Source organism: Hyphomicrobium sp. (assembly GCF_003987855.1).
In the GTDB taxonomy this organism is placed as follows: domain Bacteria; phylum Pseudomonadota; class Alphaproteobacteria; order Rhizobiales; family Hyphomicrobiaceae; genus Hyphomicrobium_B.
On record NZ_RXIZ01000007.1, the window covers coordinates 340,424 to 398,094 of the forward strand.

The 57,671-nt window shown below is 60.2% G+C and carries 49 protein-coding genes (1 of these 49 cut by a window edge); 13 read left to right on the forward strand and 36 right to left on the reverse strand.

The window, feature by feature from the left end; all coding sequences use genetic code 11:
- Window positions 1-458 (reverse strand): alpha/beta hydrolase (locus EKK30_RS07010; RefSeq protein ID WP_290982317.1); only part of this gene is annotated, 458 nt, incomplete at its 3' end.
- A 207-nt stretch (window positions 459-665) separates the two neighbouring features.
- On the opposite strand from EKK30_RS07010, the gene EKK30_RS07015 reads away from it, so the two are divergent.
- The 3 genes from EKK30_RS07015 (at window position 666) to EKK30_RS07025 (ending at window position 7,853) form a co-directional block, all read left to right on the forward strand.
- A complete protein-coding gene (locus EKK30_RS07015) occupies window positions 666-1,121 on the forward strand; it encodes an Hsp20 family protein (protein WP_290982320.1) in 456 nt (151 codons plus the stop codon).
- 521 nt (window positions 1,122-1,642) lie between these two features.
- Window positions 1,643-6,370 (forward strand): glutamate synthase large subunit, encoded by a 4,728-nt coding sequence (gene gltB, locus EKK30_RS07020; protein ID WP_290982322.1) that lies wholly within the window; start codon window positions 1,643-1,645, stop codon window positions 6,368-6,370.
- Between the two features lie 43 nt (window positions 6,371-6,413).
- Window positions 6,414-7,853: a glutamate synthase subunit beta gene (locus tag EKK30_RS07025; protein ID WP_290982325.1), complete on the forward strand. Its 1,440-nt coding sequence runs from the start codon at window positions 6,414-6,416 to the stop codon at window positions 7,851-7,853.
- A gap of 11 nt (window positions 7,854-7,864) precedes the next feature.
- Here EKK30_RS07025 and EKK30_RS07030 read toward each other — a convergent pair whose 3' ends face one another.
- The 3 genes from EKK30_RS07030 to galE form a co-directional block, all read right to left on the reverse strand.
- Window positions 7,865-9,211, reverse strand: coding sequence for a DUF459 domain-containing protein (locus tag EKK30_RS07030; protein WP_290982329.1), 1,347 nt, complete (start codon window positions 9,209-9,211; stop codon window positions 7,865-7,867).
- 103 nt (window positions 9,212-9,314) lie between these two features.
- Window positions 9,315-10,568, reverse strand: coding sequence for a lytic murein transglycosylase (locus EKK30_RS07035; RefSeq protein ID WP_290982332.1), 1,254 nt, complete (start codon window positions 10,566-10,568; stop codon window positions 9,315-9,317).
- An 86-nt stretch (window positions 10,569-10,654) separates the two neighbouring features.
- A complete protein-coding gene (gene galE / locus EKK30_RS07040; protein ID WP_290982337.1) occupies window positions 10,655-11,656 on the reverse strand; it encodes a UDP-glucose 4-epimerase GalE in 1,002 nt (333 codons plus the stop codon).
- Window positions 11,657-11,856: 200 nt separating this feature from the next.
- On the opposite strand from galE, the gene galU reads away from it, so the two are divergent.
- Window positions 11,857-12,753, forward strand: coding sequence for a UTP--glucose-1-phosphate uridylyltransferase GalU (galU, locus tag EKK30_RS07045; protein WP_290982340.1), 897 nt, complete (start codon window positions 11,857-11,859; stop codon window positions 12,751-12,753).
- A gap of 277 nt (window positions 12,754-13,030) precedes the next feature.
- Window positions 13,031-14,062 (forward strand): KpsF/GutQ family sugar-phosphate isomerase, encoded by a 1,032-nt coding sequence (locus EKK30_RS07050; protein WP_290982343.1) that lies wholly within the window; start codon window positions 13,031-13,033, stop codon window positions 14,060-14,062.
- 9 nt (window positions 14,063-14,071) lie between these two features.
- Here the strand turns inward: EKK30_RS07050 and EKK30_RS07055 are convergent, their stop codons facing one another.
- The 7 genes from EKK30_RS07055 to thiS all read right to left on the reverse strand — a co-directional run bounded on the left by EKK30_RS07055 (window position 14,072) and on the right by thiS (window position 19,645).
- Window positions 14,072-14,524 carry an NfeD family protein gene (locus EKK30_RS07055; RefSeq protein ID WP_290982346.1) on the reverse strand — a complete coding sequence of 151 codons (453 nt, stop codon included), beginning with the start codon at window positions 14,522-14,524 and terminating at the stop codon, window positions 14,072-14,074.
- 37 nt (window positions 14,525-14,561) lie between these two features.
- On the reverse strand, window positions 14,562-15,542 hold the full coding sequence (locus tag EKK30_RS07060; protein WP_290982348.1) for an SPFH domain-containing protein: 981 nt from the start codon (window positions 15,540-15,542) through the stop codon (window positions 14,562-14,564).
- Between the two features lie 166 nt (window positions 15,543-15,708).
- Window positions 15,709-16,770, reverse strand: a complete 1,062-nt coding sequence (hemH, locus tag EKK30_RS07065; RefSeq protein ID WP_290982351.1) for a ferrochelatase — start codon at window positions 16,768-16,770, stop codon at window positions 15,709-15,711.
- 37 nt (window positions 16,771-16,807) lie between these two features.
- Window positions 16,808-17,857 (reverse strand): CHAD domain-containing protein, encoded by a 1,050-nt coding sequence (locus tag EKK30_RS07070; protein WP_290982354.1) that lies wholly within the window; start codon window positions 17,855-17,857, stop codon window positions 16,808-16,810.
- Between the two features lie 120 nt (window positions 17,858-17,977).
- Window positions 17,978-18,580 carry a thiamine phosphate synthase gene (locus tag EKK30_RS07075; RefSeq protein ID WP_290982357.1) on the reverse strand — a complete coding sequence of 201 codons (603 nt, stop codon included), beginning with the start codon at window positions 18,578-18,580 and terminating at the stop codon, window positions 17,978-17,980.
- 11 nt (window positions 18,581-18,591) lie between these two features.
- Window positions 18,592-19,407 carry a thiazole synthase gene (locus EKK30_RS07080; protein WP_290982359.1) on the reverse strand — a complete coding sequence of 272 codons (816 nt, stop codon included), beginning with the start codon at window positions 19,405-19,407 and terminating at the stop codon, window positions 18,592-18,594.
- A gap of 19 nt (window positions 19,408-19,426) precedes the next feature.
- A complete protein-coding gene (gene thiS, locus EKK30_RS07085) occupies window positions 19,427-19,645 on the reverse strand; it encodes a sulfur carrier protein ThiS (protein ID WP_290982362.1) in 219 nt (72 codons plus the stop codon).
- 169 nt (window positions 19,646-19,814) lie between these two features.
- Between thiS and EKK30_RS07090 the strand changes: the two genes are divergently transcribed.
- On the forward strand, window positions 19,815-23,258 hold the full coding sequence (locus EKK30_RS07090; protein ID WP_290982364.1) for an acyl-[ACP]--phospholipid O-acyltransferase: 3,444 nt from the start codon (window positions 19,815-19,817) through the stop codon (window positions 23,256-23,258).
- Here EKK30_RS07090 and EKK30_RS07095 read toward each other — a convergent pair.
- The 3 genes from EKK30_RS07095 to EKK30_RS07105 are packed head-to-tail and all read right to left on the reverse strand — an operon-like array spanning window position 23,217 to window position 26,476.
- Complete coding sequence (locus EKK30_RS07095; RefSeq protein ID WP_290982367.1) at window positions 23,217-24,218, reverse strand: FAD-dependent oxidoreductase; 1,002 nt, start codon at window positions 24,216-24,218, stop codon at window positions 23,217-23,219. The two genes, EKK30_RS07090 and EKK30_RS07095, sit on opposite strands and share 42 nt — an antisense overlap.
- 37 nt (window positions 24,219-24,255) lie before the next feature.
- Window positions 24,256-26,001 carry a gamma-glutamyltransferase gene (gene ggt / locus EKK30_RS07100; RefSeq protein ID WP_290982370.1) on the reverse strand — a complete coding sequence of 582 codons (1,746 nt, stop codon included), beginning with the start codon at window positions 25,999-26,001 and terminating at the stop codon, window positions 24,256-24,258.
- Between the two features lie 40 nt (window positions 26,002-26,041).
- Window positions 26,042-26,476, reverse strand: coding sequence for a cupin domain-containing protein (locus tag EKK30_RS07105; protein WP_290982373.1), 435 nt, complete (start codon window positions 26,474-26,476; stop codon window positions 26,042-26,044).
- A gap of 151 nt (window positions 26,477-26,627) precedes the next feature.
- Here EKK30_RS07105 and EKK30_RS07110 point away from each other — a divergent pair, with 151 nt between their 5' ends.
- Window positions 26,628-26,885: a hypothetical protein gene (locus tag EKK30_RS07110; protein WP_290982376.1), complete on the forward strand. Its 258-nt coding sequence runs from the start codon at window positions 26,628-26,630 to the stop codon at window positions 26,883-26,885.
- Window positions 26,886-26,948: 63 nt separating this feature from the next.
- Here EKK30_RS07110 and EKK30_RS07115 read toward each other — a convergent pair whose 3' ends face one another.
- Genes EKK30_RS07115 through EKK30_RS07125 form a run of 3 tightly spaced genes read right to left on the reverse strand, consistent with a single transcriptional unit; the run spans window position 26,949 to window position 32,896 of the window.
- On the reverse strand, window positions 26,949-30,452 hold the full coding sequence (locus tag EKK30_RS07115; RefSeq protein WP_290982379.1) for an error-prone DNA polymerase: 3,504 nt from the start codon (window positions 30,450-30,452) through the stop codon (window positions 26,949-26,951).
- Window positions 30,453-30,462: 10 nt separating this feature from the next.
- The gene (locus EKK30_RS07120) at window positions 30,463-32,061 is read right to left on the reverse strand and encodes a DNA polymerase Y family protein (protein WP_290982382.1); all 1,599 of its coding nucleotides are present in this window, start codon (window positions 32,059-32,061) and stop codon (window positions 30,463-30,465) included.
- Window positions 31,958-32,896: a hypothetical protein gene (locus EKK30_RS07125; RefSeq protein WP_290982384.1), complete on the reverse strand. Its 939-nt coding sequence runs from the start codon at window positions 32,894-32,896 to the stop codon at window positions 31,958-31,960. Before EKK30_RS07125 ends, EKK30_RS07120 begins: the two co-directional genes overlap by 104 nt.
- Before the next feature lie 339 nt (window positions 32,897-33,235).
- Here EKK30_RS07125 and EKK30_RS07130 point away from each other — a divergent pair, with 339 nt between their 5' ends.
- From EKK30_RS07130 to otnI, 3 genes are all read left to right on the forward strand, one after another.
- Complete coding sequence (locus tag EKK30_RS07130; RefSeq protein WP_290982386.1) at window positions 33,236-34,483, forward strand: L,D-transpeptidase family protein; 1,248 nt, start codon at window positions 33,236-33,238, stop codon at window positions 34,481-34,483.
- Between the two features lie 161 nt (window positions 34,484-34,644).
- Entirely contained in the window at window positions 34,645-35,601 is a 957-nt protein-coding gene (gene lipA / locus EKK30_RS07135; protein ID WP_290982388.1) for a lipoyl synthase, read from the forward strand.
- Between the two features lie 20 nt (window positions 35,602-35,621).
- Window positions 35,622-36,410 (forward strand): 2-oxo-tetronate isomerase, encoded by a 789-nt coding sequence (gene otnI / locus EKK30_RS07140; protein WP_290982391.1) that lies wholly within the window; start codon window positions 35,622-35,624, stop codon window positions 36,408-36,410.
- A 13-nt stretch (window positions 36,411-36,423) separates the two neighbouring features.
- Here the strand turns inward: otnI and EKK30_RS07145 are convergent, their stop codons facing one another.
- From EKK30_RS07145 to EKK30_RS07200, 12 genes are all read right to left on the reverse strand, one after another.
- On the reverse strand, window positions 36,424-37,362 hold the full coding sequence (locus tag EKK30_RS07145) for a CysB family HTH-type transcriptional regulator (protein WP_290982394.1): 939 nt from the start codon (window positions 37,360-37,362) through the stop codon (window positions 36,424-36,426).
- Window positions 37,359-38,453: a sulfate ABC transporter ATP-binding protein gene (locus tag EKK30_RS07150; protein WP_290982397.1), complete on the reverse strand. Its 1,095-nt coding sequence runs from the start codon at window positions 38,451-38,453 to the stop codon at window positions 37,359-37,361. The genes EKK30_RS07145 and EKK30_RS07150 overlap by 4 nt, the downstream gene beginning before the upstream one ends.
- A complete protein-coding gene (cysW, locus tag EKK30_RS07155) occupies window positions 38,453-39,346 on the reverse strand; it encodes a sulfate ABC transporter permease subunit CysW (protein WP_290982399.1) in 894 nt (297 codons plus the stop codon). The genes EKK30_RS07150 and cysW overlap by 1 nt, the downstream gene beginning before the upstream one ends.
- On the reverse strand, window positions 39,346-40,182 hold the full coding sequence (gene cysT / locus EKK30_RS07160) for a sulfate ABC transporter permease subunit CysT (protein WP_290982402.1): 837 nt from the start codon (window positions 40,180-40,182) through the stop codon (window positions 39,346-39,348). The genes cysW and cysT overlap by 1 nt, the downstream gene beginning before the upstream one ends.
- A gap of 233 nt (window positions 40,183-40,415) precedes the next feature.
- Complete coding sequence (locus tag EKK30_RS07165) at window positions 40,416-41,051, reverse strand: XRE family transcriptional regulator (protein ID WP_290982405.1); 636 nt, start codon at window positions 41,049-41,051, stop codon at window positions 40,416-40,418.
- Between the two features lie 244 nt (window positions 41,052-41,295).
- On the reverse strand, window positions 41,296-42,645 hold the full coding sequence (locus EKK30_RS07170; protein WP_290982408.1) for a porin: 1,350 nt from the start codon (window positions 42,643-42,645) through the stop codon (window positions 41,296-41,298).
- Between the two features lie 122 nt (window positions 42,646-42,767).
- Window positions 42,768-43,505 carry an alpha/beta hydrolase gene (locus tag EKK30_RS07175; RefSeq protein ID WP_290982411.1) on the reverse strand — a complete coding sequence of 246 codons (738 nt, stop codon included), beginning with the start codon at window positions 43,503-43,505 and terminating at the stop codon, window positions 42,768-42,770.
- Window positions 43,506-43,762: 257 nt separating this feature from the next.
- Window positions 43,763-44,797: a sulfate ABC transporter substrate-binding protein gene (locus EKK30_RS07180; RefSeq protein WP_290982414.1), complete on the reverse strand. Its 1,035-nt coding sequence runs from the start codon at window positions 44,795-44,797 to the stop codon at window positions 43,763-43,765.
- A gap of 201 nt (window positions 44,798-44,998) precedes the next feature.
- Window positions 44,999-45,571 carry a DUF3299 domain-containing protein gene (locus EKK30_RS07185; protein WP_290982417.1) on the reverse strand — a complete coding sequence of 191 codons (573 nt, stop codon included), beginning with the start codon at window positions 45,569-45,571 and terminating at the stop codon, window positions 44,999-45,001.
- A 23-nt stretch (window positions 45,572-45,594) separates the two neighbouring features.
- A complete protein-coding gene (locus EKK30_RS07190; RefSeq protein WP_290982419.1) occupies window positions 45,595-46,854 on the reverse strand; it encodes an ABC transporter permease in 1,260 nt (419 codons plus the stop codon).
- On the reverse strand, window positions 46,851-47,609 hold the full coding sequence (locus EKK30_RS07195; protein WP_290982422.1) for an ABC transporter ATP-binding protein: 759 nt from the start codon (window positions 47,607-47,609) through the stop codon (window positions 46,851-46,853). The genes EKK30_RS07190 and EKK30_RS07195 overlap by 4 nt, the downstream gene beginning before the upstream one ends.
- A gap of 2 nt (window positions 47,610-47,611) precedes the next feature.
- On the reverse strand, window positions 47,612-48,181 hold the full coding sequence (locus EKK30_RS07200) for a DUF2796 domain-containing protein (protein WP_290982425.1): 570 nt from the start codon (window positions 48,179-48,181) through the stop codon (window positions 47,612-47,614).
- Between the two features lie 697 nt (window positions 48,182-48,878).
- Between EKK30_RS07200 and EKK30_RS07205 the strand changes: the two genes are divergently transcribed.
- Together EKK30_RS07205 and EKK30_RS07210 are read left to right on the forward strand one after the other, a co-directional pair.
- The gene (locus EKK30_RS07205; RefSeq protein WP_290982428.1) at window positions 48,879-50,855 is read left to right on the forward strand and encodes an HWE histidine kinase domain-containing protein; all 1,977 of its coding nucleotides are present in this window, start codon (window positions 48,879-48,881) and stop codon (window positions 50,853-50,855) included.
- Window positions 50,856-51,245: 390 nt separating this feature from the next.
- Window positions 51,246-51,419, forward strand: a complete 174-nt coding sequence (locus EKK30_RS07210) for a DUF1328 domain-containing protein (RefSeq protein WP_290982430.1) — start codon at window positions 51,246-51,248, stop codon at window positions 51,417-51,419.
- A gap of 127 nt (window positions 51,420-51,546) precedes the next feature.
- Here the strand turns inward: EKK30_RS07210 and EKK30_RS07215 are convergent, their stop codons facing one another.
- From EKK30_RS07215 to cbiE, 7 genes are all read right to left on the reverse strand, one after another.
- Complete coding sequence (locus EKK30_RS07215) at window positions 51,547-52,353, reverse strand: response regulator (protein WP_290982433.1); 807 nt, start codon at window positions 52,351-52,353, stop codon at window positions 51,547-51,549.
- 118 nt (window positions 52,354-52,471) lie between these two features.
- Window positions 52,472-53,026: a sigma-70 family RNA polymerase sigma factor gene (locus EKK30_RS07220; protein ID WP_290982436.1), complete on the reverse strand. Its 555-nt coding sequence runs from the start codon at window positions 53,024-53,026 to the stop codon at window positions 52,472-52,474.
- Window positions 53,023-53,223, reverse strand: a complete 201-nt coding sequence (locus EKK30_RS07225; RefSeq protein WP_290982439.1) for a NepR family anti-sigma factor — start codon at window positions 53,221-53,223, stop codon at window positions 53,023-53,025. Before EKK30_RS07225 ends, EKK30_RS07220 begins: the two co-directional genes overlap by 4 nt.
- 174 nt (window positions 53,224-53,397) lie before the next feature.
- Window positions 53,398-54,720 (reverse strand): cobyrinate a,c-diamide synthase, encoded by a 1,323-nt coding sequence (locus tag EKK30_RS07230; RefSeq protein ID WP_290982443.1) that lies wholly within the window; start codon window positions 54,718-54,720, stop codon window positions 53,398-53,400.
- Entirely contained in the window at window positions 54,720-55,478 is a 759-nt protein-coding gene (gene cobM / locus EKK30_RS07235; RefSeq protein WP_290982446.1) for a precorrin-4 C(11)-methyltransferase, read from the reverse strand. The genes EKK30_RS07230 and cobM overlap by 1 nt, the downstream gene beginning before the upstream one ends.
- Complete coding sequence (locus tag EKK30_RS07240; protein WP_290982448.1) at window positions 55,475-55,861, reverse strand: cobalamin biosynthesis protein; 387 nt, start codon at window positions 55,859-55,861, stop codon at window positions 55,475-55,477. The genes cobM and EKK30_RS07240 overlap by 4 nt, the downstream gene beginning before the upstream one ends.
- Complete coding sequence (gene cbiE / locus EKK30_RS07245; protein WP_290982451.1) at window positions 55,858-57,081, reverse strand: precorrin-6y C5,15-methyltransferase (decarboxylating) subunit CbiE; 1,224 nt, start codon at window positions 57,079-57,081, stop codon at window positions 55,858-55,860. Before cbiE ends, EKK30_RS07240 begins: the two co-directional genes overlap by 4 nt.
- 14 nt (window positions 57,082-57,095) lie before the next feature.
- Here cbiE and EKK30_RS07250 point away from each other — a divergent pair, with 14 nt between their 5' ends.
- Window positions 57,096-57,671 carry the 5' portion of a cobalt-precorrin-6A reductase gene (locus EKK30_RS07250; RefSeq protein ID WP_290982454.1) on the forward strand. It continues 213 nt past the right edge of the window, so only the first 576 of its 789 coding nucleotides appear in the window; it begins with the start codon at window positions 57,096-57,098; its stop codon lies off the right edge, out of view.

Sequence of the window (57,671 nt, forward strand, 5' to 3'; positions counted from 1 at the left end):
ATCATCGGCGCCATCAGGATCATGCGCGAAAAAGGACTGGTCTCGTCTTGCGCACCCCGCAATAGGATGTTTCCGCCAAGGGAATGGCCGAGCCCGATGATGGGACTTGGCAACGTTGACCGCACGATCTCGTCGATGAAAATTGCAAGATCGCGATCATACTCGGTGAACCCGACAACGTGGCCCTTGCGCCTGTTCGACAACACCCGTTCTGACCCACCCTGGCCGCGCAGATCGAACGTAGCGACGGCGAAGCCCCGGCGCCTGAGGTCGGCGATGACCTCGAAATACTTTTCGATGAACTCCCCACGCCCTTGGACAATGCAGACCGTGCCGCGCGAAGGCCCGCGCGTCGCCTCCCACAGGGCCGCCCGCAACTTCAGGCCATCGTAGCCATCGAAGGCGATGACTTTGGCGCCGCTGGGGACGGGATTGATCGCGAGGGAAACGAGTTTCATCTGCCGCTCTTGAGGTCGCGTGGCGAAGCAAAAATGAACGTTACGGTACGCGAACGAAGCTAACACACGAAATTGGCGGGACCCCTCTTGAAGCGGTTTTTTCCGCTTCCTAACTCTCAGTCGTGGCTGCCGCAAAGCGGGGTCACGACCTGAAAAGTCCCGGCATGACGCCGGTTCTTACATGTCGCTTCTCATGGAGGATATGTCATGCGACACGCTGAATTCGCCCCGTTTTATCGTTCCGCTATCGGCTTCGATCGCCTTTTCCAGGCGCTCGACCGCTCTGTCAGCTTCGATAGCGAATCCACCTACCCGCCTTATAACATCGAACGGACCGGCGAGAACGCTTACCGGATCACGTTGGCAGTGGCTGGCTTCGCTCAGGACGAGTTGAAGATCGAAGTCAAGGAGCAGACGCTCTCCGTTGCGGGCGAGCAGACCGCCGAGCCCGAAGGCAAAACCTACCTGCACCGTGGAATCGCCGCTCGCGCGTTCGAGCGCCGTTTCCAGCTTGCTGACCACGTCGATGTGACGGGCGCAAAGTTTGAGAACGGCCTGCTGCACGTTGACCTCGTACGCAACGTTCCCGAGAGCAAGAAGCCGCGAACGATCGCCATTAATGCTTCTGCCCCGGTACAGCAGCTCGAGGCGAAGGCGGCCTAAAAAGCACGTGTCGGACATTTAACGAGGAACGGCAGTCGTGCTTCCGGCGCGGCTGCCGTTTTGTATTTATCGCGACTTACATGCGAAGAAATATTCTTGCCTGGACCGGCAGGGACTAGGCGAAAAGCTTGAGGCCCAAGTTGCGTGTTACCGCTTGTGCCGCAGTGTCAAATCTGTAGAATTTGATAGATAGGTCAACATTGCTGTCCTTTGTGCGCCGCTCGGCCGCATCCGGACAGTTGGGTGGTGGCGACCGGCCGTAGCGCCGCTTTACGGCTACCGAGTGGCGGCGTGGGAGATAATGAAGGTGCGCGATTACAGGACATGCAGTTTGCAGAGCCGTAACAGCGGCAGCGGGCTTCATTCCAAAAACGATCGATTGAAAGCGCGAGCGGACCGAAAACGGCGGTCCGCAGCCTAATCGTCTGCGCCCTCTAGGGACGCGAACAGCGCCCGGCGCGGGCGCCTCTCCTGATACGAAGTTCTGAATTTTTCGGCCGATTGGCAATACGAGGCGAGAAATGAGCGAAGGTTACCTGTCTCCGCTGGAAGATGAGATTGGTTCTGGTCCCCGGCCAGCGGCAGAAGGCCTTTTCGATCCAGCGCTCGAACGAGATGCCTGCGGCGTCGGCTTCATCGCCAATATGAAGGGGCGCAGGTCGCACGGCATCGTCGAAGGCGCTTTGAAGATTCTCGAAAACCTCGAGCATCGCGGCGCGGTTGGTGCTGACCCGCTGTCCGGCGACGGCGCCGGCATCCTCATACAGATCCCGCACGATTTTCTGGCGGCTGAGACGACAGCCCTCGGGTTCGAGTTGCCGGCTCCTGGCCAATACGCGGTTGGGCATATCTTCATGCCGCGCGACGAACGGCTGCGTGCGCACTGCGAACGCGTTTGGGCCCGTTGCCTGAAGGAAGAGGGCCTGGATCTGCTCGGCTGGCGGACTGTTCCCGTGGAGAATGGGTGCCTGTCTGACATGGTCCGCGACGTCGAGCCTGTCCATCGCCAGATCTTCGTTCGCCGGCCCGAAAGAATGTCCGATCAGGAGGAATTCGAGCGACACCTCTATCTGGTGCGCAAGGTCGTCTCCAACGCAATTCACGATGCCTACAAGGGCCGTGACATCGGTCATTATACCGTGTCGTTGTCGACGCGGACCGTCGTCTACAAGGGCATGTTCCTCTCGTTCCAGGTGAAGGCGTATTACAAGGATCTTTCAGATCCGCGCCTCGTGTCTGCGCTCGCACTCGTCCACCAGCGCTTCTCGACGAATACCTTCCCATCGTGGAAGCTCGCGCATCCCTACCGTATGGTGGCCCATAACGGCGAGATCAACACGCTGCGCGGCAACGTGAACTGGATGGCAGCGCGCCAGGCTTCGGTGTCCTCGCCCCTGTTCGGCGATCGCATCTCGAAGCTCTGGCCGATCTCCTATGAGGGCCAATCCGACACTGCGTGCTTCGACAACGCGCTCGAATTCCTTGTGATGGGCGGCTACAGCCTTTCACACGCGGCGATGATGCTGATCCCGGAAGCGTGGGCCGGCAATCCCACGATGGATACGAACCGCCGCGCCTTCTACGAATATCATGCGTCCTTGATGGAGCCGTGGGACGGCCCTGCTGCAATGGCTTTCACCGACGGTCGCCAGATCGGCGCGACGCTGGATCGGAATGGCCTGCGCCCCGCGCGCTATCTCGTGACCAAGGACGACACCGTCATCATGTCCTCCGAGTCTGGCGTGCTGCCCGTCGATGAGGAGAACATCGTCAAGAAGTGGCGACTGCAGCCCGGCAAGATGCTGCTGATCGACCTCGAAAAGGGCTGCATCATCTCGGACGAAGAACTTAAGGCCCAGATTGCTGCCAGCCACCCGTACGAGAACTGGCTGAAGCGTACACAGATCAAGGTCTCCGACCTGCCGTTGCCCGCCAAGACCGCGGGTTCAGCGAAGTCGAATGTCGCGCTACTCGATCTCCAGCAGTCGTTCGGCTACACGCAGGAAAGCATCAAGTTCCTTCTCACGCCGATGGCCGAAAAGGGAGAAGAAGCAACGGGCTCGATGGGAACCGATACGCCGATCTCGGCGCTGTCGTCGAAGTCGAAGCTGCTGCACACCTACTTCAAGCAGAACTTCGCACAGGTCACGAACCCGCCGATCGACTCGATCCGCGAAGAACTGGTGATGAGCCTCGTCTCGTTCATCGGTCCGCGCCCAAACATTCTCGATTTGCAGGGCACCTCCAAGCAGAAGCGGCTTGAGGTCGATCAGCCGATTCTGACGAACGAGGACCTCGAACGCATCCGCGGCATCGGCGCGGTCAAGGACAACGAGTTCAACTCGATCACCATCGACATTACCTATCCGGCCGAAAAGGGCGAAGGCGGCATGGGTCCGGCGCTCGATGGCATTTGCGCCGAGGCGGAAGAGTACGTTCGCGCCAAGGAGTTCAACATCATTATCCTGTCCGATCGCCGCGCCGGACCGGATCGCATCGCCATACCCTCGCTACTCGCGACCTCCGCCGTGCATCACCACTTGATCAAGCAGGGCTTGCGCACCTCCGTCGGCCTTGTCGTCGAAACGGGCGAAGCGCACGAAATCAACCAATTCTGCACGCTCGCCGGCTATGGCGCGGAAGCGATCAATCCCTATCTCGCATTCGAGACGCTCTACACGATGATCCCCGAGCTGCCGGAAGGCACAACGCCGGAGATGGTCAAGAAGCGCTTCATCAAGGCTATCGGCAAAGCGATGCTGAAGGTCATGGCGAAGATGGGCATCTCGACGTACCAGTCCTACTGCGGTGCGCAGATCTTCGATGCCGTCGGCCTGCGTTCGAGCTTCGTTGAGCGCTACTTTACCGGCACGCACACTCAGGTGGAAGGCGTCGGACTACGCGAGATCGCGCGTGAAACCGTCGAACGGCACAAGGCTGCCTTCGGCGACATCCCGGTTCTCGCCAACGCTCTGGAAGTCGGAGGCGAGTACGCATTCCGTGTTCGCGGCGAAGCCCATATGTGGCGGCCCGGAACGGTGGCGGACCTCCAGCACGCCGTTCGCTCGACCGATAACAAGGACGCGATGAGCGGCCGGATACCGCAAAAGTTCCGCGACTTCTCGAAAGCGATCAACGATCAGTCCGAACAGCTGATGACGTTGCGCGGCATGTTCCGTCTGCGTTCGCCGGAAAGCTTCGGCCGCAAGGCCATTCCTCTCGAGGAAGTCGAGCCAGCCGCCAACATCGTGAAGCGCTTCTCTACCGGCGCGATGAGCTACGGCTCGATCAGCCGTGAAGCGCACACGACGCTCGCCATCGCGATGAACCGCATCGGCGGTCGCTCCAATACCGGTGAAGGCGGCGAAGAATCCGATCGCTTCAAGCCGATGGCGAATGGGGATTCCATGCGCTCGGCTATCAAGCAGGTCGCCTCGGGCCGCTTCGGTGTGACGACGGAATATCTCGTCAACTCGGACATGATGCAGATCAAGATGGCGCAGGGCGCCAAGCCCGGTGAAGGCGGTCAGCTGCCCGGCCACAAGGTCGATGCGACGATCGCCAAGGTTCGTCATTCGACGCCCGGCGTCACGCTCGTCTCACCGCCACCGCACCACGACATCTATTCGATCGAGGACTTGGCGCAGCTCATCTACGACCTGAAGAACGTCAATCCCAAGGCTGACGTGTCGGTAAAGCTTGTCTCGGAAGTCGGCGTCGGCACCGTCGCCGCCGGCGTGGCCAAGGCGCGCGCAGATCACGTGACGATATCCGGCTTGGAAGGCGGCACCGGCGCATCTCCGCTGACCTCGATCAAGCACGCCGGTTCGCCATGGGAGATTGGCCTCGCCGAGACGCACCAGACCCTTGTCGGCAACCTGCTTCGCGGCCGCATTGCCGTACAGGTTGACGGTGGCGTTCGCACCGGCCGCGATGTCGTCATTGGCGCGCTGTTGGGCGCGGACGAATTCGGCTTCGCGACGGCACCTCTGATCGCTGCCGGCTGCATCATGATGCGCAAGTGTCACCTCAACACCTGCCCGGTCGGGGTCGCCACGCAGGATCCGGTGCTACGTGCGAAATTCTCCGGCAAGCCCGAGCACGTCATCAACTACTTCTTCTTCGTTGCCGAAGAAGTCCGCGAGATCATGGCGCAACTCGGCTTCCGCAACTTCAACGAGATGATTGGCCAGAGCGATCAGCTCGATAAAGACCGCGCCATCGAGCATTGGAAGGCGCGCGGCCTCGACTTCACCAAGCTGTTCCACAAGCCGCACGCGCCGAAAGGCGTCGCGATTTACAACAGCGAACGCCAGGATCACGGCCTGGACAAGGTTCTCGACGTCAAGCTCATCGAGCTGGCGAAGCCGGCGCTCGATCTCAAGCGCCCGGTGAAGGCCGAGGTCGAAATCAAGAACGTCAACCGCTCGACGGGAGCCATGCTCTCAGGCGAGGTCGCGAAGCGCTACGGTCATACCGGCCTTCCGGAAGACACCATCTGGATTTCCTTCAAGGGAACCGCTGGTCAGGCGTTCGGCGCTTGGGTTGCGCACGGCGTCACGCTCGACCTCATCGGCGAAGGCAACGACTATGTCGGCAAGGGCCTCTCCGGCGGCAAGCTGATCGTGCGCCCTGATCCGAAATCGAGCATCGTTCCCGAGGAAAGCATCATCGTCGGCAACACCGTGCTCTACGGTGCGATCACCGGCGAGTGCTATTTCCGAGGCGTCGCCGGCGAGCGCTTCGCGGTTCGCAACTCTGGAGCCTATGCGGTCGTCGAAGGCACCGGCGACCACGGCTGCGAATACATGACCGGCGGCGTCGTCGTCGTGCTTGGACCTACGGGCCGCAACTTCGCAGCCGGCATGTCCGGGGGCATCGCCTACGTGCTGGACGAAGCCGGAGACTTCGATGGCCGCCTCAACAAGGAGATGGTCCAGCTTGAGGCCATCACCGCCGATGCCGGTTCGCTCCAGAAGCTTGCCCAGCAAGGCGGCGATGTCGCAATCGCCGTTCGCAACGTGATGGTCGACATGCGCGAGCAGGACGTGGAACGTCTACACACGCTCATCTCGCGGCATGCGCACTATACGAATTCGAGGCGAGCGCAGGAGATCCTGAAGAACTTCGAGGCTTACCTTCCGAAGTTCAGGAAGGTGATGCCCATCGAGTATCGCCGCGCGTTGGCGGAACTCGCCAAAGCCCGCGAAACCAATCGCGAGGCCGAGCTCGAGGCGGCCAAGCAGTAACGATCGCACGTCGGATTAGAGATACGAGAGAAGAAACAGAAGAATGGGCAAGCCGACTGGTTTTCTGGAAATCGACCGCGCTGATCGCAAGTATCGTCCGGTCGAAGAGCGCCTGAAGCACTACAAGGAATTCGTCGTTCCGCTTTCCGAGCCTGAAATCAAAAAGCAGGCCGCGCGTTGCATGGACTGCGGCATTCCCTATTGCCACAACGGCTGTCCGGTGAACAACCAGATCCCGGATTGGAATGACCTCGTCTATCGCGGCGACTGGAAGGATGCCGCCGACAATCTCCATTCCACGAACAACTTCCCCGAAGTGACGGGCCGCATTTGCCCAGCGCCCTGTGAAGCCTCCTGCACGTTGAATATCGATGACAAACCGGTCACGATCAAAACGATCGAGTGCTCCATTGCTGATCGCGCATGGGAAGAAGGCTGGGTGCAGCCGCTGCCGCCGGAGAAGAAGACCGGCAAGAAGGTAGCGATCATCGGTTCTGGCCCGGCTGGCTTGGCCGCCGCCCAGCAGCTCGCCCGGGCGGGCCACGACGTGCACGTCTACGAAAAGAACGCACGCCCCGGCGGACTGCTCGTCTATGGCATCCCGGACTTCAAGATGGAGAAAGACGTCATCGCCCGTCGCGTAAAGCAGATGGAAGCCGAGGGCGTGACGTTCCATTGTGGCATCCACGTCGGCCAGGATCTGTCGGCCAAGTATCTTGAATCCAAGCACGACGCAGTGCTGATCGCGATCGGCTCCGAGCAACCGTTTGATTTCTTCGCCAAGTCTCCGGGCCGCAACCTCGACGGCCTGCACTACGCGATGGAATTCCTTCCGCAGCAGAACCGCCGCAACGCGGGCGAGCCGCAAAAGCCGAAGACGAACGAGATCTCGGCGAAGGACAAGCACGTCATCGTGATTGGTGGCGGCGACACGGGATCGGATTGCATCGGCACATCGTTCCGCCAGGGCGCAAAAAGCGTTACACAGCTGGAAATTATGCCGATGCCGCCGGAGAAGGAGAACAAGGCGCTTTCCTGGCCGCATTGGCCGTTGAAGTTGCGTATCTCCTCATCGCAGGCTGAAGGCGCCAAGACCGAGTATTCAATCTCGACGACGGGCTTTACCGGCGAAGACGGCAAGGTGAAGAAGCTTCACTACACGCGTGTAAACAGCAACCTGCAGCCGGTAAAAGGCACCGAAGGCGCTCTCGACGCGGATCTCGTGTTGTTCGCGATGGGATTTTCTGGCCCGGTCGAAACCGACATCGTCAAGGAATTCGCACTTCCGGTGGTTCCCCGCGGACGGTTCAAGGGCCTCGATGCGACCGATCGGGATTACAAACTCGCGACATCGCCGAAGCTCTTCTGCGCGGGCGACATTCGACGCGGTCAATCATTGGTCGTGTGGGCCATTCGCGAAGGCCGTCAGGCCGCGCATGCGATCGACAAGTTCCTGATGGGATCGACTGTTCTGCCGCGCTGACCGTCAGCGCGTTACCCTCGCGGCGGCGGCTCAGCTGTTTTGGCGTCGCTAGTCGTGTCGGGCTTAGGCGGCCAAATCAGATCATCGGCACGCCCAGGCTTGGGCTGCAGGCGTTCGCCTTTGACCAGAAGCCGGAAGTATGGTGCCTGCGTTGGCGACAGGCGTCCGCGATCCCGGTTGCCCGACGGCGAAATCGAACTCATCAGGGTCAGGCCGCCCGCGATCTGGTCGACGAGCAGATCGCCGCGCTGACCTGATGCCTCGCGCCGCGCCATGAGCGCCACGACCGATGCGGGTATGGCCGGCCGCACGATCTGGATGGTCTGCGTCTCCTCGCGCCCATTTTGTCCAACGAGCTTCAGCACAATTTTCCCGTTGTCTTCCTTCTGATCGCCGGTGCTGTCGGTCGCCGAAGAAGCCGGCGTGCTGCCGTATCCCTTCGCCCGCACGATTGGCGCCTGTGCGGCGGCATCGGCGCCCGGCGCCATTGGAGAAGACGGCCCAGGCGTCTTGACGGCATTCCCTGGATTGATCTTCGCCTGCTCAGGCTCGGCGCCAAGAAGCGGGAGATTTCGGTTGGCCTTGGCCTGGATGAGGTCAGGCCGCAGCTCCTTCTCAACAAAGTGCGCCAGCTTCCGATTGCCGGCGTCGGTGAAATTCACGCCATCGCGCAACCGAAGCAGCCGGATCGCACCTTCGAGGTCTGGGCCATAAGCGGAATAGGCGCCGTTCTCGTCCGTGAACCCCTGATAAGAGTCGACGTATTTATAGCCGTTGAGATAGGCGCGCTCGCGCAGAACATCGTTGATGCGCTGCGCCAGATCGTTGGCGTCCGACCGCCCAAGGTTCGGTATGCCGACCCAGTAGACCGCGGCGTTGCGTGTTTTGAAAGCGCGCATCATCCTGTCGACGCGCCGCGTATATTCGATCATCCAGGCTTCGCTGCCGATGGGCAGGCGCTTGCCGTCCGCGCCCTTGATCGAGACGCGGTCGTCCTGTCCGGTCATGACGATAGCAATGTTGAACGGCTGGGCGGCGATTGCCTTCTCGAGAGCGGATATCTTGCTGTCGAAATTCGGCATCGCGATGCCGGCAATCGGCGTCACCTGCTTCTGGATGTTCAAGCGAACATCGGAATTGAAGGCGACGGTCAGTCCACCTAGGAGTCCGCGCGCAAAATCATCGCCGAAAACGCTCACCTGATAAACGTCGTTGTCGGGAAACGATGTGAGAAAGGTGCCGGCCTGATCGTCCTCGCCCGCCCATGCGCACGGCACAAAGGCAGCCGCCACGAGAATGGCAAGCATGACGCTCGCCATCGTCCGCCAGATTCGGAACTGCCTCGTGAGGGCGTTCATGCGGAAATCTGCCTTTCGCCTGTCCGAACATTGCCGGAGCTTCCGATTCCGCCGCAGAGCATACAGCTTGACGACTCAAGCGCCAACCACACTCAGACCCGCCTCACCGTCCGGCGGCTTGTGAATCAGCGTGCGCCAATACGCGGTCTGACGGCCAGCAGTCGATCGTCAAGCCATTGGCCTTTTCGTACAGGCCGATCTGCTTGCGGGTGTTCGAACCAATTTTGCCGTCCACCTTGTCCATCGGGAATCCGAGTTGCTGCAGGCGGGCCTGCAGACCTGCGACCGTTTTCGTCTTCGGCTGCGCGAACGACTTCCAGGGTGTCACGAACTCGCCCTCGCCTCGGATCCGGTCACCCAAATTGCCGACGAAGAGGGCATAAAGGTCAGACGTGTTGTAGAGCCTGATCACGCGAAAGTTCTGAGCCGCGAGAAATGCCGGCCCATAGGCACCCGCAGGCATCATCAGATAAGCATCCGACGCGAGTTCCGCCTTCGTGAACGGACGGCCACCGGCTTTCTTGAAGCCCATCTTGACCCAATCGCTGATCGGACGCGCATCCGGCGGTCCTTCGAGCGAGCAATCCGCATGCGCCGGAGCCACAACCTCATACCCCCACCGTGCGCCCCGAACCCATCCTTTGCCTTCTAGCTGCTTTGCGGTGAAGGCAAGCGCATCGGCCACCGACCGCCAGATGTCGATCTTGCCGTCTCCATCCCCGTCGATAGCAAACTTCAGATATTCCGTCGGCATCGCCTGAGTGAGCCCGACAGCTCCCGCCCACGACGACTTCATATCGGAACGCGGCACGCCCTGCTGCAGCATGACGAGTGCCGCAATAAGTTCCTCCTGAAACTTCTCCTTTCGCTTGCCGACGTAAGCAAGCGTCGCCAACATGCGAATGGCATCGTTCGGCGGATGATAGGTTCCGTACGCCGTTTCGCGTCCCCAGATAGCGACCAGCGTATAGCGATCGACGCCAGTCAGCCCTTCGATGCGCTCCAGTGCTGCCTTGTGTTCGGCAAGGAACTGCTTCCCCTGCACGGCAAGCTTTTCGAGGTACGGCTTTGACAGATAATCAGCGGCGGTTTTTGTAAACTCCGCCTGTCCGGCATTGTCGACCTTGGGGCGGCCCGGAATATCGAGATCAGGAATGGTGTAATCGGGCTCGACGCCCGCGAATGCCGCATCAAACGTCTTGCGGCTGACGCCAGCGGCTTTTGCCTGCGGCCACAGACCGGCGATGAACGATTGGAAATCCTGGCTGGGCTTTGCCGCAACTGGCGCGGCTGCATAGAACGGCAGCAGAGCTAAAGCCGCGATCCACGTGCCCAAAAAGCGAACTAATGCTGGCATTGCGCCACTGGTCTCCTTCATCGTCGCAATCTCCGCGAACGGCGACCCGAGCAGCAAGTGGCCGATTTTCAGGGCGGTTTTGCGGCTCAGCCGGCCAGAGCCGCAGCCTTCAGCTCATCCACCCGCCGTTCCCAATTTAATGCCTGGGCAACGATCTGCTCGAGGTCGTCATTTTGCGGCTGCCAACCAAGCCGTTCGCGGATCTTCTCAGAGCCGGCAACGATAGCTGCTGGATCACCCGGCCGCCGCGGCGACAACACGACCTTGAAATCGACCCCTGACACCCGCTTCACGGCGGAGACCACCTCGATAACGGAATAGCCTTTGGAATATCCGCAATTGAATATATCGGAGGCTCCCCCGCCCCGTAGATATCGCAAAGCCACCGAATGCGCGTTGGCAAGATCGGTCACGTGGATGTAATCGCGCACGCACGTTCCGTCCTGCGTCGGATAATCGATCCCGAAAATTTCAAGTTCCGGCCGTTTACCCAGCGCCGTTTCGCACGCGACCTTTATCAAGTGGGTCGCGCGCGGTGTCGATTGACCTGAACGGCCTTTGGGATCCGCGCCTGCCACGTTGAAATACCGCAGAGCCACGAAGCGAAAATCATGCGCGCGCGAGGCGTCCGAAAGCATGATCTCCGTCATCAGCTTTGAAGATCCATAAGGCGACATGGGAGCAGGAGGGGCGCTCTCCAGCACCGGGTTCTCCTCCGGGTTGCCGTAGACGGCGGCCGTCGACGAAAAGATGAAGTTCTTCACGCCCGTGTCGATGGCGGAAGCGATTAATCCCCGCGATTTCACCGTATTGTTGAGATAATAGCCGAGGGGATCCACGACAGAGTCCGGGACCACGACCGAGCCGGCGAAATGAATGATGGCATTTACGTTGTGAGAAAGGATCGTTTCCTTGACGAGGGTGTTATCGGCAATATCACCTACGACCAAAGTCGCGCGGCTATCGACCGCCCACCGAAATCCCGTAGACAAATTATCGATGACGACAACTTCTTCGCCTGCATCCAGAAGCTCCAGCACCATGTGGCTGCCGATATAGCCAGCACCCCCCGTGACAAGCACGCTCATAGTTGCAATGAACTCCCGAGTTCTATACCCACGTGCGCGGCTGATTCCGCCCACCGATCGGCTCAGACCTAATGGAGACGACGGTCCTGTGCAAATAGACCATTCGACATCCTTAGACGGCACTTTCTCATCCATTCCTGAATTAAACTGAACCGATGCCCTCCTTGTGGAGCGGCAAATTCGCGTCGCCGGAGCACGTTATGAACGCCGTAAAGAAGAAACCTATTCGCAAAGCCGTTTTCCCCGTAGCTGGTCTTGGCACGCGTTTCCTTCCGGCGACGAAGGCCGTGCCCAAAGAGATGTTGACAGTGGTCGACCGGCCCGTGCTGCAGCACGTCGTCGACGAGGCTCGCGCCGCCGGCATCGAACACTTCATATTCGTCACCGGCCGGAACAAGGGCGTCATCGAGGATCATTTCGACAAGCAATTCGAACTTGAATCAACACTCGCTTCGCGCGGCAAGAACAAGGAACTCGAGGCTCTCACGCGCGATCTGCCACAAGCCGGACAGACGAGCTTCACGCGGCAGCAGTCGCCGCTCGGACTTGGCCACGCCGTCTGGTGCGCGCGCGAATTGGTTGGCAATGAACCTTTCGCCCTGCTGCTGCCCGATATGATTCATCATGGGCGCACCTCGTGCCTGGCGGATATGATCAGCGCCTATGAACAGACAGGCGGAAACCTGATCGCCGTCGCGCCGGTGCCCGAAGACCAAACGCACCAGTACGGGATCGTGGGCGTCAAAGATGTTCAGTCGAAAGTCTCTAAGATCACGAAAATGATCGAGAAGCCGCAGCCGGGAACGGCACCATCAAATCTGCACATCACTGGCCGTTACGTCCTTCAACCTGAAGTCTTTGCCTTGCTCGAAAAACAGGAGCGCGGCGCCGGCGGTGAAATTCAGCTGACCGACTCGATGATTGCGCTGATGAACGATGCTGATCAGCCCTTCCATGCGGTCCGGTTCGATGGAGACATCTACGACTGTGGCTCCAAGCTCGGCTTCCTGACTGCCAACGTCGCCCTGGCCCTCGAGCGCACCGATCTTGCAGAAGATTTCCGCCGCGACCTGAAGCGGCTCATCGGAAACGCCTAAAACCGCTTGCTCGAGCCCGGATCGAATCGCCTCCGGGCTCGCAGTCCAAATAAAAGCCGTCCGCGGCCGACCGAAAAAATTCGCCATCCACGGAATCTCGTGGCGGCAAGGGCGCGTCCGCAGACGCCCAGAGGGACCGGATTCCTTGGTTAATTGTTCGCTCTGTGGCGCCTTTCCACCATCCACTCCGCGTTTGGGCGCGAAAAAGTGTTAACGTCGCCTTTCCATTCCCGTATGGTGAGGGGACGCTGCACTCGAGTGGGGGATCAAAGACCGGATGCAGAAGGTCATTCCATTTCAATTGCCCGATGGCGAGCGCCGCACGTCGGCCGGTGAAAACGGCGATCCGACGCCTATTTCGTCCGCGCTACGCACGCTCAATCTCGGCGCCGAGGGCATCGCGCAGCTCGCCCGCGAACTCTCTGGTCCGATGTCAGCAGCCTTCGACGAAGCCGTCCGTCGTCTCAAAGCGGTCAGCGGCCGCGTGATCGTGACAGGCATCGGCAAGAGCGGCCACGTCGCTCAGAAGATCGCCGCCACCTTTGCCTCGACTGGCACCCCGGCCTTCTTCGTTCATCCGAGTGAAGCCTCGCATGGCGACCTCGGCATGATCACGCAATCCGATCTTATCCTGGCTTTTTCCTGGTCGGGTGAAACGGTCGAACTGAAGCCGATCATCACCTATTCGCGCCGCTTCGCCGTTCCGCTCGTGGCCGTTACATCTCAGGCAAATTCCGCGCTCGGAGAGCAGGCCGACATCGTGCTCCAACTGCCTAAGGTCAAAGAAGCTTGCCCGCACGGCCTCGCGCCGACGACATCCACCACCATCCAGCTTGCCATCGGCGACAGTCTTGCGATTGCGCTGCTTGATGCTCGCGGCTTCACCGCGCACGATTTCAAAATCTTCCATCCAGGCGGCTCGCTCGGTGCAAATCTGAAGTACGTGTCCGACGTCATGCACAAGGGCGAACGCCTGCCGTTGATTGAAAGCGGCTCGTCCATGGCCGATGCGCTGGTCGCAATGACCGAAAAGAGCTTCGGGTGTGTCGGCGTGACGGATGCCAAGGGAAAGCTTGTCGGCGTCATCACTGATGGCGACTTGCGTCGCCATATGGGACCGAAATTGCTGACAGCGACGGTCGATGAAGTCATGACGGCAAAGCCCAAGACAATCGCCCCGTCGATGCTCGCATCCGCAGCCCTCGAACTGATCAACTCGTCTCGGATCACAGCCCTGTTCGTGCTCGAAAAAGGCAAGCCAGTCGGCGTCGTGCACGTCCACGACCTCCTGCGAGCCGGAGTAGCCTGAGATCAGGCCCTAAACGCGGGCGACGACGAGAACAGTTCCGTCGACCCCCGTCACCTTGACGGTGGCGCCCTTCGGTCCATCCTCGCCCTCGGCGACCCACACGGTGTCGCCGACGCGGACCTTGCCCCGTCCATTCACAATCGCATCCTCGATCATGACGAGGCGCCCAATATACTGCGCGCCGCGAACATTGAGGTCCCGAACATCGGGATGAGCGGATTCTTCGCGGCTGCGTTGGCGAACCCAGAAGACCGCAGCCATAGCGATGAGCGCGAAGGCGATCAGCTGCCATTCCCAAGCCAAGCTTGTGGTCAGCGCGATCGCTCCGACGACCAGAGCCGATATGCCGAACCACACAAAGTGCACGCCTGGTATGACGGACTCCATGACGAACAGGAGCACCGCGAGCGCGAACCAGAGCCATGGACCGAACTCTCGGATCAGCGACGTAAGTGACTGCATCGACGCTCGCTCCCTCTGGAAATACGCCCCGTTGCCTTTAGGTCGTGGGCACCGAGCCCGGCCGCGGCGTCCGCGCCGTCTGCGGTTTCAGCGCATCACCACCAAACGCCTCGCCGGCGATCTGCGCGATACCACCAAGCGATCCGATCACGGAAGAAGCCTCAAGCGGCATCATGAGAATTTTCTGGTTGGGCGACTTCGCCAGGGCTTCGAGCGCCTTCATGTAATTGTTGGCAACGAAGTAGTTTATCGCCTGGACGTTGCCGTTGGCGATCGCCTCCGAGACCAAAGTGGTCGCTTTGGCCTCCGCCTCCGCAGCGCGCTCGCGTGCTTCGGCGTCGCGATAAGCAGCTTCGCGACGGCCTTCAGCTTCCAGCACCACAGCTTGTTTTGCACCTTCCGCTTTCAGGATCGCGGCCTGCCTCAAGCCCTCCGATTCCAGGATCTGCGCCCGCTTCTCGCGCTCGGCTTTCATCTGCCGCGCCATGCTGTCGATGAGATCGCGCGGCGGAGCGATATCTTTGATTTCGATGCGCGTGACTTTCACGCCCCAACTCTCGGTGGCTGCGTCGACGACCTGCAACAGCCGATGATTGATCTGATCGCGGTTCGACAGAAGCTCGTCGAGATCCATCGAGCCCATCACGGTACGGATGTTCGTCATCGTAAGGTTGATGATGGAGTGCTCGAGATTGTCGACCTCATAGGCGGCCTTCGCCGCATTGAGTATCTGATAGAACGCGACGCCATCGACTTTCACCATCGCGTTGTCGCGGGTGATGACATCCTGACTGGGAATGTCCATCACCTGCTCCTTCATGTTGAGCTTATGGGTGACGTGCTCGAGAATTGGGATGAGAATATGCATTCCCGGCGTCAGCGTGCGGGTGTAGCGCCCGAGGTTCTCGACCGTGAAGTTCGAACCCTGCGGAACGATCTTGACCGTCGACCACAGCGCCCAAACCGCGCCAGCCAGCAGAATAAAGCCAAAAAACCCGAAGCCGCCCAAATCGGACATTGCCGTTCTCCCTCACGAGCGAATCAAAATCAAAATGGGTAATTCGCGCGTCGGGTTTAAGTCCCCGAAACAAACTTTCGGTAAAGATCGGGTAATATCTCGATATCAGGCGATAAAAAGCCTAAGTGAACAGCAATTAGATATGTTGGTCCTTATTCCGCGTCGGTCAGATCCAGCCGGCAAGTTCCTGCCGCACGATGGCCTCGATCACGTCCATGCCCTCGGCGCTATCATTTAGAGCGCGTAGATAGGCAAATCTTCCCCCGCCATTGGATTCGAAAATGTGGCGGTTTTCGCCGTCCAGCTCTTCCAATGTTTCAAGGCAATCGGCCGAAAATCCTGGTGCGACGAGAGCAATTTTCTTCACGCCTTCCTTTGCCAGCCGCTCGACCGTCATATCGGTATAAGGCTGCAACCAGGGATCGCTTCCAAAGCGTGATTGAAATGTCGTGAGCCAGCGGTCTTCCGGAATTCCCAATTTCTCCCGCAATAGCCGCGACGTTTTCTGACACTGACAATGGTAGGGATCGCCGGCCATGAAATATTTCTGCGGCATGCCGTGAAATGTAGCGATGATTTTCTCGGGCTCGAAATCGAGTGAACCGAGCTGCGCTTGCATCGAACGCGCGAGTGCGTCGATGTAAGCGGGATGATCGTGATAGCTCGGCAGGGTGCGAACCGCAGGCTGCCAGCGCATTTTCGTCAGCGCGCGGAAGGCCTGATCGCAAGCCGTCGCCGTTGTCGCCGCCGCATATTGCGGATAAAGCGGAACGAACAGGATGCGATCGCAGCCTTGTTCCTTGAGCGCCAAAATCCGGCTCTCCGTCGTCGGATTAGCATATCGCATTGCCCAATCGACGATAATCTTTGGTTCGTTGGCGAGACGAAGCTTCAACTGCTCCGCCTGGCTCCGCGTGATGGTCTTCAGCGGGCCTTCGTTTCTCTCGTTATTCCAGATGGTGGCGTAGTCGCGCCCTTTGCGTGAAGGCCGCGTCGTCAGGATGATGAGATTGAGGATGGGCCACCACTTCCACTTCGGCTCTTCAATCACCCGATCGTCGGAGAGGAATTCTTTCAGATAGCGGCGCATCGGCCAGTAGTCGGTGCCGTCTGGAGTACCGAGATTGAGGAGAAGTACGCCGATCCGTCCAAACGCGACTTTTGGATGGCCGTCGGGAAACGGCGCGGTCTCGCCATCGAAGCGTTGCTGTTTCGGTACTTCGTTCATCCGCACTCCCGGCGCCTATCGCGATTAAACCGAGCGATCACGCCCGGCGTTGCGACGGGACCGGAGTCTCGGATTGTGCGGCCAGCCTGGGCTTCGCCTTAGCGGGACGCCTCTCCTTAGGTGGGGCGTCGGCGCTTTCCGCTGCGGCCTTGACCTGACCCGCAGTCCCTAATTGGCCCGGCTCCGCCGGAACTTCAAGCTGCGATTCCAATTGGTGGCCGTAGCGCCAGTAGGCGGCGATCCGGCCGACGAACGCCCCCGGCTTTTCGGTAAAGAGACGCCTTGCACCGAATTCGGCAGCCGCCCTGAGCACCTGCTGGTGACGTCTGCAGACCTCGATCGCGGCCGCCTTTTGCTCCTCGGACATTGACGCGGACTGGGATGCAGAATGCGCCAGAATCGCCAGATCGTGATCGTCGCCGAAATGCTGAGATAGCTCTCGCGCCGCGTTCGCCCGGGCGTCGAATTCGTCCGGCCAAGCCTTGGAAAGGAGTGCCATTTGCCGCCAATGCCATTGCACGGCTTTACGGAGTTCATGGAAGTTTTCGTCTGACGGCTCGCCATAAGCGCGCTTCAGGGCTTTCCGGCCGTGCCGATAGCTGGCCTCAAGTCCACCGGCTAGCGCGGCAAAACCTCGTTTCCCAAGCTTAATGCGCGCCAACTTGCGCGCCTCGCCCGCGAGAAGCCCCCGCGCCTGTTCGGCGACATCCGGCCCCAGCCGTTCTCCTTGCGCGCCATCCTGGGCCGCAAGGCTGTCCTTGAGCGGAGACAGCGCAGCAGCATCATCGGCGCTTTGATGTGAAAGCTTCGCTATGGTGTCCAGCATCACCGTCTGGTCGCGACGCTCGGAAAGAAGCTTCGCAATTCCGGCGAGAGCCTTGTTATGCCGCTGTGCCTTGCTGCCGATTGCGCCCGCGGACAGGCGGAGGAGCGCGCGTAGTCGCTTCAGAGATTTTCGGCACTCGTGCACATTCGCGGCGACGACTTCGGGACCCGCGAGTTCCGTCAGAGCCGACTCCAGCTGCTCCCCCGCGATGCGGCGAAAGCCCTTGTGAACGGACTCGTCGAGTTTGAATTTATACGACATACGCGAAAACGTTCTTTTGAACAGAGCAAGGCGGTAAGATCGATACCGCACATCCGAACCACACAAAAGTGTCATAAACGATCGGCGCAGGTCCGACTGGTTAACATACTTTGCGACATTTTATGGCGATTGCAATTGTCGCAACCAGTCTCGCACGCGCGCTTCAGGATCGGCAGCGGTGATGAAGTCGGTAATCACCGCCAAGCTGTCTGCGCCGGCATCGAGCACGCCCTTCGCACGTTCCGGCGTGATCCCACCGATGGCAACGAGCGGCAGTCGCCCGATCCTCTTGCGCCACTGTGCGATTTTTTCGAGTCCTTGTGGCGCCCACGGCATGGCCTTGAGCTTCGTCTCGTAGATGGGCCCAAGCGCGACATAATCTGGCTCGACCGCCAAAGCTCGCTCCAGTTCGGTATCGTCATGCGTCGATATCCCGAGCTTTACGCCTGCAAGTTTGATGGCCTCTAGGTCCGCAGCACGCAAATCATCCTGACCCAGGTGAATGAAACGGATACCGGTATCGAGGGCGACCTCCCAGAAGTCGTTGAGAACAAGTGTGCAGTTCTGTTCCTGGCAAACCGCCGCCGCGCGTTTGGCTTGCGCAGTGACCTCTCCCGCCGAGGCATCCTTGATGCGCAGCTGCACGAACTTGACCCCGAGCGGCACGAGACGCTCGAGCCAGCCGCTGTCTGGCACGATCGGGTAAAAGCGATGAGGAAGCATGCTGACGCTGTCTATTCGAGATCAAAGAAGGGCGTACCGGCTACGGGCGTCGAGGGCACCGCCATGTCGCGCGACGGGATAAGGCCCGCCTCGAAACCGATGCTGCCAGCACGGACCGCCGCCGCGAAGGCTTCCGCCATTCGTACAGGATCTGCGGCTTTCGCAACGGCGGTATTGAGCAGCACCGCGTCGTAGCCAAGTTCCATCGCCAGGGCCGCGTGCGAAGGCGCGCCAATTCCAGCATCGATGATCAGCGTTGCATCGGGGAAATAAGCGCGCAGGCTTTTCAGGGCGGTCGCATTCGCGAGGCCCCGGCCGCTCCCGATTGGTGCGCCCCACGGCATGATGACGTCGCAGCCCGCCCGCTGCAGGCGCTCAGCCACCGAAAGATCTTCCGTCGTATACGGCAGCACCTTGAACCCGTCGCGCACGAGAGCCCCGGCTGCTTCTACGAGGCCGAAGACATCCGGCTGCAAAGTGTCGTCATTGGCGATAACTTCGAGCTTGATCCAGTCGGTCCCGAACAGTTCGCGCGCCATCTGCGCCGTGGTAATCGCATCGCGCGCCGTGCGGCACCCGGCCGTGTTCGGCAGAACGCGCACACCCAGGTCGCGGATGATCTCCAGAAACCGGTCGCCCAGCCTGCCCCCGGCCGCTTCGCGCCGCAAGGATACCGTTACGATGTTTGCAGCCGAGGCCGTAACGGCTTCCTTCAAGATCGCCGGCGATGGATACCCCGCAGTCCCGAGCAGAAGCCGCGACGCGACCGCTTCGCCGTAGATGCAAAGATCCTTCGCTCCGTGCAGTTTTTTGTCGCGGATATTCATAGTTGGCGAAAACGTCCTTCTATCCGCCCTGTCGGGCAGTCACGATCTCGATCCGGTCGCCCCCGTTCAGCGGTGTCGTAGCACGACGTCCCTCGGACACGAACTCTCCGTTGAGCGCGGTGGCGACCTTTGCGTCCGCAAAGCCTTGTTCGGCGACGAGGGCCTGCAAGGTGGTGGCGCGAGACCGCGCCTTACGGCCATTGACGGTCACTTCGATATCCGCCTCGTGTTGTACCATCGCCCGTACTTTCGGCCCTTCCGCCCGACATGGGTAGCTCAACATCGTTTACTAGAGCGCTCAGAGAATTTTTAGCGGATATAGTCATGTTGGGACAAATTCGCCCCGCCAATCCGCCGCATTGCTCGCTACCAATCCCGTAATCTGCAGTTTCGAGGACCGTTTATCCATGTTCGCCCGCCTCTTGTCGTCGCGTCGCTTCGCGCCGCTGTTCTGGAGCCAGCTGCTGGCGGCCCTCAACGACAACCTGCTCAAGAACGCCTTGGCGATGCTCGTCGTCTACAAACTCGCCATGGAGAACGGTCCGGCGTTAGGGACGCTCGCGGGAGCGGCGCTTGTCCTTCCCTTCTTCCTTTTCTCCGCGCTAGCAGGTCAGTTGGCCGACAAGTTCGATAAAGCGAAGGTCGCGGCGCGGGTCCGGCTGATGGAAATTCCGGTGGCCGTTGCTGCGGCGGCCGGATTTCTTCTGCCGTCCGTCCCGCTGCTGTTCGTGGCGCTTATCTTGTTCGGCACTCTCAGCGCATTTTTCGGTCCGGTGAAATACGGGCTCCTGCCGTCGCACCTCGAAGTGAAGGAGCTGCCGTCGGGCAACGCCTTGATCGAAGGCGCGACGTTCATTGCAATTCTGATCGGCACGATCGGCGGCAATTTCGCCTCGGGCAGCCACGGGGAACTTTTTGCGGTAGCAGTCGCCATAATCGCGATTTCCACGCTCGGATGGTTTTCCGCAAGCCTCATCCCGCCAGCCCCGTCCTCCGTTCCCGACCTCAAGATCGACACCAACATCGTCACCTCGACCGCCACATTGCTGCGGGATCTGCGGGGCGACAAGCGGATCTGGCAAGGCGCGCTCATCACATCCTGGTTCTGGCTCGTCGGCGCAGCTGTTCTCGCGCTTCTGCAAAACCTCATCCCGCAGGTTTTGAACGGCGCACCATCTGTCTACACGCTCGCACTGTTCGTATTCGCCGTGTCCGTCGCGGTGGGTTCGGTTGCCGCAGCCAGAGCGAGCGCAAGCAGGCCCAACCTAGCGCTCGTTCCAATCGGTGCCCTGCTGATGGGGCTGTTTCTTCTCGATCTCGCCTGGCTGACCTCGACCATCCAGCCCGCTGCAGCGCCGTTGACCGCCGCGGATGTGTTCACGTCCGTCAACGGATTGCGCATGCTGATCGACCTCGCCGGCGTAGCCGTCGCCGGTGGCCTTTACATCGTTCCGTCGTTCGCCGCCGTGCAGGCGTGGTCACCAGTCGATCATCGCTCCCGGGTGATCGCAGGCTGCAACGTGCTTTCAGCGGCGTTCATGACGGTAGCAGGCCTCGGGATCGCGCTTCTCCAATACGAGAAGATTCCGGTTGCCACCCTTTATGCCGTCCTCGGCCTGGCCAACATCGTTGTCGTCGGGCTCGTCCTCCGTGCATGGGGAGCAGAAGGCGTCAAAGACGTCGCCCTCTTCCTCTTCAGAACGTTCTTTGGCCTCGAAGTCCACGGCCGCGAGAATCTTCCGAAGGCCGGCCAACGCGCGATCATCGCCCCCAACCACGTCAGCTTGCTCGACGCACCCTTGATGCACGCTCTGCTGCCCTCGCATGCCGCCTACGCGGTCGACACGTCAATCTCTAAGGCCTGGTGGGTGAAGCCGTTCCTCAAGCTTGCGCAGTTCTACACCGTCGATCCGACGCGTCCTCTCGGGATGCGCAGCCTCATCCAGGCTGTCAAAGAGGGGACTTCCATCGTCATCTTTCCCGAAGGCCGTCTGACCGTCACCGGCGGCCTGATGAAAGTCTACGACGGCACAGCGATGATCGCCGACAAGGCCAACGCACCGGTCATTCCGGTACGCATCGATGGCTTGGAACGCTCACACTTCGGCTACCTCAGCAGGGCGCAAACCAAGAAAGCCTGGTTCCCGAAAATCACCGTAACCATCCTCCCACCCGTATGGCTGAAGATCGATCCCGAACTGCGCGGCAAGGCCCGCCGCCAGGCTGCCGGTGCCGCCCTGCAAGACATCATGACCGATACCGCCGTCCTGACCACGCCGATCGACCAGACTCTGTTCGAAGCCCTCGCACTCGCGCACCAAACGCGGGATACCGGCAAGCCTGCCATTGAAGATCCGCTTGGCAGCAAACTCAGCTACAAGAAGCTGATCGTCGGCGCTCAGGTTCTGGGTGCAAAACTCGCGCCGACGCTTCCTCCTGTCGGATCCTCCATAGGCATTCTGCTGCCAAATTCCGCCGGCGTCGTCGTCACCTTCTTCGCCCTGCAGACCATCGGCCGCGTTCCGGCGATGCTGAACTTCTCCGCCGGCAGCGCCAATGTTCTCTCAGCATGCAAGGCTGCAAAAGTCGACGTTGTCCTGACGTCACGCGCGTTCGTCGAAAAAGGCCATTTCGAATCTCTCGTTCAAGCCCTCGAGAGCGTGGCGCGCGTCGTATATCTTGAGGATGTCCGCGCGACCGTTACGTTCGCGGACAAGATGAAGGGTCTCTTGCAGGGCGGTCGTCCGCAGGTCCACGTTGATTTCAACGCGCCGGCCGCAATCCTCTTCACATCAGGCTCCGAAGGAACGCCGAAGGGCGTCGTGCTTTCACACCGGAACCTGCTGGCCAACTGCGCGCAGACACTCACGCGCGTGGCTTGCAACGGCACGGACAAGGTATTCAACGCTCTGCCCGTATTTCACTCGTTCGGACTGACGGCAGGTGTCTTGATGCCGCTCGTCGCGGGCGTGCCGATCTATCTCTATCCGACGCCGTTGCATTACCGGATCATCCCGGAACTCGTCTATCAATCGAACGCGACCATCATGTTCGGGACAGACACCTTCCTGACCGGGTACGCCCGCGCGGCCCATCCATACGATTTTGCCCGCGTCCGCCTCGTCGTAGCAGGTGCCGAAGCCATCAAAGACCGCACGCGCGAACTCTACATGGATCGCTTTGGAGTTCGCATTCTCGAAGGCTACGGCGTAACCGAAACGGCGCCGGTGCTGTCTCTCAACACCCCGCTTGCGAATAAAGCGCATAGCGTTGGCCGCATGTCGCCTCTGATGGATTATAAGCTTGAGCACGTGCCAGGCATCGAGAACGGGGGCCGCCTCTACGTGCGGGGACCTAACGTAATGCTCGGTTACTATCGCGCCGAACATCCCGGCGTGCTCGAACCTCCCGCGGATGGCTGGCACGATACGGGGGACATCGTCGAGATCGATCCGCAGGGCTTCATCTTCATCAAAGGACGGGCGAAGCGCTTCGCCAAGGTTGGCGGCGAGATGATTTCGCTGTCAGCCGTCGAGGCGATGGCTGCCGAACTGTGGCCGCAACAGTTGTCAGTCGTCGTCGCGCTTCCCGATCTACGCAAGGGCGAACGTCTCGTCCTGCTGACGACGGACGCGAAATGCAAGCGGGAAGACTTTCAGAAATTCGCGCGTCAAAAAGGTGCGACGGAACTGACGGTCCCTGCCGAGATCCTGGTGGTTACCAAGATCCCGCTTCTCGGCTCCGGCAAGCCCGACTACGTCGCAAGCCTGCAACTGGCCAAAGACGCAATCCAGGCCAAGGCGGCGGCGTCAGGGGGAGCTGAACAGAGCACCCTCACGCCTGCCGTCTGAAAGGTACTGCTCAACAATTCGTGCCAGCACCGGTGCTAGCAAGAAGCCGTGCCGGTAAGCGCCGTTGACCCGCAAAACGGTGCCGCCTGCCTGCTCCACGAGAATGCGAGGGACGTTGTCTGGAAATGACGGCCGGACACCGGCACTCGTCTCGAGCACAGAAGCTTCGCCAAAGGCCGGATGCAGCGCATAGGCCGAGCCCAGAAGATCGAGCGCCGACTTGAGCGTCATAGGACCATCGTCCTCTCGCTCGATGACACTCGCACCGATGACGAACCTTCCATCGCCCTGCGGCACGACATAGATCGGCTGCCGTGGATGCAGCAGCCGTACTGGCCGTGCCAGGCTGATGTCGCCCGTCTGAATGAGAACGCGTTCTCCTCGCACGCCCCTCAGGCTTTTGAGATCGCTTTGTGCCCCCATGCCGCGACAGTCGATAGCGATGTCGTGCGAACCGCCTCGCCACTTGGTCCCGAGATGAATCTCGGCTCCCGATTCACGGACTTGTTCAAGCAGCCAGCCGAGTGCTTTGCGTGCATCGACATGAGATTCGGATTCGAAATAAAGTCCGCGTTCGAAACGACCCGCCAGCGCCGGTTCTAACTCTTCGATGTGCGCGGCACCGACCGCCAAGTGCCGCTCGGTCATATTGGCGAAGCGCGTCAGGTCTCCAGCATCGCGGCCATGCGCGACAACCAGCGTGCCGTTGTTGATGGCATGCGGATATTGCTCTCGCCAAATGCGCAGTCCCTCTCGCCCGAGATCGCGAACGATCGCGGGCGCGCCTTCCGCCTCGCACTCCGGCGCGATCATCGCGCCTGCCCATTGGCTCGACGCGCGCGCAAAGGGCTCACGGCTTTCTTCGAGAAGACGAACCGCATACCCGGCACGTGCCAGCGTATAGGCTTGCCACAGGCCGAAAATGCCGGCGCCGACGATGGTGACTTCGCGTTTGGTCAAGATTTCAACTCGTCATAGGATTCGCGTCTTCCTAGCATCAATCACCGAGCGCGACACCTTGGCGACGCGGGTCGGCGCCCCCTTCAAGTATGCCACCGCGCCGCGCGATGGTGTTAATGCCGGACGTCATTGTCGCCGCACTGACGGCTTGACCATAGCTCGTTAGTTCATAGGAGGACCAAAGGATCGGCAATGATGACTCGATCAAAAACGGGCCACCCTGACTGCCGAAGTTCGTAAGCGCCGCCGCCTGCTGCGCATTCAGACGCCAGTCGATCATTCCGACGAGCGTCTTGACCACGTAGAGAATGATCTGCGATCCGCCGGGAGAGCCGGTCACGATTTCCGGCGCGCCATCGGGACCCAAAACGATCGTCGGGGCCATCGAACTCCGTGGGCGCTTACCACCGGCGACCGCGTTGGCGACCGCAGTCCCATTCGCGTCAACTGGTACGAACGAGAAATCCGTGAGTTCGTTGTTGAGCAGAAATCCCTTGGCCCAAAGATGCGAGCCGAAGGCACTCTCGATCGTCGCCGTCATCGCAAACGCATTCCCTTCATCATCGATGATCGAGATTTGGGTAGTGCCCGGCACCTCGTAGGTGGCATCGACGCCGTAGGCCTTCTTCGCAAGGCCCGGCGGCAACCCCGGCTCCGCTTTTTGCATCGCCTTTTCCGGAATGATAAGTTTGCGGCGTTCGTCGAGATAAGCATCGTCGAGCAACCCCGACGGCACCGGGACGAATGCCGGATCGGCGATATATCGGTTGCGATCTGCATACGAAAGCTTCTCGGCCTCGGCGATGATGTTGAGGGCGGGCGCCGTCATCGATGCCGAGGAACCCTGCACCTGCGAAAACGGCTCGATCAGCTTCAACACAGCGCTCACAGTCAGCGCTCCCGACGACGGTGGCCCGACGCCACAAATCTGCCGCCCGCGATAGCGCGCGCAAACCGGGTCTCGCTCGATCGCCTTATAGTTGGCGAGGTCGCCGGTGGTCATGTCACCTGGAATGCTTTTAGCATCCATCACGGCTTTGACGATCGCAGCCGCGATATCTCCCGAGTAGAATACGTCGGGGCCTTGATCCGCGATGGCCCTAAGCGTCGCCGCATACTCCGGGTTCTTCAACAGAGAGCCCGCTGTCCGCAATCGCGAGCCATCCACATAGAAGTATGCCCTTGCTTCTGGCGCGAAGTCCTCTGGATTTTCCTTCTCCAGCAGTGTCGCCAGCCGCGGCGAAATCGGAAAACCCTTCTCGGCAAGTTCGATTGCTGGCTCAAATAGCGTCCTCCACGGCAACTTCCCGTGTTTTTCATGAGCCATGTAGAGCGCGCGAAGAAGACCCGGCACTCCGGCGCTCAAACCGGAAAGCACCGCATCTTCGAAAGCCATTGGCTTGCCGTCCGTCGTCAGAAAGCGATCCGGCTTCGCTGCGGCAGGTGCCGTCTCGCGGCCATCGATGGTCTTGATCGCACGGGATTTCGCATCCCACAGAGTGATGAAGGCACCTCCACCGAGACCGGATGATTGCGGCTCGACGAGACCAAGCACCAACTCCGTCGCAATGCCGGCATCGGTCGCCGAGCCGCCCCGGCGCAAGATCTCGCGACCCGCTTCCGCCGCTAGCGGCTCGGCCGCGACGACCATGTGCCGCTTCGCAGTAACGAGTGATTTTTCGAGCGTGCCTGAGGCAGCCTCCGGCGCGGGCCGGAACTCTTGCGCGAACACGGACGTCGCGAGAAATACGCATGCCAAAGCGAGGGGAATTCGAATTGTCATTCTGTCTCCGGACTTGGGGTGCGGCGTCACCTTAGCGCGATCAATAGCTCTGCTGGACAAAGCTTTCAGGCGTACCATCTTCGGGATTGACGAAGATGATGTCTTTCGGATCTCGCCGCGGGGTGTCGACGGAGAGAAACACGACGGGGTCCTCGAAAATGTCCGGAAGCGCGTGCACCGTGCCTTTCTCGAAGAACAACAGCTGACCCGGCCCGAACTCGGCGATCGTCGCCGGGTCCTTCATCCAAAACGTGCCGCGTCCGGAAAACACGTACAGGTATTCATCGCACGTCGCGTGATAGTGTGGCGGCGTCGGCTTATAGACGCGAAACACGCGCGCGCTCGCGGCCTCGCGATTCGTCAGATAACGATCCACCAGAAGCGTCGTCGCCGAAGAAGGAAATGACGATGCGACTTCCGCGATGTCGAACCGGGCGGCGGTAAATGTCGCCGCAGCATCTGCCTTCTCAGTCATCTGACAACTCCCTGAATCTGCGCCAACGGCTACGCAGTGACAATTCCGGCACGCGTCTTAATTCCTTTGTTCATAGGCACGCCGACCGGCTGTCTTTCCTAGCTCCGCCCGCTAATTTCCGGGCCAGGAGACCCATGAATTGGAGGGGCAAATGCGCTCAATGAAACTAGGATTTATGGCCGCTGCTGTCATATGTGCGCTTTCGGCGACAGCTCAAGCCGGAGATTGCGTCAGAGTTGCAGCTGTTGGAGACGGCATGACGCACGATCTCGCGGTGATCATGTCGACCCACGGTCTGGCAAACATCATCGAAGGTAAGGGGCGCTCCGGCAAGGGGCCGGTGCATACGAAGTGCGAACCCGGCACGTTCGGCACTCAATGCACATCCTGGCAGAACGCCTGCAAGTAACGTCGGCATTTATCCTGATCCTCGTCGCCTACTCTTGCGCGATGAGGATCAGCAATCCCACCGCTAATGAAAGTCGCGCGACTTGGGAATGATGCGCACATTCCTTGGGTGCCGGGCCTTCGGCGCTCCTGAAAATCGCGGATGAATCCGTTGCCCGTCTTTGCGGTTTGGATGCGCAGAACCGGGCTCTGGATTTAAAACCTCATCGGCATTCGCGAGCGGAACACTCATATCAGCGGCCCATTCGGAGAGACGAAGCAGCCAGTCGCTTCGGTCTAGCAGCCTTGCCGCCACGACATGGATGATATCCGCGTGCTCTTCCTTTTGCTTTTGCACGCGTCCCTCGATCAGGATCAGCCGCGCTGTCATCACGACCTTGCGGAACTTCTCGAGCAGCTTCGGCCAGATCACGACATTCGCAATGCCCGTCTCGTCCTCGACGGTCATGAATATCACGTTTCCTGAGCCGGGCCGCTGCCGTACGAGCACCACCCCAGCTACGCGCACCCAGGCCCCGTCCCTGGCTTGGCCCAGCTGTTCGCACGAGAGCACCCCTTCGCGCGAAAAATCATCGCGCAGGAAAGACATCGGATGGGCTTTGAGCGAAAGCCTCAGCGTTTGATAGTCGTTGACGACGTGTTCCGACAAAGCCATCTGAGGCAAACGCACATCGGCTTCTTCCCCCATGTCGCGTGCCTCCCCCCAGATGAAGAGAGGCAGAGGCGGCGCCTGCGCCAGCGCTTTTACCTCCCACAAAGCCTGGCGCCGATCGAGCCCGAGCGAACGAAACGCATCGCCGGCAGCGAGTTTTTCCAGCATCGGAACACGCAGCCGTCCGCGCGTTGCCAAGTCGGAGAGAGTGCCGAACCCTCCCTCTGAAGATCCACCTCGCAGACACGACCAGCCTGTGAGATCACCATCAGAAAGGCCATCGACCAGCCGCAAGCCGAGACGCAAAGCCGGCGCCCCGTCTGCTTTGTCTTCCAGCGTGGAATCCCAGGCCGAGAACGTCACGTCGGCATCGCGAACTTCGACATCGTGCTCTCGCGCATCCCTGACGATTTGCGCCGGCGCATAAAACCCCATCGGTTGCGAGTTCAAAAGCGCGCACGCAAATACTGCCGGGAAATGGCACTTGATCCACGCCGACACGTAGACCAGCAGGGCAAAGCTCGCAGCGTGGCTCTCTGGAAAGCCATATTCGCCGAAACCCTTGATCTGCGAGAAGCATCGGGTCGCGAACTCTTTTTCGTAGCCGCGCGCCACCATGCGTGAGATCATCTTCTCTTCGAGAAGACCGATGGTGCCGACCCGGCGGAATGTGGCCATTGCTCGCCGAAGAGCGTTGACCTCCTTATCGTCGAACTTGGCCGCCACCATCGCGATCCGCATCGCCTGCTCCTGAAAGAGCGGCACGCCTTTGGTCTTCCCCAGGATCACCCGCAGTTCATCGGCAGGACCATGCTCAGGTGCAGGGGATGGATAGACTTCCTTCTCCAGACCGGAGCGGCGTCGGAGATAGGGATGCACCATGTCGCCTTGGATCGGCCCAGGGCGCACGATCGCAACCTCGATGACGAGGTCATAGAATTCTTTCGGCTTTAGCCGGGGCAACATGTTCATCTGCGCCCGGCTCTCGACCTGGAACACCCCGATAGAATCCGCACAGCAAAGCATTTCGTAAGTCGGCCCATCCTGTCGCGGCACGCTTGCCAGCGTGTACTTCCGGCCGTGATGCTTTTCGATCAGATCGAATGCCTTGCGCACGCACGTCAGCATGCCAAGCGCGAGCACGTCGACCTTCATCAGCTTCAGCGCTGCGATATCGTCCTTGTCCCACTCTATGAAGGTGCGATCTGCCATTGCCGCATTGCCGACCGGCACGACCTCGACCAGCGGCCCGCGCGTCAAGATGAAACCACCGACATGCTGGGAGAGATGCCGCGGAAAATCCATCAGCTGTTGGGCGAGATGCATAGCTTTAGCGAGAGTTTTATCTGTTGGATCGAGCCCGGCTCCACGCACGTGCTGCGTTGGCGGCACACCTCCCCCATGCGTACCCCACACCATGCCGGCCAATGCCGAGATCGTGTCTTCCGAAAGGCCGAAAACTTTGCCGACATCTCTCACTGCGGAGCGCGAACGATAGGAAATGACGGTTGCGGCAAGCCCGGCGCGGTCCCGTCCATAGCGCTCGTAAATCCATTGGATCACTTCTTCCCGCCGCTCGTGCTCGAAATCGACGTCGATATCCGGCGGCTCAAGGCGTGCCGACGAGACGAAGCGCTCGAATAGAAGATCAACCTCGATCGGATTGACCGCCGTGATGCCCAGACAATAGCAGACGACCGAGTTGGCCGCCGAACCCCGCCCCTGGCAGAGAATGTCCTTTGATCGGGCAAAGGCGACGATGTCGTAAACGGTCAGGAAATACGGTGCGAATTTCAACTCGCCGATAAGGGCAAGCTCCTTCTCGATGCTCTCATGGACCTTTTGCGGAATGCCATCCGGGAAATAGGTCTCAGCCCCTTTCCATGCGAGATCCGTGAGATGCTCTTGCGGCGTCTTGCCGGGCGGCACCGGTTCGTCCGGATATTCATATTGAAGATCGTCGAGTGAAAATTTGCAGGCCCCCGCAATATCGAGCGTGCGTTCGAGCGCGTCTTCATGCCCCCGAAAAAGATCGGCCATCTCGTCAGGGCTTTTGATGTGCCGTTCAGCGTTGGCTTCAAGTCGAAGACCCGCTTCGCGCAACGTCGTCTTCTCGCGAATGCAGGTGACGACATCCTGGAGCGGACGGCACTGCGGATGATGATAGAGGACATCGTTCGTCGCCACGATCGGGGTGGCGCAGCGATCTCCCAGCGCCGCGAGCGCCGAAATCCGCGCCCGGTCGTCGCCTCGATAGGCATGCGATGCGGCCAGATAAAGCGGCGCGTCTCCAACTGCCGCTTTGATCCGCTGGAGCGCAACTTCCAGCGGCTCCCTTGCTCCGTTTTCTTCTTCTCGCGGCAGGCGGGCGGAAGTAGAAGAATTTTCCTCTCCCTCCAAAGCAGGATCAGGGCCCTGCAGGATGCGATGGCGCGCACCATCAAACGGGAGGATCTTCGCGCTTTCCCTGGCGGTCACTGGAGCGCGCTCTTCTTGGACTTCGCGCCATTCCCAATCCTCCGGCGGCACCGCGATAAAAATCTGTCCCTCCGCGTGCTCGGCGACATCTTCGAGATAGAGCGTGCACTTTCCCTTTTCGGCGCGAAGCTGGCCTGCCGATAGCAGCCTGCACAATCGGCCATAGGCGGCGCGATCAGTGGGATAGACGAGCAGGCTTGGCGCATCTTCGAGATCGAGACGAGCGCCGATGATCAGATGTATTTTGGGCTTCTCACCCTCTGGAGGTCTCGCCGCCACATGAGCGCGAACGACGCCAGCGAGCGAATTGCGATCTGTCACCGCGATCGCCGTCAGACCGAACTCGATGGCCTGCTCGACAAGATCCTCGGCGTGTGAGGCCCCGCGCAAAAACGAAAAGTTCGTTGTTACCTGCAGCTCGGCATAGCGCCGCTTCATGCCACGCGCCTCATGCAAAAAGCCCGTGCAGGAACCAAGACGGCGGGTCGCTCGCCCCCTCGCCATCGAACAGTCCGTGGCGAAAAACCCAATAGAATGCGCCCTTCTGATCCTCGATTTTGTAATAGTCGCGCGTGCGTGGGGCTTTCTGTCCTTCACCGAGATAGAGGGAGAGCCACCATTCGTCGGCGATCCTTTCCGGCCCCTCAGCTCGCACCACGCGCCGCTCGACGCGCCGCCATATGAAGTTCTTGGGCGGATCGGCGGGAACGCCTGCTGTCACCTTGATGAGTTCAGGCCTCGCCAACAAAAACGCGGGACGATCTAACCGCTTTGGGTATGGCCAGGGCGGAGCATAGGAGGATACGCGCGACGAACTTTCGGCAGCCAGCACCTCGATCGCAGGCAGACGAACCTGGGCTCTCTCCGGGATATGGCTGCTGTTGGGTCGCAGTACGGTAACGGCGTTCTCTCCGAAGCGGCTGACGAGCCGGTCGACGAGTTCGGAAGGATTGAGAAAAGGTGAGCTTTGCCCCGCCACAAAACGCTTCTGTATGGCTTCGCGTTTTCCCGCCTTTACCGCATCAAGCCTTAGAAGATCGACGCCGAACCCTGCGTCCATCGTCGGAAACTTCTCCTTGAGAAGCGCGATCATGTGCTGGGCATCATGAGACGGCGTGCTCATTGCCGCTGCGATTGAACCGGATGTGCCGTCGGCGCGATAAAACGTCAGGCGCAAGACACGTGCGCCAAGGTCCTTCGCCGCCAGCGCAGCGGCCAATTCAGCAGCGAGTTCGCTCGCAAAAGACTCCAAAGCTTCCGATGAGATCAGCGGCTCCACGAACGCACGCGCCACAGATAGAACCGGCGGCGGCTGCATCGGCTTTCGTGGCTCTTCCGTTTGCCCCAAAGCCTGATCGAGCCGCACGAGCACGGCAGATGCGAGATCGGACGAGCGAAAACGTCTCGCCAGGCTATCGCGCGGAATAGCGTAGAGCTGGCCGATATGCCGGAGCCCCAGGCGTTTCAGCAGCAAAACGCAGGAGGCTTCCAGCCGCAGCGCCTCCACGGGAAGAGACGCAATCGCGTCTCGTGTCTCCAAGGCTGGCGCCATCACCCATGCCGCATCGGGCGGGCACCCGAACCGGGCGAGCGCATGTGCGGCGCCTAAGGTATCAGCAAGGCCGACTTGCACTGCAATTCCGAACGACTGGAGACGCAGCGCGATGTCATCAAGCAGGGCCTCCTCACCCCCGAAGAGATGAGCAACCCCGGTGATGTCGATCCAAAGGCCTTCTTTACCGTCGATATGCCGGTTCGGGCCATAGCGGCCGACCCAGCGCGCCAGCCTCAATAGAGCTATGCGGTCCTGCTCCGGTTCCGCCGGCCGCGAGACGAGGTCCGGATGTGCCGCCCGCGCATCGGTCAGCGACTGCCCGGGCTCGATCCCCAGACGAGCCGCTTCCCCATTGACGGCAGTGATCGCGAGACCATGCGCGCCACTTTCAACGAGAGCGAATGGCTGGAGAGAAGGCACTGCCGCCGGCTCTGCGCGTCTCAGCCGGAAGATCGGCCATGACGGAAGCCAGATTGAAACGACGCGTTTCATCACTCCACTCCACGAGAACGGCAGGTTGAGCAGCGCTTTCCGGACGCGCCTTGCAGCGTTCGAGAGAAATCGAGAACCGGGTGGCTCCCGGCGCCCGAGGATCGAAGCTGTGGGGTGCACTCGGCTGCCGTTGGACGCGCCAGCGCGTGGCGGTCGCCGCTGCGGGCTCCGAAGCCGGGTGCGTGACGAGGAGGCAGGGCGTTGCCGTCTCCCCTGCCGCGATGCTGAGACGGCGTGCCGGCGTCAGATCCGCTTCATCGAGAGCCCCGATGACCACCGCCAGGCTTTGCGCCTTGAGTCCTTCCTCGATCGCATTCAGCGCTTCGCTCGCGCGCGCCGTCTCGACGACGATGAGGCGCGAGGCATCAAGCCCCAGTCGTAGAAACCCGCCCATCATCGGCGAACCGAACTCGAGGGAAAGAGACCGCGGCCAGCACCACAGGAGCCAAGGACGTGACGCAGCGCCCCCTTCCGCAGCCAGCCCATCGATACGGCGGATGGCTAAGCGGACGGCAAAGCCGAAACCCGCCATCCAATCGGCCGCCGAAGCTCCCTCTGCAGCCGAAGGATCTCCCTTCACCTCATGCAAGGCTCCCGCCTCGAAGCCCGTGGGCAGCAGTGCGTCGACGGCGGAACAGCCGAGCCTCCAGCCCTGCTCCGGCCGGGGTAACGCCGTTGAGTGGCCCCTGCTGGGATCGGCTTCCGCAGCCCACAGACCCCGTCTAGGAGCATGCCGCTCGAGGCTCAGAATGTGGGAGCGAAGTCCTGCAATGAGGGCCGCCTTCCCGGGCAATGCGGGAGTGGGCGGCAGCGAAGATGTAATTTTTTCACCCAAAATGACCTCATGGTTAATAGAGGCCGCAGCTCACCTTCTGCTCGGAGCGGGCCTAGAATGTTCCTTATTTGTTCTAAATGGCGGGGGCTTCCGCGTCAAGCTGGTTCAGACAAAGAACGAACATCCTGAAGGCCGTCATCGAACCGCAACACAAACGTCCAAAATTTCTAAAACCTCTGGAAAGTCAGGGCCCCGAGCACAATCCTTAACGTAGTGTGACTTCCCTGCTCTGCCGGGGGGGATGGAGCTGCACTATACCGGCTCTTCATTGTTCGCAGCGCAGGATGCGCCCCATTCTGCGCTTGGTTGATTGTTGTTCACGAACTGGAGCATCCCCAGATGAGCCTGTCACGTCGCATTAGTGGATTAGCCCTCGCCGCCACCATCATGGCCGGTGGGCTGATATCCGCATCTTCGGCCAAAGCCGAAGATCTCGTCGACTTCCTCTGGGGTGGCAGCCCGGAATACGGTGGCGGCCGCAGCATCGTATCGTTCGACCCTCAATATAAGCCTGGCCAGATCATCGTGTCGTTCTCCGACCGTCGTCTGTACTGGATCATGAAGCCCGGCGTTGCGCTGACCTACCCGGTCGCCATTCCTACCGGTGAAGCGCGCTGGCAGGGCGTGACCAGCGTCACCTCCAAGCGCGTCAATCCCTCTTGGACACCGACGCCTGAAATGGTTCGCGCAAACCCGCGCCTGCCCCGCTGGGTGCCCGGTGGCCATCCGATGAACCCGCTTGGCATCCGCGCCATGTATTTGGGATCGAGCGCCTACCGTATTCACGGCACCGACGCGCCTTGGACCATCGGGCAGGCCGTTTCGCACGGCTGCATCCGCATGACCAACGAGGACGTGCTCGACCTTTATCCGCGTATCCCGGTTGGGACGCGGGTGACCGTCACGTGGCAGCAGTTCAAGACCCAGACGATCTCTGACGGCGGCAATCTCGAACGCTACACCGACAAGGATTCCAACCCCAAGGCTGCGGCTTCCGCACCGGCAAGCCCGCCGCAGCAGACGGCCTCGTCCGAAGCCTCGTCTTCGAGCTATTCCTACAGCGCTTACGGCTCCGGCAAGTCGCAATCGCGCAGAGTCGCGAGCTCGTCAGACGCCGGCGGCATCGGAAGCCTGTTCTTCTGGGATGAGCCGAAGAAGCAGTCGGTAGCGGCTGACGCGGCCCCCGAGCAGAGCCAGGCTTCGCAGGACGCCACCAAGGACGACAGCGATCTTGAGGCGAAGCCCGTCGACAAGAAAGTCGCCGAGGAGCCCGCGAAGAAGACGGCGAAGAAGGTTCGCGAAGCCAGCAGCAATTCTGAAGAGTCGAGCGAGGCGATTGCGCCTAAGAAGAAGTCAAGCAGCCCAGCTCCCGCCAAGGCGAAGACCGCAGAACCTTCACGCACCGCCGCTTCCCATATGCCGGCTGATCCAGAAGTCAGCCCTGCGATGATGGCAGTGCCGGACCCGGTGAAGCCTTCGCACGCGTCATCCGAGACGAAATCGTCCGATGCGACGCCTGCCACGAAAGCCTCGGCCTCGGGTGACGACATCGCTCATGTGCAAAAGGCTTCCGTGCAGGTCCAATAACGGACCGGACGCGCAAACTCCGAAATCAAGGGCGGCACCTCCGGGCGCCGCCCTTTTTTATATTGGCTCGAGGCGCTCGAATGCCGGACAGGCCCCTTGAGTTGCAATCCTCTCTCCAAGCCGGGTATGCTGACCTAAGCTCACGCTGCTGACGGCACCCTTTGGCAACTTTACTCGACACCCTCGGCCCTTCGCGCCCGCGTCACCCGGAAAAGGCGGCGCGCGCCGATACGCCTGCGCTCGCCAAGCCCGCTTGGCTGCGCGTGCGTGCACCCGGCTCTGCGGGATACGAGGAGACGCGAGAGACCGTCCGCGCCCATCGGCTCCACACCGTCTGCGAAGAGGCGGCATGCCCCAACATCGGCGACTGCTGGCAGAAGCGGCACGCGACGATGATGATCATGGGCGGCGTCTGCACGCGTGCCTGCGCCTTCTGCAATGTCGCAACCGGCTTGCCGTCCCCACTGGACCTCGACGAGCCGAGACGCGTCGCAGACGCGGTGGCGAAGCTCGCGCTTGAACATATCGTCGTAACTTCGGTGGATCGCGATGACCTCGACGACGGCGGCGCCAGGCACTTTGCCGAGACGATCCGCGCGATCAGGAGCACCTCACCTGGTACCACGATCGAGGTTCTGACACCGGACTTCCTTCGCAAGGATGGTGCCCTCGAAATCGTGCTGGAAGCCCGGCCCGACGTCTTCAATCACAACCTCGAAACCGTTCCCGGGTTGTATCTCAAGATCCGTCCTGGCGCGCGCTACTTCCATTCGCTTCGCCTGCTTCAGAGAGCGAAGGAACTCGATGGCAGCATCTTCACGAAGTCCGGCATCATGGTGGGGCTCGGCGAAGAACGCGACGAAGTCCTGCAGGTGATGGACGATCTCCGCTCCGCAGGCGTCGACTTCTTGACCATCGGCCAATATCTGCAACCGACGCGAAAGCACGCAGAGATAAAACGCTACCTCACGCCAGAGGAATTCGATGGGCTTGAGAAGGCGGGACGCGCGAAGGGCTTCTTGCTCATCGCCGCCTCTCCGCTGACGCGATCATCCTTTCACGCCGGCGACGACTTCCGCCGCCTCAAAGCGGCGCATCGTGACCGGAATTCCCCTTAGCGGCGCCAGTAGAGACAACGATGCCCAGATTCGCGGCCAATCTCTCGCTGCTCTTCACCGAGCTGCCGTTTCTCGATCGCTTCGAAGCTGCAGCGGCGGCAGGGTTCGATGCGGTGGAATTCATGTTTCCCTACGACTTCCCGGCTGATGAAATCGCCGCCCGCTTGAAGGCGACGGGACTTCGGCTGGCGCTCTTCAATTTGCCGGCCGGCAATTGGGCCGCGGGCGAGCGCGGTCTTGCGATCTACTCAAATCTGACCAGCGAATTCCGCGCGAGCGTCGATCGCGCGATCAAATATGCAAGCGTGCTCGGCTGCAGGCAGCTCCACTGTCTTGCCGGCATCGTCCCTAACGGCGGCGATATCAGAACGATGCGCAAAACGTACGTTGAAAATTTGCGGTTCGCCGCGAAGGCCGCTGCAGACGAAGGCATCACGCTCCTCATCGAAGCCATCAACACGCGTGATGTTCCGGGCTACTTTCTCGACTCGACGGCGAAAGCAGCAGACATCCTGGAAAGCGTGGAAGCCGACAACCTGCGGCTCCAATATGATGTCTACCACATGCAGATCATGGAAGGTGATCTCGCACCCACGATCGATAAATACCTGAAGCTGATCGCGCACATTCAGATCGCAGACACGCCCGGTCGCCACGAGCCAGGAACGGGTGAAATCAACTACCCCTTTATTTTCGACCACCTCGATCGCATCGGCTACAAAGGGTATGTCGGCTGCGAGTATCGCCCGCGCACGTCCACAGTCGAAAGCCTCGCCTGGTTTCGCGATTTAAAGCGCCCACCGGCTTGAAGATGCCGCCCGGCTAAGCGTTCGCTTCCGCCGGCGCAGCTGTACCCGCCTTGACGACCTTCTCGGTCAAGCTCGATGAGCACAATTCGATGAAGCGATAAGCGAACCCACGAAGAAAGCGGCCGCGCCGAAGTGCAATGCGCGACGTTGATTTCGGAAAAAGACGCGTCGTATCGAGCAGCGTCAAGCCGGTATCCCGATTGGGGTCGTAGGCCATCGATGCGACGATGCCGATTCCCAATCCAATCTCGACGTAGGTCTTTATGACGTCCGCATCCAGCGCCACCATCACGATATCGGGCGTGAGGTTTGCCGCAGCGAACGCCTCATCAATGTGCGGTCGCCCTGTGAAGCCTTCGTGATAGGTGATGATCGGCCATTCCGCGACGCGCTCCAGAGTCAACGGACTGCCGTCATCGAGCGGGTGCCCCTTCGGCACGATGACACCGTGATGCCAGGAATAGAACGGAAACGACACGTGCTCCGGCGTATCTTCCAGCGCTTCCGTCGCGATGCCGATATCCGCCGTCCCGTCGTTCAGCATGGCCGCAATTTCCTTCGGCGTACCCTGCTGCAGAACGAGATGCACGTTCGGAAATTCCTTTCGGAACGTCGAGATCGGACCAGGCAGAGCGTAGCGAGCTTGCGTATGCGTCGTCGCGATCGTGATCTCGCCGCGATCCGACTTCGCGAACTGATCCGCAAGTCGCTTGATGTTCGCAGTATCAAGTAGGATACGATCGACGATGAGCGCCAATTCTTTGCCGGGTTCGGTCAGCCCTAACAGACGTTTGCCGCGCCGCACGAAAAGTTCGACACCAAGCTCGTCCTCGAGATCCTTGATGTGCTTCGAAACACCCGATTGGGATGTGTAGAGCGCATTCGCAACTTCGGTCAGGTTGAAATTGCGGCGCAGAGTTTCTCGAATAATGCGTAATTGCTGGAAGTTCACGACGTCTGATTACCATTCTGATTGGAGAAAACGCTCAACTTTCGTCCCCGCAGTTTAACACGTTGTCCGGCGGATAGACCGAGCGATTGCACCTCCGCACCTGGGATTTCGACTTCGAAGAAGTCTTTTCGGCCTTCGCGCGCCTCGCCGTTGGCGACAAGTTCGACGCGGGCGACCGACCCATTGCCCAGAATGCGGTTAACGCGCGCCGACACCCCATCAGCGGTCTGCCCATCCGGAACGATTTCCGTGTCATGGGGTCGGCTGAAGGCGATGACCTCCTGACCATCGGTGAAGCTTTGACCATCATAGTGCAGCTTCTCGTCCCCGACACGAACATATCCGCCTTCCACCTTTCCGCGGAACTCGTTGACCGCGCCGATGAATCCGTAGGCAAAGGCGGTCGCCGGCGTCTCATAGATGTCCCTGGGCGAGCCGATCTGTTCGATGCGCCCCTTGTTGACCAGCACAATCCTGTCGGAGACTTCGAGAGCTTCTTCCTGATCGTGCGTCACGAAGATCGAGGAAATGTGCAGCTCATCGTGCAGCGTGCGCAGCCACCGCCTGAGCTCCTTGCGGACCTTGGCATCAAGAGCGCCGAACGGCTCGTCCAGCAGCAGCACGCGCGGCTCGACTGCAAGCGCGCGAGCGAGCGCAATTCGCTGGCGTTGACCGCCCGACAGCTGCGAGGGAAAGCGGTTCGCCACCCAGCCTAGCTGCACGAGATCCAGAAGCCGCGTCACCTTGGCTCGGATTTCCTTCTCGCTCGGCCGTTCGCGGCGCGGCCTCACGCGCAGACCGAAAGCAATGTTCTCGAACACGGTCATATGGCGGAAGAGCGCATAGTGCTGGAAGACGAACCCGACCCGCCGCTGACGCACATCTTTTTCCGTCGCATCGACGCCGTCGAGCAGGATACGACCGCTGTCGGCATATTCGAGCCCCGCGATGACCCGCAGGAGCGTCGTCTTTCCGCACCCCGAAGGCCCGAGCAAAGCCACGAGTTCCCCATCCGGGAAATTCAGGGAGACGTCGTCCAGCGCCTTGAATGTCCCGAAGGTCTTGTTGACGTGTTGGACCTCGATGCTCATCAGGCGATCTCCTCGGATACGGTATGTCGTGCGCGCCATTCGACGTAGTTTTTCAGCAGCAACGTCACGAGCGCGAGAAGCGCAAGCAGCGATGCGACGGCGAAGGCGGCCGAGAATTGATATTCGTTGTAAAGAATTTCGACGTGCAGCGGCATCGTGTTCGTTTCTCCGCGGATGTGCCCGGAGACCACTGACACGGCGCCGAATTCGCCCATCGCACGTGCGTTGCAGAGTATGACGCCATAGAGCAGCGCCCATTTGACGTTCGGGATCGTCACGCGCCAGAACGTCTGCAGGCCGGAAGCTCCGAGGGAAATTGCCGCTTCTTCTTCGTCTTTTCCCTGCGACTGCATCAAGGGAATGAGCTCGCGCGCGATGAATGGAAACGTCACGAAGATTGTCGCCAGCACGATGCCCGGCACGGCGAAGATGATCTTGATGTCATGATCCCTGAGCCACGGGCCGAACCATCCCTGCAGCCCGAACACAAGCATGTAGATGAGGCCCGCGACGACCGGCGATACCGAGAAGGGCAAGTCGATCAGCGTGATGAGCAGGTTCTTGCCAGGGAACTGGAACTTCGCGATTGCCCAGGCCGCCGCGACGCCAAAAACCAGATTGAGCGGCACCGACAATGCCGCTGCCAGAAGCGTAAGCCTGATCGCGGACAGCGCATCAGGTTCAATGAGGGCCTCGAAGTAGGTCTGGATACCTTTGCGGAACGCCTCTGCAAAAACCGCCACGAGCGGCAGCAGAAGGAAAATCACGAAATACGTGACGCCCAAGCCGATCACCACGAACTTCACCCAGGGTGAGTCGCGGGTTGCCGGATTGGCTTCGAACTTGCTCGCGGTGTCGGCGCGAGCATCAAGCGTCGCAACGGCGCCAGCCATCAGACGGTCCTCCCCGTGCGCCGCGCGGTCCATGCCTGCAAGCCGTTGACGATGAGAAGTAGGAAGAACGAGATCACCAACATCACGGATGCTACGGCAGTTGCGCCCTTGTAGTCGAACTGCTCGAGTTTAGTGATGATGATGAGCGGCGTGATCTCCGACACCATCGGGATATTGCCAGCAATGAAGATCACCGACCCGTATTCGCCAACTGCACGCGCGAAGGCGAGGGCGAAGCCGGTCAACAGAGCGGGAAACAGCGCGGGAAACACGACGCGCTGAAACGCCTGCCAGCGGTTCGCCCCCAGGCTTGCCGCGGCTTCCTCGTATTCAGTTTCGAGGTCTTCCAGGATCGGCTGAACCGTGCGCACCACGAACGGCAACCCGATAAAAGTCAGCGCAACGAGAACGCCGGGTGGTCCGAAGGCGATCTGGATCCCGAACGGTTCCAAGAGACTTCCGATCCAGCCATTTTTTGCATAGATGGCGGTAAGCGCGATGCCCGCAACGGCCGTTGGAAGAGCGAAGGGAAGGTCGATCAACGCATCAACGATCTTGCGCCCCGGAAACGTATAGCGTGTAAGCCCCCAGGCGAGCAGCAAACCGAAGACAGCATTGATCGCGGCCGCCAGCAGCGACGCGCCGAACGTAAGTTTATAGGACGCAACGACGCGGGGAGATGCCACCGCCTGCCAGAATTGTTCCGGCGTCATTGAAGCGGTCTTGAAGAACACTGCCGATAACGGAATGAGGACGATCAGCGACAGGTACACCAGCGTGAACCCGAGCGACAGGCCGAAGCCTGGAAGAACCCTCTTGTTGATGGTGCGCGCCATGTTCCATTCGCGCCCTAAACAAGAACGGTCAAAGCGACGATGAAACCGGCGACGGCGAAAACGCTGCCCCAGGCGAGCGCGACGCCAAAATTCTGTATATGTGGGATCATCGTCCCAAGCCTCCGCTGAAGCGAACGAGCTGCACATTATGTGAGAGGCCGGCCCCCTCTAACGAAGAAGAGTTGCTAAGCATTTTCGATTTTGGAGGACGGGCGGGAGGGAGACCGGGGAAGTTAGGCCGGTCGACTGCGCGAATTGGCGCCATCGAACGCGGTGACAACGAGGAATGCCTTTGCGTCATCGCCGCCAGGATTGTTGAGGTGATGCGGCGCATCGGCGTTGAAGAGAATGGTATCGCCGTTGGCTAGGCGAACCGGAGCATCTTCGCCCACCGTCACGATAATTTCCCCCGACAGCAAGACTAGGCTCTTCTTGGTGCCCGCCGCCGAGGCTGCAAAGGCTTCCTCGTGGGCCGGACCAATAGTTACCTCGTAGATCTCGACGCTCTGAGGATCGCCCCATGGGAAAAGCGCGCGGCTCACGAAGCCGCCCTCGCCCGAGGTGACCGTGGTCGCCCGATCGCGCGGGACGATCACGGTTCCGCCTGTGCCAGGGTTGGAAATGAGGCTCGCGACCGAAACTCTCAGAGCCTCTGCAATGCGCCCGAGCAGATTGATCGTTGGCGCACTTTTGCCGGTCTCGATCTGCCCCAGCATGGCACGGCTGACGCCCGACAGGTGCGAAAGCTGTTCCAGCGACAGGCTGTGCTTTCTCCGCAGGTGCCGCAGATTCTCTCCGACGACGAGCGAAAGCTTCGTCGGAATACCATCCGCATGTTGGAAATTGGTGGTTTCTTCTTTCCTTGCCATTGCGATCGCCATTGCACCGCTCACAGTTGTTTAAACCTCTGTGAATACGGATAGCCGAGCAACGATATCGGCGGAACAAAGAAGAAATGCTGAGCTTATGAGCGAACTACGATGACCGCGAGCTTTGCTCAAGCGGCATACGCTTTTGGTGAAATGGCGAGAAGGAGGACTTAAAGTCCCTCTTCTCGCAGGAGTCTGACGGGAGCGTCAGAGTTCGTGGCTGCGGTCAGCAGCAATCTTCAGATCAGAAGTTGATCTTCGCGCCGCCAACGACTTGCGAGAACGAAGACAGGTCCGGTGTCGCCCCGCTTCCAAGAACAACATCGCCATCGGCGTGCTGGTAGAGGAGATAAAGGGTCGTTTCCGCAGCCTCGATATTCTGCGCAGCGCCTACAGCCCAGAATTTGACGTTCGCGCCCTGCGTTACAGTCGTTGCCGCGCCCGTGCTGCTGTTGATGCTCACGAACGAACCGGCGTCATCGCGACGATACTCACCGAAGAAGTTCGTCTTGCCGAGCGGCAGCCACTTCTTCTCGATACCGCCCTGGATGAACCAGGTCTCGGAGTCTTTATCGAGGATTTTCGCAGCGACGGCAGCATTGTTCGATCCGTCGTGCTGATTGCCGTAGCCGCCGTAAGCGTAAAGCCCCGTCGGAACGTGCTGGATCTGAGCCGAAACGCCCCACCACTCGCAGTTCAAGGCATTGTCAGGCGACGAACCAGAACCGTGGCACGGCGTTGACGCGCCGTCGGTGCTCTGACCGTAACCGGCCCGACCATTGAAGGAGAAATCGCCGAACGTGTTCTTGTAGATGAGTGCGATATCCCAGATGTCGTCTTCGCCCCACGCCGTCGCGACGTTGAAGCCCGCGAACGTCGGCGAGTCGTAGCGCACGACGTTGCGGCGGCCATCGTCGCCCGGCGTCGAGTTATTGAAGCCGCGGAGGATGTTGCCCCACGTCAGATTGTTGCCGACAGCCGCACCGCTCGTCGTCCTGAGGAAGAAGTTCTGAATGTAGTCGGGCGCACCCTCGGCGTCGTAGAAGTTACGCGTGAGGGTCGTGTCCGCATCGTCGAGCAAGTGGTAGGTCGCGGTGGCATCCTGGCCAACCGAGACTTTGCCGTAGGTGTTGCTCTTCACGAACCAGCTGCTTTTGCGGACTACGAGGGTGTTGGCCGTCGTATTGCCGTTGTTCAGCGAACCGTCAGGACTGTCCTGATTCCATCGCGCGGCGTTCGCGCCCCAAACGCCGATTTCGAGCGTGTAGCCAGCCGACCAGTCTTTGTCGATCTTCGCCTCGCCGACGAAGCGGAAGCGCGATTGCTCAACCGGGTTGGTGCCGACGTAGGTGTTGCTCTCGTGGCCGTCGTCCCACCACATGACGCTTTCGTTGACCCAACCAGAAACGGTCAGGCTGACCTTGCGATTGCCCTTGCGCGCCGTGGTTGCCTCGAGTTCTGCAACGCGCTCTTCCAAATCCGCGCAGCAGTCCCCGCCGAGGTCCGCAGCGGCTGCGGGCATCGCCCAGCCCCCAATCAAAAGCGCGGCCGCACCGTACCGCCACGCGTTCTTACTTCCCCACACCGGCTTCATTTGACTTCAGACCCCCGTCTGTTTGGACAGATTTCGCTTCTGCCTAGCGCTTTGATTTCCATCACTTTCTCTGGAACCCTAGAGCGGTGTCAATTGCTCAAGGAACCCATTACACTTTTCTGTCATAGCGGAGTGGCTACGTTGCCACCTGCCATAGCGGAGTCCGGAGCGTGTACGACCCAGCCCGCCGAACGCAGCAGTGACGCAGCGCGACCGAGGTCTGACCCTTCTCCAATTGTCGACGCACGTGAAAGCGAGTGCCTTCTCCGGGCCAGCCAATGCCGCCGAACAGGCTGCGTCTGCGATAGACTCAGCGCGGCAAGGCGTTCTGCCGCTCTACGAATTTCCGCTGCGCGATGCAGCCGCTCAAGAAGCGACAGCGCTTCCGGCCACGGTCCGAATCCAGCTTCAGAGTTGACGTGGCCAGCGGCTCCGAGGTTGATGAAATCCGCGCCCCACAGCCGCGCCCACCGCTCTGCGGATTGCAGAGACATCCAAGGATCGTTCGTGCTTGCGACAAGAATCACGGGAAAGCCCAAGTGGTTGGTCGGAAGGAATTCCGCCACTCCAAAGCGCTCCGGATCGGCTGGAGCAACAAGCAACGCGCCGCTGATTCGATTTGAATGATCGCTCGCCGCCTGCACGGCCGCAAGGGCACCGAAGGAATGAGCCGCGATAAAGGTAGGTCCCTCGGCTTGTACGATCTCCCGGCGTATGCGGCTGGACCAATCTGGGAGGTGCGGATCGTTCCAATCGCGCTGCGTCACGCGAATGCTGCCCGGGACGCGATGTTCCAGCCAGGTTTGCCAGTGGGTCGGTCCGCTGGATCTCAATCCCGGCACGATCAATGTTGTCGACATGGAATTGTCCTTCGAATGGTGAACCTTAAGAGGAGCTTCTGTCTGCGGGCCTCTGCTGCCGCGCCGACTTCCGTTTGGAGACGCGCCTCAACAACAGGTCCTGCGGATGGACGTTCGGATCCACATCGCTTGATTCCATGACATCAAAGGGAGCTTGATTAGCCGCTTCGCACATCGCCCCATCGGGCGCCGGGAGGATTGGAGGAGCTTTCCGGCACCAGACAGAGCGACGCGCGAGTTCTTTTTGAGCCGAGCTATCAGCTCTTGTTGCCCGGCGTGTAGATCTGGTCGAATACGCCGCCATCTGCAAAGTGCTTGGCTTGCGCTTTCGTCCAGCCGCCGAACAACTCGTCGATCGTGAAGGTCTTCACGGGGCCGAACTGGCTCGCGTATTTGGCAGCGATCTTCTCGTCGCGCGGACGATAGTAGTTCTTCGCCGCGATCTCCTGACCTTCTTCGCTGTAGAGATGCTTCAGATATTCCTCGGCAACCGCACGAGTGCCGCGCTTATCGACGACTTTGTCGACGACGGCGACGCTGGGCTCAGCCAGGATGGAGATCGAAGGCGTCACGATCTCGAACTTGTCGGGGCCGAGTTCCTTGAGCGAAAGATAGGCCTCGTTTTCCCAGGCGATCAGCACGTCGCCAATGCCACGTTCGACGAAAGTCGTGGTCGAGCCGCGTGCGCCGGAATCAAGAACCTTGGTGTTCTTGTAGATCTTGCTGACAAAATCCTTCGCCGTGTCTTCGCTGCCGCCGGGCTGCTTCAGGGCATAGCCCCAGGCAGCGAGATAGTTCCAGCGGGCGCCGCCTGATGTCTTCGGATTTGGCGTCACGACCTCAACGCCCTGCTTCGTCAGGTCCGGCCAATCCTTGATACCCTTGGGATTACCCTTGCGCACCAGGAACACGATCGTCGAGGTATAAGGCGCCGAGTTATCGGGAAGGCGCTTGATCCAGTCCGCATGAACGAGATCGCCGTTCTTATGGAGAGCGTCGACGTCTGCCGCGAGCGCGAGCGTCACGACATCGGCATCGATGCCGTCGATCACGGATCGCGCCTGCTTGCCGGAGCCGCCGTGCGATTGCTTGATCGCGACGTTGTCGCCGGTCTTCTCTTTCCAGTACTTGGCGAAAGCCTGATTGTAAGCCTGGTAGAGCTCGCGCGTCGGATCGTAAGAGACATTGAGCAGCGTGATGTCGTTGGCCGATGCGAGACCAGCAAATCCGACCAGACCCAAGCCCAGCGCGGCGCCAATTGCCGATCTGCGCGTCAGATTCGTGAGTGACATGGGTAATCCTCTCAAGTGTGCGTTAACCTGAGAGCGAACCTATCGGCGTCCCCCGCCTCTACGAACGAAGAAGAATTGCTGAGCTTATTAGACGCCGGCAGCGTAAGAACGTCCGCGTTGCGAATCCCGCAGACGATAGAAAAAACCACACTCTAAACTCTGCCTGGTAGGATTTAACAACTCAAGCCTCCCATCATCGAGCTACTCTTTGCGTGGCGCCACCGTGTCGGCGATCAGGGTATAACCTGCATCGGCTAGTCCCGTAGAGGCGACGGTTGTATTGATCTTGCCGGTAACCGTGACCGGATCGAACTGTCCGCCCACCTCGAATCCCTTGTCGGTCTTGACGTAGATGATCTGGTTGGCGGGCGGCGGCGGCACATGGATGCACGCTCCGACGAAGGGCACGAGAAGAAACTCCTTTACCGTCGTCGACTCGAAATCGAGCGGAACAACATAGCCGCCGATCGACACGTTCTGTCCGTTCAACTCCGCCACGATGGCAGGTGGCCGATCATCGCCCGGCTGATGCCGCTTGATCGACATGAACTTCCCCTCCGGCAACGGCGGAGGTGGCGGGCCCGCGTCGGACAACGGCACCGATCCGCCAAAGAACGTCTTCGATTTCATGATCGTGTTTGAGGGCATCGTCTTCGGAATGAGATCGGCCCACTTCAGTTGTCTTGGCGCGTCGGCCGAAACCAGGGAGGTGAGCCCCACCAGAAGCGCGAGGGACACTAGGCCCCTCAGCAGGACAGCGATATTGAGCGGCATGTTCGCCTCCCTCGTATTGTAGTTCAAATCCTGACCATCATGCCGTCGGCAAGCGATAGCCGATACGCACGCAGCGCCGGTAGCAACCCAGCGAGAAAACCAGCCCCAACGATCGACGCGAGCTTCACCCATTCGTCAGGTCGCAGTGGATCAATCGCAAGGCTCAAACCGTAGGTCCGGTCGATATAAGGTTGAGCAAGCCATAACCCCGCATAAAGACCAACCGTCCCAACCACAACGCCTGCAAGCGTCAGCAATCCGCCTTCCGCCGCCAACAGTCCAAGGACTGTCGCTGGCGTTGCCCCAACCGAGCGGAGAATTGCCATTTCGCGGCGCCGTTCATTGAGCGTGGTCAGAATCATCGTCACCATACCAAGAAGAGCGGTAGCGACGACCATCGCCGATACGACCGAAAGCGCTGTCTCGGCCGTTCCGACAAGTCCCCATAGCTCTTGCAGCGCCACGCCCGGCATGATCGCCGAGAGCGGCTCTTCCTGATAATCGTTGATGCGCCGTTGTACTTTGAACGTCGCGAGCTTGGACTTCAGACCGACCATCGCAGCAGTGATGGCGCGCGGCGTGAGATCCATCTTGCGGACTTGATCGGCGGACACACTCTCACCCGGAACCGGCGCGCCATTCTGCCAATCGATGTGAATGGCTTCGATCGCTTCCAGACTGACATGCACCGTGCGATCGATCGGCGTACCCGTTTTCGCTAGGATTCCCGCAACGCGAAACGGCTTGTCGGCATGTTCAACGAAGGAGATGGAGCCGACGCCGTGCGCGACGATGATCTTATCTCCAACCTTGTATCCCAGCTGCTGGGCAACATCCGAGCCGATAACCGCATCGAACAGGTCCTTGAACGGACCACCCGAGGCAAAGCTCATGCTTTGGCCATGCCGGAACTTGTAGTGCGTGAAGTAGTCGGCATTCGTACCAAGTACCCGAAAGCCGTGATGACTGTCTCCCAATGACAGCGGAACGATCCATGCCACCTCCGGCATGCTCGCAATGTCCTGATAGCTCTTCCAGGTCACGTTATTTGTGGCATTGCCGATGCGGAACACCGAATAGAGCAACAAGTTGAGGCTGCCGCTTCGAGCACCGACGATCAAGTCCGTTCCCGAAATAGTATCGGCAAAACTTTCTCTCGCTCCGGTTCGGACTTTTTCGACGCCAAGAAGCAGCATGACGCTCATCGCGATGGCAAGCACGGTGAGCACCGCAGTCACCCAGCGGTTGAGCAACGACTGAAGCGCGAGACGCACGATCATCATGACAGCGCTCCCCGCTTTGATAGTGCAATGTCCTGCAGACGTACCGTGCGATCGAAATGCGGGGCGAGGCCCTCATCGTGACTGACCATGATGACGCTCGCGCTCACTTCCTCGCTCTGCGAGAAGAGAAGCTTCAGGAACGCGCCTTCCGTATTGCGATCAAGCGCCGAGGTCGGCTCGTCCGCAACGATGATTTTCGGCGCGCCGATCAACGCACGAGCCGCCGCGACACGCTGTTGTTGGCCCACACTCAAACTCGAAGCGCGGCTCTCGGCAATCACCGTTGAGTCGAGATCCAGGGCTGAGAGCAACCGCTTTGCCACATCCTCGATGGGTCCCTCGCGGAGCGCCCGCTCGCGGCGCTTCGTCGAGAAGCGCAAAGGCAACAGGACATTGTCGATGAGCGACGCATAAGGCAGCAGATTGAACATCTGGAAAATGATGCCGAAGTGATCGACGCGAAAGCGATCGCGCGCCGCCCCGCTCAACTTCGCCATATCAAGTCCTGCGACTTCTATTCGTCCGCGATCCGGAACGACGATGCCTGCCAACAAACTGAGAAACGTGCTCTTGCCGCTGCCCGAAGGACCAAGCAGCAAAAGCTTCTCACCGCGCTGGAGCTCGAAGCTCTCGATGGTGAGAGTGAAGGGCGACGGCCCGGGCCACGTGTAATGAACGTCGGCGAACGAAACCGCATCGAGAGGGCGAACGCCCTCTCTCTGGGTCATGGCGGATGCCGCCACGAGTTCGTTCATGATCACATCACGCCGGTAAGATCGAGCGTCGGCTTCTCGCGCGTCATTTGCGCCTGCGTCTGCCCTTTCGAGGTCGTGACGTTGACGTTCAGAAGTTGACCGCCAGCAAAGTCACTGAAGTACGCCGTCTTCATACCGGTGATGTTTTCGGGCGCCTCGCAGGTAATCGTGTAAGTGGCATGGAATTCCGAGTGCTGCGGCTCGCCTGGCTTGTCGTCATCGTCGTCTTTTTCACCCGGCTGGTGCGTTTCCTTGCGGCTTTCGACGTTGGCCGTTTCCGTCTTGCACTTCGCTGCTGCCGGCAGCTGGAACACGTTGAGCACGTCGGCAAGCTTTCCTTTTGCTTTTTCGACGGCAGCTTTCTGATCGTCGGTCGTCGCGACGTGCTCGAAGCCAACGATGTCCATGCCCGGCGACACGAGTTCCATCTCAATCTTCTTGCCTTCGATCGCGATGTCGAGCGTGCCCTGACCGTGGACATGGGGCCCGAGGTGACGGTGCTCGGCTTGTTCTGCAAGTGCGGGAAACGCGGCGAGGATCGCCAGGGAAGCGATTACGGTCTTGGTATTCATGATGATTGCTCCAATAGGTGACGCGTTGCTGCACGTCATGCGTGCGCGACGCCGAGTGTTGAAAGCCGCGGCATCTGAAGCCGGACGGCCTGATCGGAATTTCAGGAAAGGGGCAAACACGACCTCGGTCGCGCAGCCAGTTGTCAGCCGACGGAACCAGCGGGCGGGCCACGCGCCCTCGCCATGTAGCTATAGGCCAGTCGCAGCGGCACGGGCTCGAACGTTCGCAGCCGAACACCCGCTGTTTCAGTAGGGGCCGGCATGGTAAAGATTGCAGGCGTCAGCGACGTCGCAGCAATTGCGGTCGCCCAGCAGAGCGCGCAGCCGTCTTGATCATGAAGAGGGGGGCAAGATTTTCCGTCACTTGGACGGCACATCCCGGCCGTGAGGGCCCGGGATTCGATGCCCGCGCCGCGTGAGACATGATGATGAAAATCCGCAACACCGATCTGCACGGCGAACGCGAACAGCGTCAGCCAAAGCAATCTCAGCCGGATCCGTGAGACAGTCATGGGTCCCCTACTGTCATGTCCCTGGTCAGCAATCGACTGATCTTATGTCACAATCGTGGCGGTCAGGTCGACCATGGCCTAGTTCAGAGAGGCTAGATGCCGAGTGAAGCTGGTACTACGTGCCGGAACCTTTGGCTGACTTATGCATTTCATGTGCCGGCGGATTCTGGCGGCGCCGCTACGATATGAAGTTCATTGTGAATAACATCCAGCAGTTCTTAGCCGGGATCTTCGCCCTTGCCGCCAATCCAGGCGCGTCCGCCCGCCGGGCGGCGTATTTCCTGTGCCTCGGAATCCTCATTCCTTCGTTAAGCTTCGCCGCATATCTCCTTAACGAGATGCATGCGCGCGAACTCGGTATCCTGCATCAGTCGGTTCAGGGGCGCGCCCTGGTCGCGGCCTCCGTATTCGACGAACAGATGTCGTCTCTCCTACGGATAATAAAAGCGCTGCCCGGAACGCCAGCCACGGCAACTGAGAACACTTACGATCGCCTCCGCTCGGAACTGGAGGCTCGTGGCATCGTGCTGTTTACCAGAGGGGCCAATCTCGACCTGTTGTCTCCGGCAAACGGCGCCAACGCAGCGGTCGTCAGTGTAGATACCGCGGCGCGGTCTGCGGCAGCCGCTGCCCTGACGACACTTGTGCCGCAGATTACGCGATACGGCGCCACCGCAGACGGTGGGATTAACATCTGGTTGGCGTCCGCATCCAAGAGTGATCCGCCATATCTCGTCCAGGCGCAGGTTCCCTCCTCTTACCTTGCATCGACATTCAAGAACTTCGTCGCCGACGGTCCCTGGTCGATCTCGATCGTCGGGGCGGATGGTCAGGTGTATGCCGAAGCCGACGGAAAGCAGTTAACCCCCCGAAAAAGCGAGGTCTCAGGCAACCCTGCCCTCATTGAAGCGTTCGCTAACACGTCGCAATTTGGCTGGAGGATTACGGCAGGCATTCCGTCCAGGTCATTGGATCAAAACATACGGCGAAACTGGATGACCTTCCTGGCAATTTCATCCTTGCTCGCCATTGCATCGTTCACCGGCGCGACACTGCTGACGCGGAGTATTATCGAAAGAGATTCAAACCAATTGACGCAATCAGGAATGCCGACGCCGTACGATCCGCCAGAGCCGTCACTCCGCCGTCCATCGTCCACTGAAATGGGCGAGGATCGGATTCGCACCGCCTTGAGCGCGGGAAGTGTAGGCGTGTGGCAATGGAACTTACAGTCCGGCCTTGTGTCTGTGGACGCCGAAGTGGCGGCTTTCCTGGGACCATCCTGGAGCGGAAAAGATCAGGTTGCACGTGAGCTTCTTCACCTCATCGACCCGCATGATCGACCAAAGCTGCTGGACGCGATCAGACGAACCATAAGCGCGGGAAAACCGCTCGGAATCGAATTTCGGGTCCGCCGATCCGAGCATGACATTCGCTGGATTGCGGTGCGCGGAGCCGCGATCGGTCCAAAGGGTAAAATTGCCAGCAGGGGCGCTCGGGCTACGCTGTTATCGGGTGTTGCCTACGACGTCACCGACCAGAAAGTGAATCTCACACGCACGGACGCTCTCCTGCGCGAGGTTTCCCATCGTTCCAAAAATCTGCTTGCGTTGATCCTCGCGATGGCACGCCTCACCGCGCGCGATGCCGCTGACGTAAAATCGCATCTCAAGGATTTCACTCTGCGCGTGGCAGGCCTTTCTGCTTCGCAGGATCTGATTGTGGCGTCGGATTGGCAAAGCGTCGATCTGGCGACTCTCGCGCTGGCTGAGATCGGCGCCGTGGCGCGCACGAGTGCGGACCGTGTCGCCGTGTCTGGGCCGCCCGTATCGCTTACGCCAGAGGCCGCCCAAACTTTCGGAATGGTGCTGACCGAACTGGCCTTGAATGCGGTTGAACATGGGGCCTTATCAGCAGCGATGGGCGAGGTGCGGCTGTCGTGGGAGTTCCCCACTGATGAGACGATCTGCATATCTTGGATAGAAACTGGCGGCCCGCCGTACGTCGCCGACGGACCTAAAGGCTACGGCACATCGGTCGTCGAACGATTTTCGTCGCAGGGTCTGAAGCTCGCTGTACAGGCGTCGAGCGATGTCGATGGCCTGAAGTGGACCCTCAGCGGACCGCTCGCCAACATCGGCGCGCGTCGCGAGCGCGCATAACCGGGCCCGACGCCTTACCATCTTTTAATCAGGAGAATGCCGGCCTCGGCCGGTAAGAATGGTCCATTCGCATGCCAAAACACTGGGATGTTCGCGCGCTGTTCGCTGTTCGAGAAATATGCGCAGGCGACATCGAGCGCGGAACCCACGCACGGTCGGTACGTTAAATATGCGTGACCGCGCCCGATACTCCCTCCCACTCCCCCCGTGGCCCAGGGCGTGGCATCACTTCGAAGAGTTCGCGCCCGCTTTCCCCCGAGCGGCGCGAACTCTCATTTTAAGGGGCGGTTTTCGGCTTCTGACCCTCACATCTCATTTCGTCCGGAACCGGCACAAAGGGTCGGGCGTTCACCGATGCACGGCATTGCCGGCAGTACATCGGAGACTTGAATGGGAAATCTTCTTTATTACGCAGTCGTCTTTCTGATCGTGGCAATCGTCGCGGCCGCGCTTGGTTTTGGCGGCGTTGCCGGCACGGCCATGGAAGGCGCTCGTCTCATTTTCTGGGTTGCGATCGTTCTCTTCGTCGTCTCGATAATCGCGAGCTTCATACGCCGCGCTTGACGCAGGAATTAGCTAGATCTCAAACGGCCGGTGAAACCGGCCGTTTTTGTTTGCCCGCTTTCCAAGCGAACAAAAAAGGCGCGAGCCACAGGGCCCGCGCCGATATTCCTCATATACATTAAGCGCTTTAGGCTGCGCGCTGCCCCGGCTTCCTGGACTTCAAACCGAAGAACAGCGATTGGCTGATCATCGCTTTGACGACTGCAGGCTCAAACGGCTTGGTAATCAAGAACACCGGCTCTGGTTTGGTGCCAGTCAGCAGGCGCTCGGGGAATGCGGTAATGAAGATCACCGGGACGCTGATCGTCTCCAGGATCTCGTTGACCGCTTCAAGGCCCGAACTTCCGTCTGCGAGGTGAATATCTGCGAGCACGAGCGACGGCGCTTTCTTAGCGACTTCGAGAACTGCTTCCTGATGGGTGCGTGCGACGCCCTGTACCCGATGCCCGATATCGACAACGAGCGCCTCCAGATCCATCGCGATAAGCGGCTCGTCTTCGATGATCAAAACATCTGCTGAAAGTTGCTCGGCGATCTCCGCTCCGGCCATCTGCAGCAGCTCTGTGACGTGCGCAGGCGTGACATCGAGCACCTGAGCCGCTTCCGCAGTCGAGAAACCTTCGACTGACACAAGAAGAAACGCCTGCCGCGGGAGCGGCGTGATCGACTCGAGCCTGCGTTCCGGCAGCGGCTTGTCGATCTCCGTGGTGTCATCGGATATCCGATTAACGGCCACCGAATTCCAGACCTTCGTGAAGGTGCGGTATAATGCAACGCGTGGCGCAATCGACCTGTCGAATGCATCCGAGTCCGCAATCAGGGCTTCCAATACCGCTGCAACGTAGTTGTCACCGGACGCCTGGCTGCCCGTCAGCGACCGGGCGTAACGGCGAAGATACGGAAGATGGGGAGCGATAGATTCAGCGATCGACATAGTGCACCTCGTAAGCTCGTCATTCAGCAAGAAGGCTACCGGCGCCTTGATGCGCTAACCTTCCCAGTTATGGCATTCCGTCGGAAGAGGGCCGACAGAACTCGAAAGAACTAGCTTCTCATCCGCGACTGACGGTTCGCGTTATCCCAGCGAACTCGCCGTTGGGGTTGATATTTTCCCCTGCCTCGAATCCAAGCGCCTTGTTCAGCGCAACCCTCGCGCGGTTCACACGACTCTTCACGGTTCCCACAGCCGCGTTCGTGATCTCTGCAGCTTCCTCGTAGGAGAAACCTTCCGCTCCGACAAGCAGCAAGACTTCCTTCTGATCGTCGCTCAAACAGCCGAATGCCTTTTTGAAATCGACAAGATCCATATGGACCTGCTGCTCCGGCAGCACCGACATCCGCTCGGCCATGGCGCCGTCGGCATCCTCGACCTCCCGGCGGCGCTTACGAAGTTCAGAGAAGTAGGTATTTCGCAGGATTGTGAAAAGCCACGCTTTTAAATTCGAACCCTTCTCGAAACCTTCAAGGTTCGACCACGCTTTAACGAGCGTATCTTGCACCAGATCGTCAGCGCGCGTTGGATCGCCGCAAAGCGAGTTCGCGAACGCACGCAGATTTGGCACCGCTGCTATCAATAGAGATTGCAGGTCGTCGTCGCGTATTGTCACGACTTTCCTCCCTGCCCCTGCTCTTCGCGCTGTTTTAATTTTTGCAGCAAATCGACGAACCGGTCAGGGACCGGCTCGTTTATCAGTTCAACATATGCCTCCCTCAGCCGCTGCCCAATTTGACCTTGGAGTTCAACAGGTAGAGGTGCCTGTGTAATGACTGCGTCCCCCCGCTTGGGGTCACTGCCAGTGCCCATCGTAAAAAGCCTTATTGACGGATTCCGTTTAACTTTTGTCGCTTACCCCGGGTTCCGGCGAACCTTCCAGACATAAATGCGCAATGGCCCGAAAAAGTTCCGTAGCCCGATCGCTTGGTAAACAAGCGGACATTGGGCGGTTCCGCAAATCCCAAAGGACGGCCCGTCTAAGGCCTATTTGTCGATGAAATGGAAGAACGAGCCGGTGGCCAGGCCCCGCCTGCTGCCGCCACCCTGCACCGGTTCTCCGTCCGAGTTCATGGCCTTGAATAGGGGCGCGTCCGGTTCCGCCAGCACCGTCGCATAGTGAAACTCGTGCCCGGTCAGGAATTCGCCTGGGCTGCCCAGAGGACATGCTTCCAGCAGCTCGACCCTCCGATACCCGAGATTCATCTTCCTCAAGGCAAAAGAAGTCTCGAGGCCCAACAGCCCGATCATTTCGTGACGGGCTCCATCGGCGTCAATCAAGCCCTCGCCGAGCGCCATATACCCGCCACACTCTCCGTGGACCGGCCGCGACTTGGCAAATTGCGAGACGGCTGCTCTGAAGCGCCGCGCACCGGCGAGGGTACCCGCGTGCAATTCCGGATAGCCGCCGGGAAGCCAAATGATATCCGCCGAGCTATCCGGGACCTCGTCGGCAAGCGGTGAGAAAGGGAGGATCTCCGCGCCGGCTTGTCGCCAGCCGGCAAGAACGTGCGGGTACACGAAAGAAAACGCGGCGTCGCGTGCCAATGCGATGCGTTGCCCGGGCGGCTTTATGCGAACGTCCGGCCGCACAACGACGCTGCTGCGATCCGCGAGGCCGATCATGGCATCGATATCGATGTTGGCCGCGATGAAGTCGGCCAAGCCGTCAAGGCGGCTCTCGATCTCTGCGGTCTCTTCGGCTTGGACGAGACCGAGATGTCTCTCAGGCAGGACGACGGCCTTTTCCCGTGGCAGAGCGCCGAGGACAGGAATACCCGCGCGTTCCAGCGCCTCGCGCGCGAAACGGACATGACGCGCGCTTCCCGTCCGGTTGAGAATGACGCCCGCGAGCGTCACGCCTTCTCGGAAATCCTTAAATCCTCGGGCCACAGCGGCGGCCGTTTGAGACTGGCCGGAGACGTCTAGCACGAGCACGACTGGCCATCCGGTCTTCGCGGCAATGTCGGCGCTGGCGCCGTTGCCCCAGTATCCGTCGCGGGCGACACCATCGAAAAGTCCCATCAACGCTTCACAAACCGCGATGTCAGCGTCGTTTCCCGCCTCGGCCAGAACGGCGCCCGCCGTTTCCCAGCGCATCGCCCAACTATCGACGTTGAAGGAAGGCCGGCCGGCCGCCACAGCGTGGAATGCCGGATCGATGTAATCGGGTCCGCATTTGAATGGCTGAACCGCGAGGCCGCGCCGCTGCAGCGCCCGCAGCAAGCCGAGCGTAACCGTCGTCTTTCCCGAACCCGATCGCGGTGCCGCAATCATGATACCGCGCGGCAATGCTTGGCCGCTGGCCATTAGGCTCGACCTCGGAATCGGCGCTGGTAGTCGACGCTGTAAAGCGCGCTCTCGCGAAAGTCGTCGCGCCCCAACGCTTCCCCTACGATGATCAACGCCGTGCGCTCCGGCCGCGCCGCAGACACGCGATCGACGATCGATCCGAGCGTACCGCGGATAACCTGCTCGTCCGGCCATGACGCCCTGTAGACGACGGCGGCCGGACAGTCCGTGCCGTAGAATGGAAGAAGACGTCGAGTGACATCCTCGATGGAATGAATCGACAAATGGATCGCGAGCGTCGCCTTCGTCGCTGCGAACGTTTCGAGCTGTTCTGTTTCGGGCATCGACGAGGCGCGCCCGGAAGTCCGCGTCAGAACGACAGACTGGGCAACTTCAGGCAAGGTCAGCTCTCGCCCGAGCACGGCGGCTGCGGCGGCAAACGAGGGAACGCCTGGAGTGATCGAATAGGCAATGCCCAGTTGATCGAGACGGCGGAGCTGCTCGCCAAGCGCGCTCCAGATCGAAAGATCTCCCGAGTGCAGCCGTGCAATGTCTTTGCCTTCGTCCGTTGCTTTCACGATGCGCGCTATGATCTCGTCCAGAGACATGGGTGCCGTGTCCACGATTTCCGCCGCTGGCGGGCAATGCGTCAGCAGAGCTTCAGGGACGAGCGAACCCGCATAGAGACAGACTGGGCATCTCGCGATCAGATCGCGTCCCCGGACCGTTATGAGATCGGCTGCCCCTGGACCGGCCCCGATGAAATGGACCGTCATCGCTCTTGTCCTTGCGCACTGCCGGATTGCGCCGCTGCAATAGTGACATTGCCCACGATGCGTCTCGGCATGATCAGACGCGAACCCTCTCCCGCGCCGGCCAGAGCAGCCGCCTCCGCAATCGAAGCCACGCCGAATGATGCCATTGTGCGTTCCGATCGCGTCGCACAGTCATAGTTGCGCGCGCGAAGTGCCTCGATAGAGATCGGCGCGAACGCCTGCCTTACGGACTGAGCCGCCTCTTTCACCTGGTGGGCGAACGCAGCCTCGCCATAGGTCGCGACCACGTCGCATCCGCCCGCTGCTCGCGCGGCGTCGCCAATGGCCGCGATGAAATCAGAGCCCTGAGCCCTACTGTTCGCTCCGATCCCGACGACAATCATGGGATGCTCCGCGGTTTCTCGACGACCCATTGCATGATCGGCATTGCGGGTCGCCAGGCCGTGCGCGAACCGACCGGCTCCGCGCGCTCGACGCTAAAGCGCGTCAGGGTGCCGCCATGCCCGTGAAATGCAGCAAGCAGCGCCAGCTCGGACTCAAGCGTGACCGCATTAGCCACCATCCGCCCTCCCGGCTTCAGTGCCTGCCAGCAAGCAGCGATGACGTTTCCTCCTGCCGTACCGCAGCCGATGAAAACCGCGTCTGGCGTTGGCAGCCCCGTAAGAGCGTCCGGTGCGGATCCACTTCGAATGTCGAGATGCGGCACTCCAAGCGCAATTGCATTCCGTGTTGCCCGCGCTGCGCGACTTTCATCGCGTTCGATACCGATCGCTCTGTTCGCAGGATGTACCAACATCCACTCGATCCCGATCGACCCGCTCCCGGCCCCGACATCCCACAGAAGCTCGCCTGCGCCAGGACGTAACGACGACAGTGTTACCGCACGGATTTCGCGCTTCGTCAGCTGTCCGTCATTTTCGAAGTAGCTATCAGGCAAGCCTGAACCAAATGGGATTGGCCGCGCGTCCGGGCCAGCAACGACATTGATGCCGATGATGTTCAGGGGATTGATCTCTTGAAGATCGAAGTTCGCCGCCGTGACGCATCGAATACGCTCGCGTTTACCCCCGAGCCCTTCCATCACGATCATCTCGCTCTCGCCGAAACCTGCGGCGGTCAGCAAGGACGAAATTTCCCTTGCGGTGCCACCGTTCAGCGCCAGAGCGAGAATGCGTCGCCCGCGATGCAGGTATCTGCGTAAAAGCGGCGTGAACCCGGGCATATTGAGACCCAGCGTGGTTATCTCCTGCAGCGGCCAGGCAAGGCGCGACGCGGCAATCGAAAAGCTCGAAGGCGACGGCACGACGAGCATCTCTTCGATCGGTATCGTCCGCGCTAGCGTCGCGCCCGCGCCAAACCAGAAAGGATCGCCCGACGCCAAGACGGCGACCGGTCGCCCTCTTCGAGCCACGATGGATGTCGCCGTTGCTTCGAGCGGCTTCTGCCACTCCGCTTTCTCTCCGGGTATGTCTCCGACGAGCTCAAGATGCCGCCGTCCGCCAATGACAAGCTCTGCGCTGTCGATGAGGCGAAGCGCTGCGGCGGTCAGCCCGTCGCGACCATCTTCGCCGATCCCAATGATGGACAACCAGCGTTCGTTCATGGCATGGCAGTTCCATGAAAACGGCACCGAAAAAAAGTCCGTTGCGCATTTTGCTTCTCGGCGGCACCACGGAAGCGAGCGCCCTCGCCGAATTCCTGGCCGGCGCTCCAAACGTTAGTGCGACTCTGTCGTTGGCAGGACGCACCACCAACCCTCCTGCGAGTACGCTTGCGACGCGCATCGGCGGATTCGGGGGAATAGCGGGGCTGTCCCACTATTTGCGGGACCAAAAGATCGACCTTCTCATCGACGCGACGCACCCGTTTGCAGCGCGCATCAGCGCGAACGCCGTCGACGCCTGTCGCGCATGCGGCGTACCATTGCTTGCTGTCGAACGTCCGCCCTGGACGCCGGTCCCTGGTGACGACTGGATCGAGCACGATACTGTCGAAACAGCGATTGCGGCGCTCCCCGCCGAGGCTCAGAGCGTCTTCTCCGGATTGGGTCGGCAAGCGATCGACGCCCTCCGCCTCGCTCCTCAACATCGCTATCTGATCCGCGTTGTGGATCCGATCGAGCTTCCGCCTGATCTTTGGCATTGCGAGTTGCTGACAGCGCGCGGACCATTTCGCACAGGCGACGATGCGCGA

Coding starts and splice junctions, on each gene's coding strand:
- EKK30_RS07060 (WP_290982348.1), bottom strand. CDS start 15,542: ATGTCCGATTTGGGCGGCTTCGGGTTTTTTGGCTTTATTCTGCTGGCT.
- EKK30_RS07170 (WP_290982408.1), bottom strand. CDS start 42,645: ATGAAGCCGGTGTGGGGAAGTAAGAACGCGTGGCGGTACGGTGCGGCC.
- EKK30_RS07105 (WP_290982373.1), bottom strand. CDS start 26,476: ATGACTGAGAAGGCAGATGCTGCGGCGACATTTACCGCCGCCCGGTTC.
- cbiE (WP_290982451.1), bottom strand. CDS start 57,081: ATGAACGAACGCTGGTTGTCCATCATTGGGATCGGCGAAGATGGTCGC.
- ggt (WP_290982370.1), bottom strand. CDS start 26,001: ATGACAATTCGAATTCCCCTCGCTTTGGCATGCGTATTTCTCGCGACG.
- hemH (WP_290982351.1), bottom strand. CDS start 16,770: ATGAACGAAGTACCGAAACAGCAACGCTTCGATGGCGAGACCGCGCCG.
- EKK30_RS07225 (WP_290982439.1), bottom strand. CDS start 53,223: ATGGGCACTGGCAGTGACCCCAAGCGGGGGGACGCAGTCATTACACAG.
- EKK30_RS07015 (WP_290982320.1), top strand. CDS start 666: ATGCGACACGCTGAATTCGCCCCGTTTTATCGTTCCGCTATCGGCTTC.
- EKK30_RS07070 (WP_290982354.1), bottom strand. CDS start 17,857: ATGTCGTATAAATTCAAACTCGACGAGTCCGTTCACAAGGGCTTTCGC.
- galU (WP_290982340.1), top strand. CDS start 11,857: ATGAACGCCGTAAAGAAGAAACCTATTCGCAAAGCCGTTTTCCCCGTA.
- EKK30_RS07195 (WP_290982422.1), bottom strand. CDS start 47,609: ATGAACGAACTCGTGGCGGCATCCGCCATGACCCAGAGAGAGGGCGTT.
- EKK30_RS07090 (WP_290982364.1), top strand. CDS start 19,815: ATGTTCGCCCGCCTCTTGTCGTCGCGTCGCTTCGCGCCGCTGTTCTGG.
- EKK30_RS07240 (WP_290982448.1), bottom strand. CDS start 55,861: ATGATTGTCGTCGGGATCGGAGCGAACAGTAGGGCTCAGGGCTCTGAT.
- EKK30_RS07180 (WP_290982414.1), bottom strand. CDS start 44,797: ATGTCACTCACGAATCTGACGCGCAGATCGGCAATTGGCGCCGCGCTG.
- EKK30_RS07230 (WP_290982443.1), bottom strand. CDS start 54,720: ATGGCCAGCGGCCAAGCATTGCCGCGCGGTATCATGATTGCGGCACCG.
- EKK30_RS07035 (WP_290982332.1), bottom strand. CDS start 10,568: ATGCCAGCATTAGTTCGCTTTTTGGGCACGTGGATCGCGGCTTTAGCT.
- EKK30_RS07200 (WP_290982425.1), bottom strand. CDS start 48,181: ATGAATACCAAGACCGTAATCGCTTCCCTGGCGATCCTCGCCGCGTTT.
- cobM (WP_290982446.1), bottom strand. CDS start 55,478: ATGACGGTCCATTTCATCGGGGCCGGTCCAGGGGCAGCCGATCTCATA.
- EKK30_RS07075 (WP_290982357.1), bottom strand. CDS start 18,580: ATGCTTCCTCATCGCTTTTACCCGATCGTGCCAGACAGCGGCTGGCTC.
- otnI (WP_290982391.1), top strand. CDS start 35,622: ATGCCCAGATTCGCGGCCAATCTCTCGCTGCTCTTCACCGAGCTGCCG.
- EKK30_RS07210 (WP_290982430.1), top strand. CDS start 51,246: ATGGGAAATCTTCTTTATTACGCAGTCGTCTTTCTGATCGTGGCAATC.
- EKK30_RS07055 (WP_290982346.1), bottom strand. CDS start 14,524: ATGCAGTCACTTACGTCGCTGATCCGAGAGTTCGGTCCATGGCTCTGG.
- EKK30_RS07190 (WP_290982419.1), bottom strand. CDS start 46,854: ATGATGATCGTGCGTCTCGCGCTTCAGTCGTTGCTCAACCGCTGGGTG.
- EKK30_RS07080 (WP_290982359.1), bottom strand. CDS start 19,407: ATGAATATCCGCGACAAAAAACTGCACGGAGCGAAGGATCTTTGCATC.
- EKK30_RS07030 (WP_290982329.1), bottom strand. CDS start 9,211: ATGAACGCCCTCACGAGGCAGTTCCGAATCTGGCGGACGATGGCGAGC.
- EKK30_RS07050 (WP_290982343.1), top strand. CDS start 13,031: ATGCAGAAGGTCATTCCATTTCAATTGCCCGATGGCGAGCGCCGCACG.
- gltB (WP_290982322.1), top strand. CDS start 1,643: ATGAGCGAAGGTTACCTGTCTCCGCTGGAAGATGAGATTGGTTCTGGT.
- EKK30_RS07120 (WP_290982382.1), bottom strand. CDS start 32,061: ATGAAACGCGTCGTTTCAATCTGGCTTCCGTCATGGCCGATCTTCCGG.
- cysT (WP_290982402.1), bottom strand. CDS start 40,182: ATGGCGCGCACCATCAACAAGAGGGTTCTTCCAGGCTTCGGCCTGTCG.
- EKK30_RS07185 (WP_290982417.1), bottom strand. CDS start 45,571: ATGCCGCTCAATATCGCTGTCCTGCTGAGGGGCCTAGTGTCCCTCGCG.
- EKK30_RS07025 (WP_290982325.1), top strand. CDS start 6,414: ATGGGCAAGCCGACTGGTTTTCTGGAAATCGACCGCGCTGATCGCAAG.
- EKK30_RS07115 (WP_290982379.1), bottom strand. CDS start 30,452: ATGAAGCGGCGCTATGCCGAGCTGCAGGTAACAACGAACTTTTCGTTT.
- EKK30_RS07165 (WP_290982405.1), bottom strand. CDS start 41,051: ATGGCAAGGAAAGAAGAAACCACCAATTTCCAACATGCGGATGGTATT.
- EKK30_RS07205 (WP_290982428.1), top strand. CDS start 48,879: ATGAAGTTCATTGTGAATAACATCCAGCAGTTCTTAGCCGGGATCTTC.
- EKK30_RS07130 (WP_290982386.1), top strand. CDS start 33,236: ATGAGCCTGTCACGTCGCATTAGTGGATTAGCCCTCGCCGCCACCATC.
- thiS (WP_290982362.1), bottom strand. CDS start 19,645: ATGGTACAACACGAGGCGGATATCGAAGTGACCGTCAATGGCCGTAAG.
- cysW (WP_290982399.1), bottom strand. CDS start 39,346: ATGGCTGGCGCCGTTGCGACGCTTGATGCTCGCGCCGACACCGCGAGC.
- EKK30_RS07110 (WP_290982376.1), top strand. CDS start 26,628: ATGCGCTCAATGAAACTAGGATTTATGGCCGCTGCTGTCATATGTGCG.
- EKK30_RS07150 (WP_290982397.1), bottom strand. CDS start 38,453: ATGAGCATCGAGGTCCAACACGTCAACAAGACCTTCGGGACATTCAAG.
- galE (WP_290982337.1), bottom strand. CDS start 11,656: ATGAGCGTGCTTGTCACGGGGGGTGCTGGCTATATCGGCAGCCACATG.
- EKK30_RS07215 (WP_290982433.1), bottom strand. CDS start 52,353: ATGTCGATCGCTGAATCTATCGCTCCCCATCTTCCGTATCTTCGCCGT.
- EKK30_RS07175 (WP_290982411.1), bottom strand. CDS start 43,505: ATGTCGACAACATTGATCGTGCCGGGATTGAGATCCAGCGGACCGACC.